The sequence below is a fragment of the Zooshikella ganghwensis genome, from assembly GCF_018263875.1.
GTDB lineage: Bacteria > Pseudomonadota > Gammaproteobacteria > Pseudomonadales > Zooshikellaceae > Zooshikella > Zooshikella ganghwensis.
The window spans coordinates 57,672-115,342 of the sequence record NZ_JAEVHG010000017.1; the positions used below are offsets into that span (position 1 = coordinate 57,672).

General features: G+C 40.2%; 44 protein-coding genes and 3 tRNA genes (2 of these 47 cut by a window edge). 15 read left to right on the forward strand and 32 right to left on the reverse strand.

Features of this window, described 5'->3' with window-relative positions; genetic code table 11:
* The 3 genes from KHS79_RS19800 to KHS79_RS19810 all read left to right on the forward strand — a co-directional run.
* Positions 1 to 1,108 carry the 3' portion of an ABC transporter ATP-binding protein gene (locus tag KHS79_RS19800; RefSeq protein WP_212721225.1) on the forward strand. It extends 473 nt beyond the left edge of the window, so only the last 1,108 of its 1,581 coding nucleotides appear in the window; its start codon lies off the left edge, out of view; the stop codon is at positions 1,106 to 1,108.
* Between the two features lie 146 nt (positions 1,109 to 1,254).
* Positions 1,255 to 2,052 carry an enoyl-ACP reductase FabI gene (locus KHS79_RS19805; RefSeq protein WP_094787639.1) on the forward strand — a complete coding sequence of 266 codons (798 nt, stop codon included), beginning with the start codon at positions 1,255 to 1,257 and terminating at the stop codon, positions 2,050 to 2,052.
* A gap of 324 nt (positions 2,053 to 2,376) precedes the next feature.
* A complete protein-coding gene (locus tag KHS79_RS19810) occupies positions 2,377 to 3,216 on the forward strand; it encodes a substrate-binding periplasmic protein (RefSeq protein WP_212721227.1) in 840 nt (279 codons plus the stop codon).
* Between the two features lie 17 nt (positions 3,217 to 3,233).
* Here KHS79_RS19810 and KHS79_RS19815 read toward each other — a convergent pair whose 3' ends face one another.
* The gene (locus tag KHS79_RS19815; protein WP_038290767.1) at positions 3,234 to 3,632 is read right to left on the reverse strand and encodes a DUF4870 domain-containing protein; all 399 of its coding nucleotides are present in this window, start codon (positions 3,630 to 3,632) and stop codon (positions 3,234 to 3,236) included.
* 1,336 nt (positions 3,633 to 4,968) lie between these two features.
* Here KHS79_RS19815 and KHS79_RS19820 point away from each other — a divergent pair.
* Complete coding sequence (locus KHS79_RS19820; RefSeq protein WP_212721229.1) at positions 4,969 to 7,998, forward strand: ExeM/NucH family extracellular endonuclease; 3,030 nt, start codon at positions 4,969 to 4,971, stop codon at positions 7,996 to 7,998.
* A gap of 129 nt (positions 7,999 to 8,127) precedes the next feature.
* Here the strand turns inward: KHS79_RS19820 and KHS79_RS19825 are convergent, their stop codons facing one another.
* The 9 genes from KHS79_RS19825 to KHS79_RS19865 all read right to left on the reverse strand — a co-directional run bounded on the left by KHS79_RS19825 (position 8,128) and on the right by KHS79_RS19865 (position 17,938).
* A complete protein-coding gene (locus tag KHS79_RS19825) occupies positions 8,128 to 10,017 on the reverse strand; it encodes a SurA N-terminal domain-containing protein (protein WP_212721230.1) in 1,890 nt (629 codons plus the stop codon).
* 212 nt (positions 10,018 to 10,229) lie between these two features.
* Positions 10,230 to 10,502 (reverse strand): nucleoid-associated protein HU-beta, encoded by a 273-nt coding sequence (gene hupB, locus KHS79_RS19830; protein WP_027708969.1) that lies wholly within the window; start codon positions 10,500 to 10,502, stop codon positions 10,230 to 10,232.
* A 266-nt stretch (positions 10,503 to 10,768) separates the two neighbouring features.
* Complete coding sequence (gene lon / locus KHS79_RS19835; protein ID WP_233468517.1) at positions 10,769 to 13,210, reverse strand: endopeptidase La; 2,442 nt, start codon at positions 13,208 to 13,210, stop codon at positions 10,769 to 10,771.
* A 773-nt stretch (positions 13,211 to 13,983) separates the two neighbouring features.
* A complete protein-coding gene (gene clpX, locus KHS79_RS19840) occupies positions 13,984 to 15,267 on the reverse strand; it encodes an ATP-dependent Clp protease ATP-binding subunit ClpX (RefSeq protein WP_027708971.1) in 1,284 nt (427 codons plus the stop codon).
* A 114-nt stretch (positions 15,268 to 15,381) separates the two neighbouring features.
* Positions 15,382 to 16,026 (reverse strand): ATP-dependent Clp endopeptidase proteolytic subunit ClpP, encoded by a 645-nt coding sequence (gene clpP / locus KHS79_RS19845; RefSeq protein ID WP_051311564.1) that lies wholly within the window; start codon positions 16,024 to 16,026, stop codon positions 15,382 to 15,384.
* A 66-nt stretch (positions 16,027 to 16,092) separates the two neighbouring features.
* Positions 16,093 to 17,445, reverse strand: coding sequence for a trigger factor (gene tig, locus KHS79_RS19850; protein WP_027708973.1), 1,353 nt, complete (start codon positions 17,443 to 17,445; stop codon positions 16,093 to 16,095).
* A gap of 151 nt (positions 17,446 to 17,596) precedes the next feature.
* Positions 17,597 to 17,681, reverse strand: a tRNA-Leu gene (locus KHS79_RS19855).
* A 45-nt stretch (positions 17,682 to 17,726) separates the two neighbouring features.
* Positions 17,727 to 17,802: transfer RNA gene (locus KHS79_RS19860), tRNA-His, on the reverse strand.
* Positions 17,803 to 17,861: 59 nt separating this feature from the next.
* Positions 17,862 to 17,938 (reverse strand) — tRNA-Arg (locus KHS79_RS19865).
* Between the two features lie 520 nt (positions 17,939 to 18,458).
* Between KHS79_RS19865 and folD the strand changes: the two genes are divergently transcribed.
* Together folD and KHS79_RS19875 are read left to right on the forward strand one after the other, a co-directional pair.
* The gene (folD, locus tag KHS79_RS19870) at positions 18,459 to 19,322 is read left to right on the forward strand and encodes a bifunctional methylenetetrahydrofolate dehydrogenase/methenyltetrahydrofolate cyclohydrolase FolD (RefSeq protein ID WP_212721232.1); all 864 of its coding nucleotides are present in this window, start codon (positions 18,459 to 18,461) and stop codon (positions 19,320 to 19,322) included.
* 601 nt (positions 19,323 to 19,923) lie between these two features.
* A complete protein-coding gene (locus tag KHS79_RS19875) occupies positions 19,924 to 20,682 on the forward strand; it encodes a substrate-binding periplasmic protein (protein ID WP_212721234.1) in 759 nt (252 codons plus the stop codon).
* A 212-nt stretch (positions 20,683 to 20,894) separates the two neighbouring features.
* On the opposite strand, the gene KHS79_RS19880 is transcribed toward KHS79_RS19875, so the two are convergent.
* On the reverse strand, positions 20,895 to 21,560 hold the full coding sequence (locus tag KHS79_RS19880) for a hypothetical protein (RefSeq protein ID WP_212721236.1): 666 nt from the start codon (positions 21,558 to 21,560) through the stop codon (positions 20,895 to 20,897).
* Between the two features lie 533 nt (positions 21,561 to 22,093).
* On the opposite strand from KHS79_RS19880, the gene KHS79_RS19885 reads away from it, so the two are divergent.
* Positions 22,094 to 23,089, forward strand: a complete 996-nt coding sequence (locus KHS79_RS19885; protein ID WP_212721239.1) for a hypothetical protein — start codon at positions 22,094 to 22,096, stop codon at positions 23,087 to 23,089.
* 235 nt (positions 23,090 to 23,324) lie between these two features.
* Positions 23,325 to 24,995 carry a HEAT repeat domain-containing protein gene (locus KHS79_RS19890; protein WP_212721241.1) on the forward strand — a complete coding sequence of 557 codons (1,671 nt, stop codon included), beginning with the start codon at positions 23,325 to 23,327 and terminating at the stop codon, positions 24,993 to 24,995.
* Between the two features lie 112 nt (positions 24,996 to 25,107).
* Here KHS79_RS19890 and KHS79_RS19895 read toward each other — a convergent pair whose 3' ends face one another.
* From KHS79_RS19895 to KHS79_RS19905, 3 genes are all read right to left on the reverse strand, one after another.
* Complete coding sequence (locus KHS79_RS19895) at positions 25,108 to 25,914, reverse strand: hypothetical protein (RefSeq protein WP_212721243.1); 807 nt, start codon at positions 25,912 to 25,914, stop codon at positions 25,108 to 25,110.
* A 586-nt stretch (positions 25,915 to 26,500) separates the two neighbouring features.
* Positions 26,501 to 27,406 (reverse strand): DMT family transporter, encoded by a 906-nt coding sequence (locus KHS79_RS19900; protein WP_212721245.1) that lies wholly within the window; start codon positions 27,404 to 27,406, stop codon positions 26,501 to 26,503.
* Positions 27,407 to 27,670: 264 nt separating this feature from the next.
* Complete coding sequence (locus tag KHS79_RS19905; protein ID WP_212721247.1) at positions 27,671 to 28,186, reverse strand: hypothetical protein; 516 nt, start codon at positions 28,184 to 28,186, stop codon at positions 27,671 to 27,673.
* 1,117 nt (positions 28,187 to 29,303) lie between these two features.
* Between KHS79_RS19905 and KHS79_RS19910 the strand changes: the two genes are divergently transcribed.
* Positions 29,304 to 31,175: a pre-peptidase C-terminal domain-containing protein gene (locus KHS79_RS19910; RefSeq protein ID WP_212721249.1), complete on the forward strand. Its 1,872-nt coding sequence runs from the start codon at positions 29,304 to 29,306 to the stop codon at positions 31,173 to 31,175.
* Between the two features lie 56 nt (positions 31,176 to 31,231).
* On the opposite strand, the gene KHS79_RS19915 is transcribed toward KHS79_RS19910, so the two are convergent.
* From KHS79_RS19915 to KHS79_RS19985, 15 genes are all read right to left on the reverse strand, one after another.
* Positions 31,232 to 32,956, reverse strand: coding sequence for an ABC transporter substrate-binding protein (locus tag KHS79_RS19915; RefSeq protein WP_212721251.1), 1,725 nt, complete (start codon positions 32,954 to 32,956; stop codon positions 31,232 to 31,234).
* A gap of 57 nt (positions 32,957 to 33,013) precedes the next feature.
* Positions 33,014 to 33,748: a substrate-binding periplasmic protein gene (locus tag KHS79_RS19920; protein WP_212721253.1), complete on the reverse strand. Its 735-nt coding sequence runs from the start codon at positions 33,746 to 33,748 to the stop codon at positions 33,014 to 33,016.
* 175 nt (positions 33,749 to 33,923) lie between these two features.
* Positions 33,924 to 34,526 (reverse strand): substrate-binding periplasmic protein, encoded by a 603-nt coding sequence (locus KHS79_RS19925; protein ID WP_212721257.1) that lies wholly within the window; start codon positions 34,524 to 34,526, stop codon positions 33,924 to 33,926.
* A gap of 17 nt (positions 34,527 to 34,543) precedes the next feature.
* Positions 34,544 to 36,205, reverse strand: a complete 1,662-nt coding sequence (locus tag KHS79_RS19930; protein ID WP_233468519.1) for an ABC transporter substrate-binding protein — start codon at positions 36,203 to 36,205, stop codon at positions 34,544 to 34,546.
* A gap of 366 nt (positions 36,206 to 36,571) precedes the next feature.
* Positions 36,572 to 37,684: a hypothetical protein gene (locus KHS79_RS19935; RefSeq protein WP_212721260.1), complete on the reverse strand. Its 1,113-nt coding sequence runs from the start codon at positions 37,682 to 37,684 to the stop codon at positions 36,572 to 36,574.
* A 3-nt stretch (positions 37,685 to 37,687) separates the two neighbouring features.
* A complete protein-coding gene (locus KHS79_RS19940; protein ID WP_212721261.1) occupies positions 37,688 to 38,815 on the reverse strand; it encodes an ATP-grasp domain-containing protein in 1,128 nt (375 codons plus the stop codon).
* A complete protein-coding gene (locus tag KHS79_RS19945; RefSeq protein WP_212721262.1) occupies positions 38,815 to 40,134 on the reverse strand; it encodes a F390 synthetase-related protein in 1,320 nt (439 codons plus the stop codon). The genes KHS79_RS19940 and KHS79_RS19945 overlap by 1 nt, the downstream gene beginning before the upstream one ends.
* Positions 40,134 to 41,015, reverse strand: a complete 882-nt coding sequence (locus KHS79_RS19950; RefSeq protein ID WP_212721263.1) for an MBL fold metallo-hydrolase — start codon at positions 41,013 to 41,015, stop codon at positions 40,134 to 40,136. Before KHS79_RS19950 ends, KHS79_RS19945 begins: the two co-directional genes overlap by 1 nt.
* Positions 40,984 to 41,964 (reverse strand): NAD-dependent epimerase/dehydratase family protein, encoded by a 981-nt coding sequence (locus KHS79_RS19955; protein WP_212721264.1) that lies wholly within the window; start codon positions 41,962 to 41,964, stop codon positions 40,984 to 40,986. Before KHS79_RS19955 ends, KHS79_RS19950 begins: the two co-directional genes overlap by 32 nt.
* Positions 41,961 to 42,947 (reverse strand): 3-oxoacyl-[acyl-carrier-protein] synthase III C-terminal domain-containing protein, encoded by a 987-nt coding sequence (locus KHS79_RS19960; protein WP_212721265.1) that lies wholly within the window; start codon positions 42,945 to 42,947, stop codon positions 41,961 to 41,963. The genes KHS79_RS19955 and KHS79_RS19960 overlap by 4 nt, the downstream gene beginning before the upstream one ends.
* A gap of 311 nt (positions 42,948 to 43,258) precedes the next feature.
* Entirely contained in the window at positions 43,259 to 44,317 is a 1,059-nt protein-coding gene (gene rsgA, locus KHS79_RS19965; protein ID WP_212721266.1) for a ribosome small subunit-dependent GTPase A, read from the reverse strand.
* Between the two features lie 680 nt (positions 44,318 to 44,997).
* The gene (locus KHS79_RS19970) at positions 44,998 to 45,501 is read right to left on the reverse strand and encodes a VOC family protein (RefSeq protein WP_212721267.1); all 504 of its coding nucleotides are present in this window, start codon (positions 45,499 to 45,501) and stop codon (positions 44,998 to 45,000) included.
* A 34-nt stretch (positions 45,502 to 45,535) separates the two neighbouring features.
* Positions 45,536 to 47,155 carry a methyl-accepting chemotaxis protein gene (locus tag KHS79_RS19975; RefSeq protein ID WP_212721269.1) on the reverse strand — a complete coding sequence of 540 codons (1,620 nt, stop codon included), beginning with the start codon at positions 47,153 to 47,155 and terminating at the stop codon, positions 45,536 to 45,538.
* A gap of 543 nt (positions 47,156 to 47,698) precedes the next feature.
* Positions 47,699 to 49,072, reverse strand: coding sequence for a cysteine--tRNA ligase (gene cysS, locus KHS79_RS19980; RefSeq protein ID WP_212721297.1), 1,374 nt, complete (start codon positions 49,070 to 49,072; stop codon positions 47,699 to 47,701).
* Positions 49,073 to 49,095: 23 nt separating this feature from the next.
* On the reverse strand, positions 49,096 to 50,784 hold the full coding sequence (locus tag KHS79_RS19985) for a glutamine--tRNA ligase/YqeY domain fusion protein (protein ID WP_212721271.1): 1,689 nt from the start codon (positions 50,782 to 50,784) through the stop codon (positions 49,096 to 49,098).
* A gap of 386 nt (positions 50,785 to 51,170) precedes the next feature.
* Here KHS79_RS19985 and KHS79_RS19990 point away from each other — a divergent pair, with 386 nt between their 5' ends.
* Together KHS79_RS19990 and KHS79_RS19995 are read left to right on the forward strand one after the other, a co-directional pair.
* Positions 51,171 to 51,668 carry a peptidylprolyl isomerase gene (locus KHS79_RS19990; RefSeq protein ID WP_027708750.1) on the forward strand — a complete coding sequence of 166 codons (498 nt, stop codon included), beginning with the start codon at positions 51,171 to 51,173 and terminating at the stop codon, positions 51,666 to 51,668.
* 5 nt (positions 51,669 to 51,673) lie between these two features.
* Entirely contained in the window at positions 51,674 to 52,399 is a 726-nt protein-coding gene (locus KHS79_RS19995; protein ID WP_212721273.1) for a UDP-2,3-diacylglucosamine diphosphatase, read from the forward strand.
* Positions 52,400 to 52,481: 82 nt separating this feature from the next.
* Here the strand turns inward: KHS79_RS19995 and miaE are convergent, their stop codons facing one another.
* Entirely contained in the window at positions 52,482 to 53,093 is a 612-nt protein-coding gene (miaE, locus tag KHS79_RS20000) for a tRNA-(ms[2]io[6]A)-hydroxylase (RefSeq protein ID WP_027708752.1), read from the reverse strand.
* Positions 53,094 to 53,487: 394 nt separating this feature from the next.
* Here miaE and KHS79_RS20005 point away from each other — a divergent pair, with 394 nt between their 5' ends.
* Both KHS79_RS20005 and KHS79_RS20010 read left to right on the forward strand, forming a co-directional pair.
* The gene (locus tag KHS79_RS20005; RefSeq protein WP_027708753.1) at positions 53,488 to 54,249 is read left to right on the forward strand and encodes a substrate-binding periplasmic protein; all 762 of its coding nucleotides are present in this window, start codon (positions 53,488 to 53,490) and stop codon (positions 54,247 to 54,249) included.
* 6 nt (positions 54,250 to 54,255) lie between these two features.
* Positions 54,256 to 55,023 (forward strand): substrate-binding periplasmic protein, encoded by a 768-nt coding sequence (locus tag KHS79_RS20010; protein ID WP_027708754.1) that lies wholly within the window; start codon positions 54,256 to 54,258, stop codon positions 55,021 to 55,023.
* Positions 55,024 to 55,055: 32 nt separating this feature from the next.
* Here the strand turns inward: KHS79_RS20010 and KHS79_RS20015 are convergent, their stop codons facing one another.
* Both KHS79_RS20015 and KHS79_RS20020 read right to left on the reverse strand, forming a co-directional pair.
* A complete protein-coding gene (locus KHS79_RS20015) occupies positions 55,056 to 55,361 on the reverse strand; it encodes a DUF2288 domain-containing protein (RefSeq protein ID WP_212721275.1) in 306 nt (101 codons plus the stop codon).
* On the reverse strand, positions 55,361 to 56,200 hold the full coding sequence (locus KHS79_RS20020) for an isopenicillin N synthase family dioxygenase (RefSeq protein ID WP_212721277.1): 840 nt from the start codon (positions 56,198 to 56,200) through the stop codon (positions 55,361 to 55,363). Before KHS79_RS20020 ends, KHS79_RS20015 begins: the two co-directional genes overlap by 1 nt.
* 445 nt (positions 56,201 to 56,645) lie before the next feature.
* Here KHS79_RS20020 and KHS79_RS20025 point away from each other — a divergent pair, with 445 nt between their 5' ends.
* Positions 56,646 to 57,281, forward strand: coding sequence for a delta-endotoxin CytB (locus tag KHS79_RS20025; protein WP_027708757.1), 636 nt, complete (start codon positions 56,646 to 56,648; stop codon positions 57,279 to 57,281).
* 225 nt (positions 57,282 to 57,506) lie between these two features.
* A protein-coding gene (locus KHS79_RS20030; protein WP_027708758.1) for a type-2Aa cytolytic delta-endotoxin crosses the window boundary here: on the forward strand, positions 57,507 to 57,671 show its 5' portion. Its footprint extends 429 nt past the window's final position; 165 of the gene's 594 nt are visible here — the first part of the coding sequence; it begins with the start codon at positions 57,507 to 57,509; the stop codon falls past the right edge of the window.

Below are 57,671 nucleotides of genomic sequence, written 5' to 3' on the forward strand. Positions count from 1 at the left end.
ACAACGGGTAATGATTGCCATGGCTCTGGCCAATAAGCCTGACCTGCTGATTGCTGATGAACCTACCACCGCTTTGGATGTCACCGTTCAACGACAAATCTTAGAATTGCTCAAATCATTACAGCAGCAAACCAACATGGCACTCCTGTTGATTAGCCATGACCTGAACCTGGTTGAGCATATGGCGGATGATGTCTGTGTTATGCAGCAAGGGCAGGTAGTTGAACAAGGTCCAGTCCATTCTGTTTTCAAATCCCCACAGCACGAATATACTCAACATTTACTGGCGTCTATCCCGACTGGTCATCCCCAGCCACTCCCAGAGCAAACTAAAACCATTCTTGACGTTGACCAGCTTAAGGTTTGGTTCCCAATATACAAAGGCATTTTCAAGCGCGTTTCGGGGCATGTTCGTGCCGTTGATGATATTAGTTTTTCACTCAAACAAGGCGAAACCCTAGGGATCGTCGGCGAAAGTGGATCGGGAAAATCAACGCTTGGCTTTGCCTTGTTGAAGCTGGTCAATGCACAAGGCACCATGACCTTTAATGGCAACCCCATCCACCAGTTAAAACAAAAGGCATTCCGCCCCCTGCGACGTTCTATCCAAATTGTATTTCAGGACCCTTTTGGCAGTCTGAATCCTAGAATGACCATTGCCCAGATTGTTGGTGAAGGGTTGATTGTGCATCAAGCGGAACAAGCAGAGCAGCATGCTCAGTGGATAGCTCAAGCATTAGAGGATGTCGGCTTACCTTCCGATGTCCAGCATCGCTACCCTCACGAGTTTTCGGGAGGGCAACGTCAGCGGATCGCTATTGCCCGCGCACTGGTACTACGACCTGAACTCATTATTTTAGATGAGCCTACTTCAGCCCTTGACCGGACCATTCAACGGCAAATACTCGATTTATTAAAGTCATTACAACAAAAGTATCAACTCAGTTATATATTCATCAGTCATGATTTGGCTGTTGTCAAAGCTATCAGCCATAAAGTGGTGGTAATGCAGTTTGGCAAAGTCGTTGAGCAAGGGGCTGCCCAGCAGGTGCTCGAAAAACCTCAACACCCCTACACACAAAGCTTATTACAGGCTGCCTTTTGGTAAGCTAAAGGAAAAAAAGGCTGGTTAACATAAAGACACACTGATAGGTCTCGCCAGCGGGGCTTGGATTCTCTATACTTCACAGCCTTTAAGTCAACCCAACCATTTCTTGGGATTGATAGTCCCTCCCAAACTATAGGAAACAACATATGGGTTTTCTTGCTGGAAAGAAAGCATTAATCGTAGGTGTTGCCAGTAAACTCTCTATTGCTTCAGGTATCGCAGAAGCAATGCGTCGCGAAGGCGCCGAGCTGGCATTTACATATCAGAATGACAAGCTTAAGTCTCGAGTCGAAGATCTGGCTGCCAAACTAGGCTCATCGGCAGACCTCTGTTTTCCTTGCGATGTAAGCCGAGATGAAGATATTGAAAGCGTGTTTACTGAGCTTGCAAAACAGTGGGATGGCGTGGACATTATTGTGCACTCTGTAGGCTTCGCCCCTGGAGATCAACTTGAGGGTGACTTTGTTGATGCAACAACACGTGAAGGTTTCAAAATTGCTCACGACATCAGTGCTTACAGCTTTGTTGCCCTCGCTAAAGCAGGTCGTGAAATGATGCGTGGCCGCAATGGTGCCCTGTTAACGCTGTCATATCTTGGTGCTGAGCGAACTATTCCTAATTACAATGTCATGGGCTTGGCTAAAGCCAGCTTAGAAGCCTCAGTGCGTTATGCTGCAGCAGCAATGGGTCCAGAAGGAACCCGGGTAAATGCCATCTCTGCAGGTCCCATTCGTACACTGGCAGCTTCAGGCATTAAGAGCTTCCGTAAAATGCTCAGCTTTAGTGAGCAAAATACTCCACTGCGTCGCAATGTCACTATTGAAGAAGTAGGTAATGTCGCTGCTTTTCTATGCTCAGACCTGGCAAGCGGTATTACTGGTGAAATCACTCATGTTGATGGTGGTTTTAATGTCACAGCAATGGGCCAGCTTGAACAGAATTAATCTTCAATAACTGTTACCTTGCCCATAAAGCTCAACCCCTGCCAGGCTTGGTCGCTGCAGGTGGTTGAGTCCTTCTGCTACCCCTTCCTACTCCATTGACGCCTGCGCATACTTCAACAGTTTTTAGAACTACGATAACTAGCCTCACCGATTTAAAATCCTCGATGAACGGTCTTAAAGAAAACATGCTATAAACCTAAACCAGCAACCTGCACCTGCAATAAAAGATACATCCTGTGAAATCGAGCTTTATACTTATACTTTACAAGGTGCTTTTAGTAAACACCGAGTCCAGCAGCAGACATTTTTACGCATAAGCTTCCTATGAATTGCTCTAAGTTATTCACTTATACACTTCTATGCCTTTTGCTAAGCCTTGTCGCGTGCTTTAACCTGAATGCTGACTCAAACGTTTCAGTGACAACCTCAACTTCACCGCTACCTTCTCTCAAGCTTTTCACTGAGGAATGGCCTCCTATCACTTTCAGTGAAAACAACAAGCCTAAGGGATACGCGGTTGAGCTGATTCAAAAGCTTCTCACGATGCAAAGTCAAACATTACCTATTTACATTGTACCCTGGGCCAGAGGTTGGAAAATGATCAACAGTGAACCTAATGTTGTGCTATTTACCATGACACTGACGCCCCAGCGACAACAAGAGTTTACCTTGATAGGCCCAGTAGCTATTGGTCAAACAAATTTTTATGCTGCGAGGAATAGTCAACTGCACATCAACACATTAGAAGAGGCAAGACGTATACGAAGAATCGGCGTCTATCGGGATGCAGTTGAACAACAGTTACTGGAAAAGCAAAACTTCAATAATTTAGTGATTGTTTCCAAACCCATATACTCAGCACAGCAGTTAGTTCAGGGCCGAATCGAGTTATGGTGTACTGCTGACCTCACCATTGATGGCATTCTAAAAAAAGCTAATATTCCCACTAACTTAGTCAAACCAGTTTTCACATTACGGAAGAACTTACTGTATATCGCTTTTTCCGCAGGGTCACATCCTGCTCATATCGATAGCTGGCATCAGCAACTGCAACAACTTCATCAAAATGGCTGGATGAAAAATCTACATCAAAAGTGGCTTCCGCTGACACAATTCCCAAAAGCTATTGAAAAACTGACACCCCGTGACCCTTCCAAACATTAATTAAATTGTTAGTCACATTAACTAATGAGGCGGATTGCAAATGGGTAGCGATAATCTTCACCATTGCTGACTTTGATACTCGCCATAATAATAAAAATGGCGTGTACTAACATTGCAATCGGCAACAACACAAATCCAATAAGAACAAAAAGCAGCACAGTGCAAACAACATAAATCAATAAAAAGGTTATTTGAAAATTAACCGATTCAACACCATGTTTAGCCACCAGGGGCATCGTATCTTTTTTAACCAACCAAATGATGAGTGGCGCAAGAATAAAACCAAAAGGTACTAATATGCCTGTAAATGCGGAAAGATGGCATGCCATTGCCCAATTTCGCTCTTCAGCAGAAGGTATGTCACTAGAGGAATGTTCCTCTACTTGCTTAACGGGTTTTTGTTCCTGCTCGTCCATATTTCCTCCTCAATATACACCACTAAAGTAACCACCTAGAACAAGAGTAACCACTGAGACTAAGCCCATACTTGTTGTATAACTGTGTAAAGGTTTAAGGATAGATCATGCTAAAAAACTAGCACTCACGCTCCAAAGTGGACATTCAGTCAACTCTCACTAGAGTAGACTGATAAACACATAGCAAAAAACTGGACATTAATAAAAATTTATATTAAAAAGCGTACCACATATGCGACAAAAAACGTACAACATTAATAAATTCTAAATTAGAATATCTACCATCAACAAAAAAGCCCAACCTGATGAAAGCTTAGCTATGAATCAATATTGTCAATTTAGTACAGCCTTATATTAATCCAAACGCCTCTGAGGCTTATTACACTAAAAAGTTTTATACAGTTTTTCTTAAACATCTATTACAAATAGGTATATTTAAAAACCGCCTGTTAAAAGGTATAAGTCAATAAATAGTACCCTTATATTCATATATACTCATCATACAGTGTTAATGTAACTATTACATGTGCTGTATGGCTCAGTCATACCTGTATCTTTTTTGATATTTAAACGTAAACTTACAAGTTTCTTTGAAAATATATAAATGTAATAAAAGCCATTTATAACTACTCACAGATTCATTTACCAAAACCAGAATAGGTTACCAAGCAATATATTATTAACGACTTATTCACTGTAAATTAGTGACAGTATATATGCGAATTAACTGCAATTGGTAATTAGTTGAAGTACATAAGATGTTATACATTTTTCATAAATACAACCTTTATTGGTGATAGGCTTTAGCCCAATGATGTACAGTAAAAGTAGTAAAATAACATTTAATTTACTCACTACCACCGAAAATGAAGGCGTTTTTTTTAATTATTCCTACTCAGCCATCTTCCTATACTACTTTTTTATATCCGCAGCCATTCATCGAGTGATTATTAAAAGACACACCTGGCGAAGAAAAAAGCACATAGCTTCAGTTAATTTCGTAAAAAACACTAAACTTATACAAATATATAGACTCATTTCTCAGCAGTTTCAGCCATTAAGCTTTAATTATGGGCACGTCTAAAATGCACTTTTTCCTTGACGTCTGTGCCAGCACTGTACTTGGAACCTCATGTATTCCTTATATATTGCAGCGCTTCCTTCATTGTTTTATTGCTTTTACAAAAATTACTTTTTTAACATCTCCCCTTATTACCATTTCTTAACACGAGGATAAAAAAATGTGAAACACATCAAACTATTAAGCAACCAAATATTCTAATTAAATTTTTAATAATCTAAATATAATCTTTAACAACATAAAAAGAGTAGTGTTATGTGCTATAAAACAGCTTTTTCACTAACCGCGCTCGCCTTAGCAACTCATACAGCTGCCGCAACACCTTCTTTATTTATTTCAGAGTACATTGAAGGAAAAGGTTTTAATAAAGCAATTGAATTATTTAATGGTGGAAAAGATACATTAGACCTGTCTCAATTCACTCTAAAGAAATACATTAATGGCAAAACCACTAGTAGCCATAATTTCCCTCTAAGCGGCCAACTTGCACCCGGAAAGACGTTTGTATTAGTACATCAACAAGCAGAAAAAGTACTTACAGATAAAGCAAATGTAGTAAATAAACATAATTTTTTAAATTTTAATGGCGATGATCCGATTGCACTTTATTACCAAGATACACGTATCGATCTTGTTGGTGAGTTTGGTGGGCAATCATTTGGTAAAGATCAGCAGTTTATCCGCTTAACAAGCCAAGCCAGCAGTACTTATAGTACTTCAGACTGGCAAACTATCAGCGCACGTTCAGCCCAAGAAATGGCATCATCATTGGGCAACCACAATACAGACTCTCAACCCAAGCCGCAAATATCGTGTACTACAGGGACACCACTCTTAATCAGTGAAGTTCAAGGTTCAGGCAATAAAAGTCCACTGGTGCCTGAAGGCAAGTATGAGGGACCTGAAATTATTGTCGAAGGTATAGTGACACAAACTACACCAAACCGCTTTAAAGGTTTTTTTATTCAAGAAGAATCATGGGACCATGATGGCAACCCCATGACCTCAGAAGGGATTTTTGTTTTCGGTCAAGCTCCTGATTTAACCGTTGGTGAAAAGGTCAGAATTAAAGGTAAAGTAAAAGAATATTACAACCAGACCCAACTTGACTTAGTCGCTTACAGCAAGTGCGGCATACAACAGGAAGTCATTCAACCGCTGCAACTCTCAGCAGACACACCATTACAGGCTCTCGAGCCCTATGAAGGTATGCTGGTTAACTGGAGTGGTAATGCTGCGCTGAAGGTGACCAAAAACTTTAGTTTTAACTACACCTCTTTTCGTAATGAAATGGTGTTGAGTAAAGATCAACCACTTTTTAAACCAACCCAGCTCTATCCCGCACTTTCTGAAGAGGCACAAGCCCTAGCCAGCTCAAATAAACAGCAACGTATTACCATTGAAACAGATGTAAGTAAGCAAACCAATGGCGTTATCAGCTACTTCCCAGACTTTGGTCCATTTCAAAACTATATTAGGATTGGTGACACCTTACAAAGCATAACAGGTGTTATCCAATACAGTTATGGCCGTTATGGTGTTATTCCAACCGTTACATTAAACGGTAGTGACTTTGATCATCAAGCGTTCCCTCGTACTGATGCACCACAATTGACGCACGATGAAGGTAGCCTAAAAGTCGCCAGCTTTAATGTATTAAATTATTTTAACCGAACTGTGCCAGGAGCTGCTGATAATGCAGCGAATAATGCCAATCGAGGTGCAACCAAACTTAACGACTTTTATTTACAACGCACCAAAATTGTCAATGCTATCACCCGAATGGATGCAGATATTATTGGGTTAATGGAAATTGAAAATAATGGTTTTGGTGAAAATAGTGCTATATATGACCTGGTTAATGCACTTAATGCCCAACAAACAGACAAAGACAGTTATTACCAATTTGTATCAGCATCCAATGACGGCTTTATTGGCAGTGATGCTATAACGGTTGGGCTTCTTTACCGTCCAAGTAAAGTATCGCTACAAGACCAGCCAACTATTCTCCCCATGCCTGAACAGCATTTCACACTCACTACCACCGAAAATAAACAAAAAACGATTACCAAACAACAGCGTCATAGCCTTATCCAATCATTCAAACACCTAACCAGCGGTGAAAAACTTACTATTGCAGTAAGTCACTTTAAATCGAAAGGTTCAATGTGTTTTGAGGATTACCAAGAGTATGCTGTTGATGGCAAAGTAGCACTGGATAGTAGAAATAAAGTGAAAGGTAAGCCAGCACCAGGCTATGTTGACGATTTACAAGGCAGCTGTAATGAGTTTAGGGTTTCTGCTGCGGTTCAGCTTGCCCAACACTTACAATCTAAACCTCAACAGTACAGCAACAATATACTACTGATTGGTGATTTCAACGCCTATGCTCAAGAAGACCCTATTCGGGTACTTACTGACTACACTGGCAAAGAGCAACGACTCATCCAAACAGCTGAGCATACTACCCTTGAGGGTAAACCCTGGCGTCCTTTTGCAACCGTGCCTACAGGTTTTGGTTTTGTTGACCTGACACGAGTACACCATGGACTCAAAACATTCAGTTACTCATTTGATGGTGAACTGGGTAGTTTAGATCATGCCTTAGCCTCAACAGCACTGGCCGAAAAAGTAAAAGACATTACACACTGGCATATAAACTCTTTAGAAAATAGTTTATTTGAATACAGTAAGAAATATTCTGGTCAATTACCCAAAAGTGAAGATCACTTTAGTGCCTCTGACCACGATCCCTTTTTACTAAGTATTTCTTTTACAGAAAAAAAAACGACTAAAGAAGCCTTGAACCAACTTATCTCAACGGCATGGACTCTGTATAAAAAGATCGTTCATGCCCCACTGGGGACTTACCCTATTCATACCCAAATGAAGTTGGTACAGGCACTCTTTTTTGCGTTAGAAGTACAAAACAACCCTCTCGCATCAGACCAGCGTATACAGTATGCAATTAACCGTTTACAACATGCTTTATCCGCTTTAGAACAACCAATGATGGCAGTCAATAAAGCAGGGTTATCTGCAGTGGTCCAAGTTGCTGAGAGTCTGCTGCGTCAAACCAATGACAGTTACCATATATGGTACTACCCCAAAGCAGCAACACAACACATGAAGGCATTTATTGATTATGCAAAAACCATATTAGCCAGTGATCAGGTTAGCCAAAGACAAGTTAACAGAACAACATTTAAACTTCTCCAAGAAATCACCTGGTTTTCAAGTCAACGGCGCCTTAACGTTAATTTTTCGTACTTTATTTTTCGCTAAAACATAAAGCATATTATTCACCTACAAAAAAACCGCCTGTTGGCGGTTTTTTTGTAGGTGTTGAAATACTCAGTGAACAAATTTTAGCTTTTTATAAATAGCTGTAAGCATGAATTAAAGCATCACCTTCTATAGGTTTTTGCTTACTTCCGCCGTTTCACGCAAGTTTTGTTGCAACTGCTGACGTACTATTTGTTGTCGTTGCATTGCCATAAAACGCTTCATAAATGCTTGCTGCTGTTCTTCACCTTCAATTTTTTCAGGTGTTGTTACTTTCGTAAGTTCAATGATGGCTCGGTCACCATTCACTAATGATGCTACACCGTATTGAGGTTGATCATCCTGAGGATGTGGCATTTTAAATGCCTGCTGAACCGCTTCTCTTGGCGCTTCAGTCATCATTCGCTTAGCATCGTTAAATGTTTTCCAAACCTGTTCTTCCTGAGTGGCTGCATCAGTCTTTTGTTTTCCTTCACGTAACGTTGCAACTAAAGAAGTAGCTTGTTCTTCTAACTGCTTAACTGCTTTTTGATCTTTCAGTTTAGTGATTAGTTTTTCTTTAATTTCAGATAGTGGTTTCAACTTAGCAGGTTGATGTTCAAGTACATGCAAAACCATTACTTTATCTTTTGATAAGTCAATCACTGCACTGTTCATTTTATCGGTCAGCACTTCTGGCGAAAATGCCTGCTTAACGACCAATGAATTCGCAAAAATACCTTTACCATTATCTTTTGAAAAGAAGTCTGATGTCTTAATTTCCAGTTTCAACTTTTCAGCTGGCTCTTGTAAATCAGCAGCCTGGTAACTTAAATCTTCAAGCTGTTGTCTTTTCTCTACAAACAATGGTTCTGCTTTTGCTTCTTTCAATGCTACTGTTAATTCTTCTTGTTTATCTTCAAAACTTGGTACATCAGGCTGTACCATATCCACAAGTTTGACGAGCTGCACGCCATAACTCATTTTTAAGGGTTTTGAAACCTCACCCGTTTTTAATTCAGCAAGGGTTTTATCAAACTCTTCACCAAATATTCCTTCCTCAACAAAGCCCAGGTCTCCCCCATTTTCAGCTGAAGCCTGATCATCAGAATACTGCTTAGCAAGATCAGCAAAACTTTCACCTTTTTGTAATTTTTGCTCAATTTCAAGTGCTAGTGCGCTGGTTGCCTCTGCATCCCGATCATCTTTGACTTCTAATAAAATGTGAGCGGCTTTGGGGCGAGGAGGCTCATTCTTTTTAAAAGCTTCAACAAATTGGTCGTATCGCGCTTTAATATCCTCTTCATCAACATCTACTGCACTAAGTAACTCTGCTTTTTCAAGTAACAGATAATTTACTTTAACAGACTCTGCCGACATAAATTCTTTTTCGTGTTGCTGATAATAGGACGTTAATTCTTCTTCTGTAACTTCAACCGTATTTTTGATATCAGCAATTGGCAGTGTCAACATACGAAAACTGCGTGTTTGCTGTTCAAGCTGTTGCAAGCGCTTAAGCTCTGCAGATGTTAAAAATTCACTACCGGCGATTCCATACTGCAGCTGTGTTGTTAGCATCTCCTCAACCATGGCATCCTTATATTGCCGCGGAGTAAAGCCTGCTTGCCTAATCAACTGTTCGAAACGGGTAGGACTGTATTTTCCATCCTCTTTAAAAGCATCTTGAGAAATTATTTCTCGGTCTATCGCTTGCTCTGGGAAGAATAAACCATAATTTTTAGCTGTCTGGGTCAGCAGGGTGCGGTCAATTAGCTGATCAAGAACTGTCTTTTGAATTTTCTTTTCATCAATCTGTGCAGGATCAAATTTTTCACTTTGAGCCATTTGATTTATCTGAATATTAACAGCCCTGGCTAACTCCCTTTGAGAAATTTCCTCATCATTGACAGTAGCCACAGCGGTGTTGGTCGTCACCAGTCGTAATGATTCCAATCCAAAAATTGCAAATACAAAAATGATAAGAAATACAATTACTTTAACGACCCAACTCTGCGCATTATCCCTCATCGTTTGCAGCATAATAACCTCAGCAGCATCGCCTATCTTGCAATTAAAACGTTAACAAAAAAAAAGCGCATCATTGATGCGCCTTGATTGACTTATAGCGGTACGCACGGTAACAAACCTACTTGTTATGTAACCAAGCAAGTCAGCATGCCGCATGAACGAGCACTATTTCAAGTATTGACTTGCCAAGGTCAGCTTAACATGCTGACCTTCGGGAAGGCGCCTTAGTTTACAGCATCCTTCAGTGCTTTACCCGCTTTGAAGCTTGGCACTTTAGCAGCTGCAATCTGAATAGGCTCACCAGTTTGAGGATTACGCCCAGTACGTGCAGCACGCTCTTTTACAGAAAAAGTACCAAAACCAACCAAAACGACCTGATCACCATCTTTCAACGCTTTGGTTACAGAACCGATCATGGCATCAAGAGCACGTCCGGCAGCCGCTTTAGAAATATCTGCAGAAGCTGCGATGGCATCTATTAACTCTGATTTATTCACTCTATTCCCCTTCTATTGAGATCTTCAGTAAATGCTCAAGGTAAGCAGATAATAAGATATGCGTATATTAATTACGCACACAATTTAAAAACAGTCAAATTAAAAAACACGCTGCTTGCAAAATACCCCCCATAACGCAATGTCATTTCTTTTTAACACTCGCCTGGTGTGGTATGAAACAGCCGGTATCCGCCTGACCTTGTGATACCAAAGCGAGTTGGGATTTATACCAACTCGTTTTGCTCACTGTCAAGAAAGCATCAAGCCTAGTGCGTATTTATTCGCTCGCCTGCATCACTTTCTTTAACATCTTCTCCGGCAACAATTTCATTTTGCACGGCTTCATCTGGCAAAGGATCAGGCATGTACTGCAGTGCAACTTCTAAAACTTGATCTATCCATTTAACTGGCCTGATATCAAGGTCTTGTTTAATATTATCAGGAATTTCTTTCAAGTCGCGCTCATTTTCATCAGGGATGATAACCGTTTTAATACCCCCTCGATGAGCTGCTAACAATTTCTCTTTTAACCCACCAATAGGCAACACTTGTCCTCGAAGCGTTATTTCCCCTGTCATCGCTACATCTGCACGAACAGGAATTCCAGTTAATACCGAGACGAGTGCCGTACACATTGCAATACCAGCACTTGGACCATCTTTAGGTGTCGCACCCTCAGGAACATGGATATGAATATCATTCTTTTCATGGAAGTTTTTCGGGACGCCCAGCACTTTCGCACGGCTTCTCACGACTGTCAATGCAGCTTGAATAGATTCCTGCATCACATCACCCAGTGAGCCAGTCTTCACATGATGTCCTTTTCCTGGTACAGCAACAGCTTCAATTGTGAGCAGTTCACCACCCACTTGAGTCCAAGCAAGCCCTGTAACCTGACCAACCTGATCTTGTTCTTCGGCAATACCATACTTATACTGGCGTACACCAGAATAGTGTTCCAAATCTTCAGGCGCAACCACAACCTTAGTGAATGCTTGTTGTTTACTTTTTTGTAATGCGTGTGCCTTGACAACTTTACGACATACTTTTGCAATTTGTCTTTCAAGCCCACGCACACCAGATTCGCGGGTATAATATCGAATTAAATCACGAATTGTCTGTTCTTTTAACTCAATTTCGTCTGCTTTTAACCCATTTAATTTAATTTGTTTAGGTATTAAGTAGCGCGTAGATATATTGACTTTTTCGTCTTCGGTATAACCAGGAATTCGAATGACTTCCATTCTATCCAATAAAGGTCCTGGAATATTCATCGAATTTGAAGTACATACAAACATGACATCCGATAAGTCATAATCAACCTCAAGATAATGATCATTAAAGGTGTTATTTTGTTCCGGATCAAGTACTTCAAGTAGTGCAGAAGATGGATCACCTCTCATATCTGCACCCATTTTATCAATTTCATCTAATAAAAAGAGTGGATTTTTTACCCCCACTTTACACATTTTTTGCAGCAACTTACCTGGCATCGAACCGATATATGTTCTTCGGTGCCCGCGTATTTCAGCTTCATCCCTCACACCACCCAGCGCCATTCGCACAAATTTACGATTGGTTGCCCGAGCTAAAGACTCACCTAATGATGTTTTACCTACACCAGGAGGACCTACCAGACACAGTACAGGGCCTTTTAATTTACGGACCCGCTGCTGAACAGCTAAATACTCTAAAATGCGCTCTTTAACTTCCTCCAGCCCATAGTGATCATGCTCTAGAATTTCTTCCGCCTTAACCAGATCATGTCGTATTTTGCTACGCTTTTTCCATGGCAGATTAATCATCCAGTCTATGTAACTGCGAACCACTGTAGCTTCTGCTGACATAGGCGACATAAGCTTTAACTTATTAAGCTCAGACTGAACTTTATCTTGAGCCTCTTTAGGCATACCCGCATCTTCAATGCGTTGCTGAAGCTCCTCAATTTCATTCGGAGCCTCATCCATGTCCCCCAGCTCTTTTTGAATGGCTTTCATCTGCTCATTCAAATAGTACTCACGCTGAGACTTTTCCATCTGCTTTTTGACACGGCCACGAATTCGCTTCTCAACCTGCATCAAGTCTATTTCAGACTCAATTAAAGTCATTAATTGCTCAATTCGCTCACGCACATCAGCAACTTCAAGAATTTGCTGCTTATCTGCAATCTTTAGACTCATATGAGCTGCCACAGTGTCACTCAGTCGCCCTGGCTCATCTATTGTAGACAAGGACGTCAGCACTTCACTGGGTACTTTGCGGCTTAATTGAACATATTGTTCAAACTGGGATAACAAAGAGCGTGTGAGCACATCCCCTTCCCGCTCATCCATAGCCAGAACGGGTAATGCTGTTGCTGTTACCTTAAAGTAGCCTTCATCATCATTAAAGGCCTCAATATGTGCACGATACCCGCCTTCAACCAATAGCTTGACGGTGCCGTCAGGCAACTTTAGCAGTTGTAATATTGTGGCAACAGTACCTATGGGAAAAATATCATCACGCGTTGGCTCATCATCAGATGCATTCTTTTGAGCAACAAGCATTATCTGCTTGTCCGCAGCCATAGCGGCTTCTAACGCCTTTATCGACTTTTCTCTGCCCACAAATAAGGGGATAACCATATGTGGGTAAACGACCACATCACGTAAGGGTAACAGAGGTAATGCAATACCCTCCATGTGGTTGGAGATAGTAGGATTATCCATTTATGGCCCCCTCAAAACTTCTGTGTGGTGTCAGGTCGTACATTAAACACCCTAACTTTGACTCAAAACTTGATTATCGTTTTAAGATGGGGCTAATTGCCGCAAATTACAAGCTAAATCTTGCTGATTATTTTTTTATGAAAAGTAGTCAATGCAATTTATAATTAACAAACCCATCAAATAGCAAAATAAAAACTATTCAACGTCAATCACTTAGCAGTATATACACATCAACTAACTATTCACCTGAGATAGACTTATCTTTCTTTCAAAACATAATATCTATACTCATAACGAATATTTTTTTGAGATCACCAACAACAATTCTCAAGTTACCTAGGGCTATAAAATTGAGTCGTGAAGGGTATGCATTGAGCGGAATACGTTCATCCTAGAGAAAAGGTTGAAAGACAAAAAATATGTAGCTAACGACTTTAAAATTCCTTTTATTAAACACACTGAAGAAGTGCGGTTTTTTCTATTTACTCTCACCCCCCCTTATTAGTCGCAACTCACCTCAGTATCAGCAGAAAGCGATGCCTTCTGAGCAAATACTACTCATATCAACTACCAATTAAGCGTAATATCCCTTATGAAAATTTGGAGCAGAGAAACATTTACTACATCAATATTGGTATTACTCGACATAAAAAAAGGAGCATATAGCTCCTTTTAAAATTTATTTACGGTATTTACGATACATTACATATCAGTAACCGCTTTATCATAAATAACCAACACAATGTGTTGTTTTTTCAAGCAAAGCAAAACCTTTAATCTTCAGGTAGTGCCTTTTGTTCATTATTATTTTCATAAATTAGCAAAGGCTCTGAATCACCTTTGATCACTGAATCATCTATAACAACCTTCGACACATTTGCAATGGATGGAATTTCATACATGCTATCAAGCAATACATTTTCCAAAATTGAGCGTAAACCGCGAGCACCTGTTTTACGTTCCATTGCTTTTTTCGCAATTGCACGCAAAGCATCTTCACGAAAGTCAATCTCAACATCTTCCATTTCAAACAGTTTACTATACTGTTTGGTCAAAGCATTTTTAGGATCCGTTAAAATACTGACTAATGCTTCTTCGTCTAGCTCATCCAACGTAGCTATTACTGGTAGACGACCCACAAATTCAGGTATCAGACCATAGCGCACTAAATCTTCAGGCTCGACATCTTTAAGGGTTTCGCCAACCTTCTTAGATAAGTCTTTACTCTTCACCTCAGCAGAGAAACCAATACCACCTTTCTCTGAGCGGTCACGAATGACTTTTTCCAAGCCTGCAAACGCTCCACCACAAATGAAAAGAATATTTCCAGTATCAACCTGTAAAAATTCCTGTTGTGGGTGCTTTCTACCACCTTGAGGAGGAACAGAAGCAACAGTGCCTTCAATAAGCTTCAACAGTGCTTGTTGTACACCCTCACCGGAAACATCTCGGGTGATCGAAGGGTTATCAGACTTACGAGAAATTTTGTCTATTTCATCAATGTAGACAATGCCCATCTGTGCCTTTTCTACATCATAGTCACATTTCTGCAACAGCTTTTGGATGATGTTCTCAACATCTTCACCTACATAGCCAGCCTCAGTGAGTGTTGTCGCATCAGCAATGGTAAAAGGTACATTCAATAGTCTTGCTAACGTTTCTGCCAACAGTGTTTTACCACTCCCTGTTGGACCTATTAACAGGATATTACTTTTACCTAGTTCTACATCATCTTTCTTATTACCTTTCTGCAGCCGTTTATAGTGATTATAAACCGCAACAGACAAAACCTTTTTGGCACGATACTGACCAATGACATACTCATCGAGAATGGCGTTGATCTCTTTTGGGGTAGGCAATTTGTCTGAGGTACTGTCAGGGCTATTTTCTTGCACCTCTTCACGGATGATGTCGTTGCACAAATCGACACATTCATCACAAATGAAGACAGAGGGGCCTGCAATTAGTTTACGCACCTCATGCTGACTTTTCCCACAGAAAGAGCAATAAAGCAACTTTCCGCCATCTTCGCCTTTGCCGTTTTTTTCGTCAGTCATTCGATTTACCCTACTGAGACAACGAGTCTACTTTGCTAAATGTAGCCTGCTACATTGTTTTTCAAGTAGATGGCAAGAAGAGGAGTGAATACACTCCCCTTACTTTAGCTTAGATTATTCTGCTGCAGCCCGCTTAGTGATCATTTGATCAACCAAACCATAACTAACAGCTTCTTCAGCACTCATAAAATTGTCACGATCTGTATCTTTCGCAACAACTTCAAGGGGCTGTCCAGTATGATGGGATAAGACTTTATTCAAGCGATCACGAATTTGCAAAATTTCGCGTGCATGAATTTCTATATCTGAAGCTTGCCCTTGGAATCCACCAAGAGGTTGGTGAATCATTACTCTTGAATGTGGCAGACAATAACGCTTACCTGGTGCACCAGCAGTGAGTAAGAGAGCTCCCATACTCGCAGCCTGTCCTATACACATCGTACTGACATCAGGTTTAATAAACTGCATGGTATCATATATCGACATTCCTGCCGTAACGGAACCACCAGGTGAGTTTATATAAAGATGTATATCTTTATCTGGGTTTTCTGACTCTAAAAACAATAACTGCGCAACGACCAAATTCGCCATGTGATCTTCGACCTGACCCACGAGGAAAATGACACGCTCTTTGAGCAGTCTAGAGTAAATATCAAATTGACGTTCACCACGTGCTGTTTGTTCAACAACGTAGGGAACCAAAGTGTTCTTGGTTATCACTTTTTGGGAATGACCATCATAAATGAAAGAGTTGGACATATCCTTGCTATCCCCCTTGTGGACACAGTGACCAAACAGCCGGCATTAACCGGCTGTTTATAGAGATCAACTGGCTACGTCGGTCTCAGCTTGTTGTTCTTTCTCGGCTTCACTTTCCTGAGCAGGCTTAATGGCTTCTTCGTAACTGCATTCTTTCACCGTTACCTGTGCTGTATCCAGGACAGTATCAACCACCTGATCTTCAAGTACAATTGAACGTACTTCAGACATTTGGCGCTCATTGCTATAGTACCAGCTGACAACTTGCTCTGGCTGCTCATAAGCTGAAGCAATATCTTCAACCAGGGCTTTTACACGCTCATCATCAACTGTTATGTCATGCTGCTTAACAACTTCAGCTACAACCAAGCCTAGTTTTACCCGCTTAAGGGCGCGATCCTGAAATAGCTCTGCTGGCAGTTTAGCAGGATCTACCTGGTTTTCGCCACCAAATATCTGCTGTGCAGCTTGTTGTCGCATCCGATTAATTTCATCATCCAACAACGCTTTTGGTACGTCAACTTCATTCTCAGCTAGCAAGCCATCCATCACTTGGTTTTTAACCTTGTTTTTGATCGCATGCTGTAGCTCGCGTTCCATGTTTTTGCGAACTTCTGCTTTAAATGCATCAAGTCCACCATCAGCAACACCAAACTTAGCAAAAAATTCATCATTCAATTCAGGCAAGACAGCTTCTGCCACTTCCTTAACTTGAATTGTGAACTCAGCAGGCTGACCTGCCAAAGACTCTGCTTGATAGTCCTCGGGAAAGGTAACATTAATAACCTTTTCTTCACCCGCCTTACTACCAACCAAACTTGACTCAAAACCTTCAATCATTTGACCTGAGCCTAGCTCAAGCTTGAAGTCTTCTCCTTTTCCACCTTCAAACTCTTCACCATCTTTACGACCCACAAAGTCAATGATCAACTGATCACCATCTTTTGCTTCACGCTCTACAGTTTGCCACTCACGATTTTGATTACGGAGTGTTTCCAGCATTTGCTCTACATCAGCATCAGTGACGTCAGCACTGGGCTTTTCTATAGTAATACCTTCATAACCTTTCAGCGCGAGTTCTGGGTAAACCTCAAAAGTCGCGATAAACTCAAAGTCTTCACCCGGCTCCATTTTGACAGGTTCAACTGTGGGCATACCTGCAGGACGTAATGATTCTTTTTGAATAGCTTCTATAAAAGAAGACTGCATTACATCTCCTACAACTTCCTGGCGTGTAGACTTGCCGAAACGACGCTTAACCACACTAAGTGGTACCTTACCAGGACGGAAGCCATCAAGACGTACTTTTTTTGCGGTGTCTTTCAAACGCTCAGTGACTTTTGCTTCCACCTGCTCCGCAGGTACCGTAATGGTCAGACGACGCTCTAAACCAGAAGTCGCTTCGAGTGAGACTTGCATCGTTGTTCCTCGTTAAAACAAATTCTTCGAAGGGCCTAATCAAAGCAAAATGTTATCAGACTATCAACGTGATAGCCTCACGAACCCCTAACTTTTTCTGCCGACAATACAAAAATGGGGATAAGTCACCTTATCCCCATTTTTTTGATCTTGGTGCGGAAGGAGAGACTCGAACTCTCACACCTTTCGGCACTGGAACCTAAATCCAGCGTGTCTACCAATTTCACCACTTCCGCTTTAACTTAAACTAATAGCTCACCATTCGATCAACTATCAAAAACTGGGGTGGACGATGGGACTTGAACCCACGACCACAGGAGTCACAATCCTGTGCTCTACCAACTGAGCTACGCCCACCATAAAATCGTAACTTCAATTACAGCTCAACCAGTCTCTTTAAAACCAAAGCAAGAGGCTGGCGCGCCCGGCAGGACTCGAACCTGCGACCATCCGCTTAGAAGGCGGATGCTCTATCCAGCTGAGCTACGGGCGCCCATCTTACAGCACCTTTCAAAAAATTCAAGCGCTTATTTCTACAACCGATACTAACAACCAACCTCTTTTAAACCCTATCAACTCATACCGATAGAAAAAAAGAACCTCACACTGTTAGTCAAAACTGATATTTGCAAAGCATTTTTAAACACTTAATCAGTTCGGTTGCTAGAGTTCAGATCGCTTGAAGCTGTGCTGCTCAGCAAGTGGTGCGCATAATACTTGCTGACCCAACTGCCGTCAACGCTTTAAAGCACTTTTTTATCAACCAGTTAGCCTATTGCTTATATATTAACCAACACAGGTGCCGTACACTATTATAGTGTTTAACTACTGATAACCTCTTTTAGTTACTTGCAGCTTGTATATGCACACTGGTTATCAATAATACCTTTACCCATCAATAGCGCTCTTTTAAGTAACTATGCCAATTGCTAATACCCCAGCACGCATGCGACAATGCACGCCCCAATGAGCACCAACTGACTCCTAATTTACAAGGCACTTTAATAAGCATCATGAGCGGAAATATCATCGATGGCAGAGCAATAGCCACCCAATTGATTGAGCGCATCGGTCAGCAGGTAGCAAACCTTTCTGCAACCGGTCAACGTCCTCCAGGCTTGGCAGTTATCCTTGTTGGGGAAGACCCAGCCTCACAAGTTTATGTAAATAACAAGCGAAAGGCCTGTGAGCGAGCAGGTATAGTCTCAAAAGCATTCGACCTCCCTCCTGACACAACACAGCATTCGTTACTAACACTCATAGACGAGCTTAATAATGATGCCTGCATTGATGGTATTCTCGTCCAGCTCCCTTTACCAGCCCACATTAATCAAGAGTTAGTGATTGAGCGTATCGCCCCCTCTAAAGATGTTGATGGTTTTCATCCATATAATATGGGGCGCCTAGCACTTCGTATGCCAGTACTAAGACCCTGTACACCCAAAGGCATCATGACATTATTAGAGTCAATTAATGCCAGTGTCCGAGGGAGTAAAGCAACTATTGTAGGCGCTTCAAACATAGTAGGTAGGCCTATGTCTCTAGAACTGCTTCTTGCTGGCGCAACGGTCACTACTTGTCATCGCTTTACCAAAGATCTTGCCGCTGAAGTTGCTGCCGCAGATATAGTAGTCGTTGGGGCAGGTAAACCTGGACTTGTCAAAGGCGAATGGATTAAGCCAGGCGCTATTGTTATTGATGTCGGTATTAATCGTTTACCCAATGGTAAACTGGTAGGTGATGTAGAATTTGAAGAAGCTCAGCGACGTGCCAGCTGGATTACACCTGTCCCTGGTGGGGTAGGACAAATGACTGTCGCTACATTAATTGAAAATACATTTTACGCTGCCACTGAACTTCACAGCGTACAGCGCTAAATAATTTACTTTGGAATCCCTTCTTAACCTAAGATGAAGGGATTCTGTTCTAACCCAAGCCCACCTTCTATTAAACAAACCTCCCCTATTTAAAAAATTTGACCTTATCAAAAGCAATCAAATGCCTAAATATCATTACCTTATGGTTTAAGGCCCAGCTTGTCTTTGCTAACGAACTGTTTATAATCAGCCAAAAATAATGACTCAATAAAAAAATACGCTGCGAGTAACTTAGCAAATATTTTTATATTAAAGATCCCTGAATAATAATGCTTATTTGGTTCTCTATTATAAGTATTCGTTAACTATTTATTCGCACGTTATACACCTTTAGTGATGTACTTTTTAGGAACAGTGCTAACGCTTATAGTTAATGCGTTTACAATCAATCCTCAGAGAAACAACAAGCTAAAATAAGCCAGATAGGATGATCGTGGCATAGTCCTAAAAAATACCCGCTAATGGTATCAATGTCCTTAACTCATCAGACAGTCACATGTAAGCAACTTCTGCCTACATTTCGACCACAACCGTGAGTATTGACTAAACTTTATACAACACTTTTTTTAATAACAATATCTCAACCATAGGCAAGGTGTTTATGCGCTACTGGTTATTCTTGTGTACCTTTTTAACTGCATTGAGTACTCACAGCTCAGCTGAAGATGTAAAGTTTCGCTTAATTACTGAAAACTTCCCACCTTACAACTACAGTATCCATAAAAATGCATACGAACATAAGGAGGAAAACATTGGCGGTCTGGCTGTTGAAGTTGTTCAAGCATTATTTCAACGAGCTGATCTCTCCTACTCGATGAAGCTTCGTCAGTGGAATTATGCATATGCTTATGCTCAACGCCGCCCTTTCCGTGGCGTCTTTGGAACAACACTAACAGAAGCACGCAAACCACTATTCAAATGGGTTGGACCTCTCATTAGTAATGACTGGATGCTGTTTGCTAAAGCCGACTTCAGTGGCAATATCGCCTCAGAAGAAGACCTTAAACCCTACAAGATTGGCGCTTATAAAGGTGATGTGCGCGCCGAATACCTAAAGTCAAAAGGGTTTAATGTTTCTGAAGTCGACAATGATCGCGTAAACCCAAAACGTTTAGCAACAGGTTTAATCGACTTATGGATTTCAGGAGGCTACTCGGGCAGCTACTACGCCAAAGAAGCGGGTGTCACGAATATTAAACCCGTTTATACAGTAAGAAAGTCCGACCTGTACTTAGCCATGCATAAAGAAACACCACAAAAGTATATCGACCAGCTTAATCAAGTACTCAATGATATGCGTAATGAAGGCTTTATTACCAATTTGACCCAAAAATATGAGAAGTCACTAGGCATGCCTTAGCTAAGCGCAGTCTATTCATTTCCATCAATTTTAAGCTTCACTCACCTGCTTGTCTCTGGTCATTTTTGGAAGCCAGCAACACCAGAACAGCAAGTGAGTGCCAAGCAATTGACAGTCCCCCACGATCAGCTCAATGCTAACTATCTTAACAAGCAGCGCAACCCTTCAACAACTCAGCCATGCTGATAAAGCATGATCAAAAACCTTTTAACTTATATGTTCCAATCAGCAGGGTTAGCTGTATTAAAACGAGAGATTTTTCTACTATTATCACCTTTTAGTTGGTAGTACGTATCTTGATATATTTTCCATCGACACAGGTCGATAGGCGTAACTTCAGAGGCATTAACACTGTCAACCAAGGTGCTCACTTCCAGGGCTGCAGCCACTAATTCAGAACAAAAAAACTTACTAAAATCTTCCCGATTATAGCCTATACCATGCCCCCCAAATGCCAGTTCATCTAACGCATCTAACGCCGATTTAATTGCTTGTGACATATCATAAGGCTTTCTCTCTTTGGCTTGATTAAACAGAAAATTATAAAATGCTTTTTGCTTAAAACGTGTTTTTCTTAACTCTTCGTTAAGCGGTAACCACCAAAGCTCACCATCATAGGTATTTAAGCGATCACTAAATCGCGAAATGTTGACGCCATTAAAACCATGGAGCGATGTTGACTCAATGATTTGATTAAAAAATCTATTAGTATCATCACTCGTAATTTTTGTTTGTAAAATGACGCCTACATGCGAAACATCTGAAAAAGTTGCAAACTTTATAATTTCTGAAAAGTGCCCTTTTCCACCGAAGGCAATGACATCACCTGGCTGCATCAAAGGTCGTGCATCTTCATAGAATATCTGCTTCACAGGCATAACTACTCCCCCGTTTTTTAACGAGTTTTTACACAATTATTCGTGGGTTAATTTGTTTACCCTACTGAGTGTAGTCAAAACATAAAACCCGTGTCAGATCCCTTCAACACCCGTTTTAATGCACATTTATTCCTGCTTTAGCGAGTCCAGATCTTCTTTTCTTATTACTAAGCACTGTTGCAAACTACTAAGCATAGCTGCAACACAGGCAATGTCGTATTTTGCCTAGTTTTTCTCATGTAAAGCAGCACTTATAGTTAGAGCATCAAATACGTTACTAAAAATGAGATTTATCTCAATTTGTCTACCTATTGTTTTCGACATAAATAAAGTGAGTGTGATATACAAACAGCTAAAACTTAGTTCAAAAAACTTTTGGGGATTTAAATACATCCATTAAATACCTTTGCTTGGTATTTACTTATAAATCAGAAATTTTCAACACGTTTAAATTTATAAAAAACTAACCAACACCTGCTCATAACAACAGTCTGTTTCATGAAGTTTGCGCATAAAATACATAAGAGATAACAATGAAACTCATTAATATAAAAAAATACTTTATTATCAGCTCCACTCTATTACTCACTACCTTTTCTGCACATACGACAGCGAATCTGAGTCCCAAAAATGTGTTAAATAAAGCGCATAAGGCACAAACTAATAAAGCCATCAAGAATTTTAAGCAAAACCGAACGGCTAAAGGCTATATTTATGCATCAGAAAACAAGCTAATCGGGAGTACCCAGGAAACCTTCAAGGTTACCGTAGGCCCTCATAATACCCAAATGAGTTCTGTGACAGGTAACATCCACTTTGCATTTGATCCAACCCAAGCAGCATGTACTCGTGGCCTCCACCTTACGTATTCGATTGGGGCATCAACGCCGATTTCAATTAGTCCTAGCTGTGATAACTTACTACACAAAGAATTAAACTACGATTGGAGTCATACCATTGCTTCACCTGAAGTTACGCTACCAGAGGTTCCCTTAGATGGCTTAGGCATCTTTAGAGTTGGCGCTAAAGTAGGTGGCGCTTTTAATGTGGGCGCTAACTTTCGTGCAGGCCTAAAAATTGGTGGTTTCGAAAAAAACAACGACCCTATTTATCAACAGGGCGTGAGACAGCCCGATGTTATCTATGCTACAGCCAGTCCCTGGATTTCAGGTAGTGTTACTGGTAAAGCCTATGCCGCCGTTGATTTTCTGGGGATGAAGCGTATAGAAAAAGGGGTTAAAGGGCGTCTTAACCTCATTAATATGTCTACAGAAGGACACATTGAAGGAGGCATTACTTATAAGCCTGGTGCAGCCTCTTTACTCAACACAAACGAAAACCCTTATCAGTATTACACTAAACTGAAATGGACAGGCAGTGCTAAAGGCGGAGATGGTGATATTTCACTTTATTGTGACGTAAAGCTCTTCAATGTGTGGAATATATTTAGTCGTTCTACCAAAGTGATCAGCTGGAAACCTATCTACGAAACTCAAAAAACCTTCTACGAAAAATCACACTATTTTTAGAGGCAAGCTCGCTACGAAGGATATATTTATTGAGCACGAGTAAAACGCAAGAAACTATGCTCCTAATTTATAGATATCCAAAGCACCTCTATTTAAAGGGCACCTCTAAAAAGATACATTTTTAAAGGTGCTATAAAAACACATTAAATGTGCTATACCCATAGCAAAGGGTATATGAGTTTTTGCTATCGCCTTTACAGAAGCGAGTTAATAATCTCATTAGGTGGTCCAATCCATGAGTAAAATACACCGAACCCTCTTTTTCTCTATACTCACGTTACTTGGTGGCATGTTGGCTGGACTACTCTATTTTGCAGCTATGAATACCGTAACGCTTAATAGTTTACCGAAGACGGACTCATCACCTTTAGTAAGTGAATCCAATAATAAGATTGAAAATACAGCAAACGATAAGCAGCAAAAACTCGCCTATCAAGTCACCATAAACAGTAATATGACAAACGCCAGTAATGAAGCAACCAGTACGGTCATTCGTTTCAACTTGGCCTTAAAACAATCTAACCCTGATTCAAAGAATTCAACATCGCTGTTGGGTCGTATTGACCAAATAACCACAAGCAGTCCAGCTGTCGCTATGAGTGCTCTACCTGAATCTCTTTCGTTTACAGCAAAATACCAAGATGGCTATTTCCACGATATCGACTTACTGCAGTTACCAGAAGGCCATCCTCTCTTCATTATTAAAACAGTATTACAGCACCTGTCCTATAACCAACATAAACCTCTTCAGCTCCAGTTAGCGGATGGCACATATACTTTTCAATATACACGACAAAAACTGCAAGTAAAACGTGAAGCAGTTCGCATAAATCATATAACAACACAAACAGATACATATCGTATTATTTCAGAATCAGATCAATGGAACTTGCTTTTACAAACATCTTTACATCCCCAGTCCCTCAAATACGATACATTTCGTCAAATTAACTACAACGACCAGGTTATAAATATTGATCAATCGATTACAGTCGACCCTATTCCTTTTCCACTTGTTTTTGATGACTCCCCTACCCTCTTTGCACACAATGCAAACAAGGACTATACACTTGTAACTTCCACATCACATAAACAGCCCACAATTGAAAGTAATGCTGAACTTATGAGTGCGCTAACAGCATTCACCAATGCTCCTGACTTATATGCTATATCAGCCATAGGACAATATGCTGCTCAACATGCTGGACTTTCATTTGTGGAAGACATTTTACTGAATACCTCACAAGATGATGCTATAAAATCAGCAATAATATTTGCCCTTGAACAGTCAGGTGTCCCTGAAGCTAACAATATATTGTCAGCAATCATTCTGAATGAAGCCATCGATGAAAAAAACAGACTTCGAGCAATCACTTCTATAGCAAAACTTGGCGATGTTACTTCTGATTTAGCACTCGACACGCTACAACAAATGTCTCATATTGATAATAAAACCATTGCTGATACGGCAATCCTTAATGTAGGAATATTAGGTGATCATGCTGAACATTTAGCAGATAACGTCACTGACTTTCTTAATAAGAAACTACACCAAGATAACAGCAATAATCGCTATATTACATTACTTGCTATAAATAACCTCAACACTTCAACCCTAAATCAACAGGTAATGCCCTTTTTGACCAGTGGTCATTATGAAGAACGTATGATTGCTGCTCGCATTCTTGCAAAAAATGAGCAGTACCAAACAAAATTATTTGATCATTTATTAGTTGAAAACAATCCCAGTGTTGCCGGTGAAATCATTGATGCTTACTTATCCCAAAAAAAGGCATTCTCTTTATCAAAAGAATATCAATCAAAACTCATCCGCCGTATGAATACAACAACCATCACTCCACTACGGGATAAGTATGAAGTGTTATTAAATGCAACAAATGAATAGTAGGTTTAATGAAGGGTAGTTTTTTATACCCTTCATACCTCCATGTTTACTTTTCATTCATACAGTTCTACATAAAAACCTTTCATCTTTAGACTTTGGTATTTTCTTTCGATTAAGATAAACTGTTTTCAATAGTCGTACACTCATCACGAATCCTTTCTAACCAGAATTTTAAATTATCATCTGAGCGATAATTTAAACGTATATTACGCACCATCTCACCAATATTAATCAACCGATAGTTGATAAAGTCGTAAAAAATAGCTTCCTCATTATAAGTAGGCCTGTATTTGTAAATCATTGTACAGTCAGCCCACTCTATATTTTTAGGGACTAAAGATACAACTAAACTGGTACGACTCCCACCTGCACAAATCTCTGCTTTATGTAAAACATGACTCCCCTGAAGTAAAATTCCCTCTCCAGGTTTTAGTGTAAAGTCACCAAAACCTTTGGTACATAAACGACCGCTATTAACACCACTCTTTTTGCCACTTTTTTCCAGCAGGATCACAAATACAAATGGAACATAATCAAAATGCCAATTATCTACAGCGCACTCCTCACCATCGGACTGTAAATTAACATGACTATGCTCCAAATGAATGGGATGCATTTTTAACTCAACACCCGCAATTTTGGATAATTCTAATTCTAAATTTGAGTAACTAAGAATTTCATCAATCTCTGAGATACCTCGAATTGTGTATGATCGACTGTATTGGACTGCTTTCGGCTTATTTTTATTTACAATACCAACAAAATTAACTAATTTTTTATCAGAAATAACCTTAAAAGGCTCACAGCAAGCAAAGTCAATCTCAGGGCAAACACTATTCAGATTAGGTGTTATTCTCCAGTGTGGATTAATATCTGATAACCGTTTCAGCTGAAGTGAAGCAGGAGCACCCATAAACATAGAAGACCCTCCATGGCATCAGACAAACTATATAACTGAAACATCACATAATGATCTCTTTACTGTCTTATTATCTTAGCATTTGATATGCCTCTCTCTCCACAGCGAACAGATAGTCTTTTATAGGCACAGCATACAACAGATAGCGCGATTTTCTTTACACTTTCTCATCATGAGATTATTCCACTTTTATATTAACCTGTTCATCCCAAACAACCGTATTTCGCATACTTAGCATCCTAGCTCATATTGCATTAACACAAAAAACCTATAAGGGTTCTCACTTTCTCGCTTTGCCTACATGCTAATGGCAAATATCCTACACCGACATACAACAATCGTCACTTTGCTTAGAACCCAAGTTAGGCCACACTATATATCAACAGGCTGGCACCAACGGATGGTTCAAGGAAGCTCTTTCGTAAGGATGCGTCAGGGAGAAGCCAGCCAGGTTTTAAGTTAGAACCCAATGGAATGGGTTAGGGAACAACTTAAAGGACTAAGTATCACTAGGATGGTGACAAAAAAACCTGCAGGATGCAGGTTTTTTTTGTGTCTATAGATTAGTATGCTACAGAAGCCTCACCTATACTTCCTTCATTTGATTTTGAGTTACAAGCTCATTAGTACTTTGCCGACGGTAATTGATTAGATATAACGCTCCAAGCACCAAAACAAGACCAATGAAATGCAGAAAGAAAATTGCTTCACCGTCTAATACACCCCACATGATGGCTACAATTGGAATAAAGTATGTTATAGATACGGCAAAAATTAGCCCATAGCGTATAATTAAGCGACTATAAAGAGAAATCGCAACACATGTCCCTAATAATGCAAGCACAGCAATAGCCAGTAAAGCAGCAACAGTATGACTGGATGTAGACACCTGTCCTAAAGAATAACGTAAAACTATCCCTATAAACGCAGGAATTGACCATATGCTAATTGAGATTGCAGTAAGCCTTACTGCCGAAATATGCTTTAACCGGTGACGAATCAAGTTACTGGCTATTCCATAACTGATCATACCAAGTAATACTACTCCACAATAAAATAGGTGATGTGTAATATTAGTTAAATCTGCACTCGACAAAACTAAAACAGTCGCACCTATACAACCTAAGCCTGTTCCTAACAACTCACTTCTAGAGAAACGCTGATTGAATGCAAAGAATGCAATAACCAACACAAACACAGGTTGCAATGTATTTAACATCCCCACTAGTGCACTAGGTACAACCTGTTGTCCTACTGCAAACAATAGTGTTGGAAAAACACTTCCAAAAAACCCCGTAAGAGCTAAGCACTTCCAGTCATTAAGTGATAAATGCCTTAATGCCGGTCGTAACCAAAAATACAATGGAATAAAAAAAAATCCTGAAAAAAACGTGCGTAATAAGCCAACATCTAATGCATTGAACGCCGTTAAACCTTGCTTAATAAGAATATATGTACTACCCCAAATAAGGGATAACAATATTAACAACAACCAAGGCTCAATACGCTCAATCGTTTTTTTTATAATTAAAGTTCATCAAAATATCCTTATTTCATAGATTAAAATACGAAATATACTCAATCATGCATTAAGTAAATATAGGACAAATCGATCGAGAAAAGGTATTTTATAAATGAGCCGAAAAAAGACGCAAAGCGTCTTAATCCAAGCCTCAAACCCTCAGTCGCAGCATTCCTGCTACAATAAGTATTTTCATAGACAGCTTTCACAGTCTATTCAAATCCAGGTATAAAGTTAAATATCTTTTCCAAACGCCTGCTCTGCACACCTGATAAACCGACTTTGCTCATCTGTTGGCAAGCCATCAACGTTTACTATGAAGTTCAGTGTCTCAATCACAGATTTTTTTTGTGCTGTGGTAAAGTCACTTTGTAGGGGAGCAAGGATATATTTCACTTCCGCAATATAGTTTGCACTATCTTTCCATAAAAAAGCAGCTGTAGTGAAAGCTTCAAGTGCCTGCTTCTCCGAAAGGTAAAAAGTATCAACAAACGTTTGTATAATTGTATCTTTTAGCTCTTTTGTTATTTCACCCTGAAGTTTAGCTACACCGACAACTAATACAGTCGCCCCCTCAATTGGATTTTCCAATCTATGCAGTGGTTTAATAGAATAAAGCTTTGCCCATTTGTACCTTCTAGACCAATGGAACGGATTGAATGCGTTTAAATCAACGCCTGACTGTTGGAGCCGGTTAAAAGCCCAAACTAAAGCAGCAATAGATGTTATTAACCCGATAAGAATATGCATGTGACTATCCTGTTACACTGCCAAAAGAACTACTCTATTGAAGAATGATATCAGCACACTGTAGCAGCCCTAAGCAAAGGACATATGTAGCCGCCAATATCAAACCAACACTTACCACACAAAGTTAGCTATCATATCACTGGATGATTCCCCCTCACAATTACGGGTTATACCAGTCAAATTTCTAAAAAGAATTAAAAACTATTTACTTATTTGCAAACATCAGAGTACTAGGGCCTGCTAACACTATTTGAATATCACTGTTATGACGGTAAAAGCACTCATCTAGGCGCGAAGCGTGAATTTTAGTGGTTCTAAATGAACAGTGAGCAACAACGAGTAGTGCTTTTACCGTCATCACCCTTTGGGCCGTGATTATTTTTTTATTCTTATTTGTTCTATACCTTCAACGAAGGGTTTTTAGTGCGGCTAGTTTGGACTGTGAAGACTTTTAATAGCGCGAAAAAATTGATTCGCGAAGGGTATACCCTTCACTATCGTTCTATCCTTCAACCAAATCAATAACACTAAATAATCGCAAGTACTACAACCGAGCTTATTGAAATATCTAAATAACTATCAATAACACACTTATGGTATTTTTGATATAAGCCAGTAATCAGCATAAGGTGGATTACACTCATCGAACGGTTAAACAGCAGAGCAAGGAAAAAAAACTCCAAAGGAGGCTTTACATTTTTTCAATGAGTACTTTGCAGACGTTGGAAAAAATGCCACAAAAAATGCTTTTTTAGATAAAAAGAGTTGCCATATAAGATGAAGCCACTCTCAAACCATCCTCTATAACAAATCATAATTTAAAGTTATACAATAGTTCTTAAAATTCTATACGTAAATAATAGAGGTGAAGTATTTATCTACTAGTCTATAGAAATAGACCTTTAACTTTCTTAGTTACTGTCATACTGAACAAACACGTCGTTTAGCATAATTAAAGGTATATATCTGCTCGATTCAACAATAATTTCTCACACTATCTTTTTATTAAAAATATCAGCGTATCAGTTTACCTAACAACCCCATAGCAGTGAATATAAAACCTATAACTGTTAACGAATGGAATAGTATAAATTATCTATAAGCAAGGAAGGTTATAATGAAATATAAAGAAAAATTATTCTTTTTCAGGCATAGCGTAATAGGTTACATAGGCGCAGTGTTTATCCTAGTTTATGCTCATAATGTATTAAGCGCTCAATCTATAGGTATAACATCTCGCCAGTTCGAACAGCGACAGCTTATCTATTCAGCAAATGAAATGTTTAGTTTTGATATCAACATTTTTTTAGAAAAAAACGCTCCACATTTAGTTCAATATAGTGAAGTAATTTCTCATTGGAGTGGCTACTCTAGTATCAGCCCAAAAGTACTCATTGCTTTAATAGAGCAACAAACAGGGCTGATTACCAATAAACACTTAAATATATCAGAGTTTAATAAGCCATTTGGCGATCTTTCTGAAAAAGATGGTTTTTCCAAGCAAACAGAAGATATTGCTATCAAACTTTCAACATTTTTTTATAATAATGAAAATAAAAAAAGAAATGCTATATCAGTAACCTCCACAGCACTCGAGCAACTTTTTTCGACAACGAGTCAACAGACAAGTACTGACAATTTACCAGAACAACATATCCGAAAAAGGTTAGATAATTTTTACACCATCTACTATCGACTATTTCCGGTCACATCGTATGAAAATCAAGAATTTTCAACTGAGCAAAAGCAGGATGAGTCAAACAATCAAAATATGCTAAATCCACGTCTTGTTGTCCCCCCTAATAACCTTTTGCAACTGCCTTACCTTGTAGGCAAAGCATGGTACTATGGTGGTAGTCATACCAATACAGGAAGCGGTACTTATCCACAATCTTCATTAGACTTAAATAATGGTGGTGTGTGGGGTTCAGATACCTCTCACCTATGGGTCGCAGCAGCTGCCGCTGGGCGTGCCAAAGTGCATTCATCCTGTAATTTAGAAATTGTACATGAAGGTGGCTGGTCTACCACTTATTATCACTTAGATAATATTCAGGTGAGAACCAACGACACAGTCTCTCGCAATCAAAAAGTGGCTAACTATGCAAGCAATAAGTCGCAAGCCTTATGTCAAGGAGGACATTCTACAGGACCCCATCAACACTTTAGCCTTAAAAAAGACGGCCGATTTTATCATTTAAATGATGTAAAACTGTCTGGCTTTAAAGTGCATACCGGCAGGGATAGTTATGACTCAAACTGTAATTACTTTTGGCTTGAAAAAAATAATAACAAATACTGTGCATGGAATAAGCTTACCAATCCCGGGGTTCCTGGTGGTCCAAACCCTGATGATGACATTGAATTAAAAAATGGTATACCCATAGCCAACATATCAAAAACTAAAGGAGATCATACTTACTATAAAATTAAAATCCCGGCTAATGCCACCGAGCTTATGTTTAAAATTGATGGAGGTTCAGGTGATGCAGATATGTATGTCCAGCCTGATACCAAACCCACACTCTCTAACTGGGATTGCCGACCCTATAAGGTCACTCAGCTTGAAAAATGCTCTTATGCAACACCCAAAGCCACAACCTATTATGTATTACTTCATGCATTCAGTAATTATAATGATATTACCCTGACCGCATCATATAAAAACTCAAAAGATCACACATTAGAAAACGGTGTACCAATAACCAATCTTAGTGCAACGAAAGGGCATCAGGTCTATTACCAAATTAATGTGCCCGCCAAAGCCACTAACCTAAAAATATCCGTGGATGGTGGAACAGGTGATGTAGATATGTATGTAAAATCAAGCACAAAACCCACATTATCAGAGTGGGATTGCAGGCCATACAAAACAACTCAATATGAAGTGTGCAGTTACAATACTCCTGCCACAGCAACTTACTACATAATGCTACATGCATTTAGTAATTACAGTGATATTACATTAAAAGCTGCTTATGACAACTAACAGTTGTCATAATATCTGGTATGCTCAGTATCATTGAGCATGCCAGACTTATCATGCTAATCCCATGCCTTTAAAGACTCCTCATAAGATAACGTCTCCCCTGGAGGTTCTTCATTTGCTAATTTGGGTTTTGGTGCGCCCGGTCGATTCAACCAGTAACTTTCATCTTTAGGCTTGTTTAACTTTGGTTCACAGTGCTCTTGGCCGCTTTTGGCAATTTGCTGTAAACGATTATCCATTTCCTGAGCCATTTTATTCATTGCTTGCTGGACGGAGTGAGTACCCGTGACCGCTAATGAAACATACGTCCACCACACTTCAGATAATAATGGATAGTTTGGCACATTTAAACCTGTAGGTGTCCATGCATTTCTTGCATTACTACGATAAAACTCAACAAGACCACCGTATTTGTTGGCTGCCTTGGAAAAGGCCACAGAATTTATATCTGACTTTCTGATCGGTGTTAAACCAACAAGTAATTTACGTAAAGATACTGTTTTTGATACGACAAATTGTGCGTATAACCATGCAGCTTTCCTTCGATTTAATGGTGTATTTTTCAAGAAAGTCCACGCACCTACATCCTGATATCCCATTTTCATACCAGGCTCCCAATAAGCACCTCTCGGTGAAGGAGCCATACGCCATTTAGGTATACCATTACTATCGGTGACAGGCAGAGAAGGCTCTGTTAATGAGGCAGTATAGGCTGTATACCAAAAAATCTGTTGCGCAATATTACCTTCGCCAATGAGTGGTAATGAACGTCTTTCATCCATATTAATGGCTTCAGGTGGTGCAAACTTTACCAGCCATTCCTTATATTTACGTAATGCGTATACAGCAGCAGGACTATTTAGTGCCCCACCTCTGGCCACACTGGCTCCCACAGGATGACAATCTTCAACTCGTATCCCCCATTCATCAACAGGCATACCATTCGGTAAACCTTTATCACCAGCACCCGCCATGGATAACCACGCATCTGAAAAACGCCATGCTAAAGAAGGGTCTTTTTTTCCATAATCCATGTGACCATAAACGGTTTTCCCATCAATTTTCTTAATTTTATTAGTAAAAAAGTCTGCAATATCTTCATATGCAGACCAGTTTACAGGCACACCCAGTTCATAACCATAAATCGATTTGAATTTTTCTTTGAAATCTGGCCTCGAAAACCAGTCATGACGATACCAATATAGATTGGCAAATTGCTGATCAGGTAACTGGTATAATTTTCCATCTAACCCAGTAGTAAAACTTAAACCAATAAAGTCGTCCAAATCTAATGTAGGTAATGTGACTTCTTTTCCTTCATTTTCTATAAAATCAGTTAAATTAACGACTTTACCCGAGCGGAAATGAGTTCCAATTAAATCACTATCACCAATATATGCATCATAAATATTAAAACCAAGCTCAATCTGTGTTTCCATTTTAGTAACAACATCATCTTCAGCTGTGGTTTCATGAACAACATTAATACCGGTAATATCTGTAAATGCCTTAGTTAATACATTAGACTCATACCAATGAGTCGCAATTGGCTCCGATACCACCCGAATCGTTAAACCTTGGTAAGGGTTAGCTACATTAACAAACCAATTCATTTCCTGTAACTGCTCTTCTTTACTTAAAGTACTCTCTATAAACTCATTTGTTAGCCACCACTGAACATCTTTTTTTTCAGCAGAACACGTAAGACTAAACAGTATAAAAAAAATCAGACCAGTATAGTGACCATAATTTTTTATACCTAAATAAGTAAAGAGCAGCATTCACTTTAACCTCTCCATGTCGGTATACACTTAGTCTTCTTTAAATTTATCATCTTATTAGTGATACTGGCTTTGTATTTTACTTATACTTCCATCTGCGTACATTGATTTTAAAACACTCTGTAATTTTTCAATATCCTCAATAGGTGTTTCTAAATTACATGCTAAGGCACGTAATGTTGTTAAATAAACTAGCTGTTCCTTTAACTTAACATTATTCTTTTTCGCATAGTACGATGAGGTTATGGTATCTGCTGCCCACACATCTATCCGTTTATTTGCCAATTTATGTACATTATTTTCTTCTTTTGACGTTAGTCTAATGGTGTACCCTAATTTTTCTAAATAGTCCACCACAGCACTTCCACTATAGCTACCGATTTCCATTTTCTTTACATCATCAATTGTTTTAATGGTATGTGGTGAATCCTCCATGGTATAAAATCCTGTTTTTGTAATTAAGGTTGGACTTACCCACTGAAACAGTGCTTCACGAGCCTGAGTCCTTTGTACTGGAAATACACAATTATATTTTTGAGTTTTGGCCATATTAAAAGCTCTACGAAGAGGCACTATTTTCAATTCATAAGGTAATGAGGCCTTATTGAATAACATTGAAACAATATCAATACTTACTCCCTTTAGCTCTTTCCCTTTTTTAAAGCTATAAGGGGGTAACTCCTCAGTAAACAATTTATATTCTACTGCATAGCTACTCAGAGGTACTAAGCCGGTAACGTATATCAAAGGCATATAATTTAATAGCCTAGTTAACAATCGCTTTATCATCATTAACACCTTCTTGTTCGCTATAAAAAAATAACTCATCTACATCATTGATACTTATTCATCACAGCAGTAACACTGCCATCCTCGTACATTTTTTTTAGTGAAAATCTTAATTTATCAACTATGGGTTCAGGGACACCAATATTACAAGCTAGCGCTCGGAGAGTGGTAAAAAAGACTACATGCTCCTTAATTTGGATATTATTTTTTTTGCATAATATTTTGCAGTATTGGTATCAGCAGCCCAAATATCTATACGGTTATGCGTCAATTTAAGGATATTATTTTCTTCCTTTGTGGTTGTTCGTACAATAAATTTCAAATTACTAAGATAGTCAACGATGGCGCTACCTGCATAGCTTCCTATTTCTAAATACCTTGCATCTTCTAAAGTACGAATGTGTAATGATGACTGCTTATTAGTGTAAAATGCCGTATGTGTAATGAGTATTGGACTTATCCAGTGAAAAACGACTTCTCTCTCTTGATTTCTCTGCACAGGAAAGGCACAGCTGTTTGATCTGTTTTGCAACATACTGAATGCCCGTTTCCATGGCACAACACGTATTTCATATTCAAGCTTTGCGCGGTCAAATAATAACGACACTATCTCCACACTAATACCATTCGGCTGTGTACCCTTCTGCATACTATAAGGTGGTAGTTCTTCAGTATACAGTTGGAGTTTTTTAGCAAAAATGAACTGTGGCACTCCGATAAGAATGGTAAAAATAAATATCCCTGATGGTATACAGTTGATGAGTGAAACTATCTTCATCATCTTTGCCTATTAATAAGCTAATCCCATGCCTTTAAAGAGGCTTCATACGAAACAGTCTTTCCCTCAGGCTTTTCATTATCAAGTTTAGGTTTTGGTGCACCAGGCTGCGCTAACCAATAACTGGGATCTTTTGGTTTATTTAGTTTTGGATCACAACGTTGTTGCCCTTTACTGGCAATTTTATGCAAACGCTCATCCATTGCTTTAGCCATTTCATCCATCGCCTGTTGAGCTGACGTTTGGCCACTAATTGCCAGTGCTGTCTTCTTCCACCAAAGATCTGCTAACTCTGGATAATCAGGTACATTGATTCCTGTTGGCGTCCATGCGACACGGGCTTTACTACGATAAAACTCTACTAGTCCCCCATATTTATGAGCGGCCTTAGAAAAAATGGGGGACTGAATATCAGAGTTTCTAATGGGGGTCAAACCCACAAGTAATTTCTTCAAAGAAACGGTTTTAGATACAACAAATTGTGCATACAACCAGGCCGCTTTACGACGATCTAAAGGAGTGCTGCTTAGAAAAGTCCACGAACCTGCATCCTGATAACCCAGCTTCATTCCTTTTTCCCAGTAAGGTCCTCTAGGAGAGGGAGCCATTCGCCATTTAGGCGTTCCATCACTGTTTGCTACAGGTAATTCTGGTTTTGTAAGCGCTGCAGTAAAAGCAGTATACCAAAATATTTGTTGCGCAATATTTCCTTTACCAGGTATCGCCCCCGCTTGACTAAAGTTCATATCTTTCGCTTCAGGTGGTGCATATTTATTTAACCATTCGGTAAATTTACGAATTGCATAAACAGCTGCAGGACCATTTAGCGCACCTCCTCTAGACACACTAGCACCTACTGGATGACAGTTTTCCACTCGAATACCCCACTCATCTACCGGCATACCATTAGGAATACCTTTATCACCAGCGCCAGCCATAGACAACCAGGCATCAGAAAAGCGCCAACCTATTGAAGGGTCTTTTTTTCCATAATCCATATGACCATACACAGGATGACCGTCAATTTCTTTTACCTTATTAGTAAAAAAATCTGCAATGTCTTCATACGCAGACCAGTTAACGGGTACGCCTAAATCATACCCATAGATTGACTTAAACTTGGCTTGTAAATCTGGTCTTGAAAACCAGTCATGGCGATACCAATACAGGTTGGCAAATTGTTGATCAGGTAATTGATAAAGTTTACCATCAGGCCCCGTTGTAAAACTTAAGCCGATAAAATCATCCAAATCCAGCGTTGGTAGTGTAACGTCTTTCCCTTCTTGTTCGATAAAATCACTTAATGCGATGACTTTCCCATAACGATAGTGTGTTCCAATTAAATCACTATCATTAATATATGCATCATAAATGCTGTAATCTAAATTTATTTGCGTATCAATTTTTTTTACTACATCATCCTCTCCAGTAATCTCATGCACAACATGAATTCCAGTGATATCAGTAAATGCTTTTGCTAATACATTTGCTTCATACCAGTGAGTATCGATACGCTCTGAAACCACACGTATTTTCATTCCTTGAAAAGGTTTGGCTGCATTAACAAACCATTCCATTTCACTTAGCTGTTCTTCTTTTGTGAGCGTACTTTCATTAAATTCAGATTTGAGCCACCACTTGGCCTCTTCCATGCCAGCAAAGATAAAAGGACTCAATAACATCAAAAGTAAATAAACAAGCAATGAATGTATAGCCCGTCTAGATATAACAGAGGTTTCTCTCATACTATCTACTCCGATAGAGGATACCTCTAACAACCTAGCGAGCTAATCTGCTAAAGGCGTTTATTTACTATTAAGCATCATGAAATTGAATATAAGGAGTATAGTTCTAATACCGTTGCCCGCCACCAGAACTAAGAAAGCTGAAATAAGCTATAAACCACGAGGTATACCCTTCACAAATGATTTCTAGGCTTTGTTATCTTCTCTCCTCACCCCAATCACCTATTAATATAGGCTCATGGGACTTCGTCACTCGATGGCCGCACCTAAAAACCATTCGTATTGGGTATATTCTAATTAAACCTACAATTCAAAGCGCTCAAGCAAAGGCTTATAAAGGTGTTGAGATAACCATGATAAGAAATGCCATACAGTCTTTTGGTAACGGCTGAGGTGCTGGATATAAACAAAGTTATATTCAATAACCGCTTCCGCACCCCGTAAACGTTTAAATTCAGGTGCTCCTGCACTAAGATTTAATTTTAAATTATTTTGCTGAGCATACGATAAGTTAAACGCCACCAGGCGCCGATAAAGTGCCATTTTTTTAGGCATTTGCATGTTATACCCAATAATAGGTACTGTGAGGGTGTCGTCTATTCCACAAAAACCAACTACTCCTAGCATCTTTTGTTTATGAAATAAACCATAAAGCTCTAATAACCCAGCTTTGACATGTTGAGCAAAATAGTTACTCGTAAACTGAATATTATGCTTACTATACTTATCCAAATACAACTGATTATAATAATCTTCAGCGAGCTTCATAAGCACCTGATTATCAGGATCCAGCACTCTAAAACACCAGTCAGGTTGTTTTAGTAGCTTTAAATCTGCTCGTGCATCCCTTTTTTGTTGCCATTTTTTAAAGTCCATAAACAAATAAACCTGTCGGTTGACAATGGGCAACCAGCCATCTTCTTTTACTTTGGCAATTATTTCTGGGTATTCCTGTTCATTCAGTGATCTCAACATTAAAGCATGATGGGGATATTGCCCAAGAGCTTGTTTCCTTAATGCCTTTAAATTTATTGTTTTCCATGCCTTTGCATAAAAATTGGTTGAAAAGCACAAATTATTAAGTATTTGTATTTGATCAAGCTTTGCCCAGCGGAAAGGTACTTCAACAAGATATGTTAAACCCAAACAAAAAATACGTAATATACGACTACTGACTTTCGGCAATTCATCACGCGTGAAATAAATCAACTGTGTCATGGGTGAGACCACATAACAGTTATTTTTTACAGCAGATTGCTTTCCCTGCAGAGGGATAATAGGATGATTAACGGTTGCACTGATAATAGCATCGTCTTGTTTATACGAAATAAACTGAGTATGCAATTGCCTGATCAAACCTGGCTGTTGCATAACGGTTAAAAATCGCTGTTGAAATGTATTATTATTCAGCTTCATTGGCTAGTTAGCTTCTTTGTCTAATGGTGTATCCCACTCAATGTCCAAAGTACTGATATCCGTCATTGGCCGTCGATAACGTACACAACGAAAACATAGTTCAGCCAAAGTTAGGCACTGTCCACCAACGAATAATGGGTAAGCACTATCGGCAAAAACATCATCAGCACATCGATAATCAAATAATAACTTTTTAAACGGCTCCTTAAATAAAAAGCCATAAAATATGATGTTACCAAGCCGGTATGATCTGGTTACAGATGGTTTATAGTAAAAATGACCATTGACGTTGACTGTTAAACCAGAAGCTAATAGATGTAGCCCACTGGTTGCTCTTGGGTTACACTCAATGACATAGAGCGCATTGTTTTCTTCAATAAAATCAAAAGCAACCTGTCCGTGATACTGTGTTCTCTCACCAAATTGTCGAATAAACTCATCTAAGCGCTTATCACAATAAGGCTCAAAATAACTCGCTGCCGACTGATTAATACAATATTTTGGCAAATAAGCCTGATGAGCTATTAGTTGACCATGCTGAAAAAGCGCATAATTGCATATCGCCTGCCCTACTATTTTTTGCTGTTGGACCCATGGTATCGCAGGGGTAATCTGATCAGATGTAAGCACACCTTGGTAAGGACGACGAATAACCTGACGGCCAAATCTCGAATACACAGGCTTTAAAATAGATGCTTTATCATCAACAATATCATCAGGGTGCTGGCAATAATCTGTAGAAGGTATCTGTACCTGACCTAACCCTGATAATAAGGATAAACTAGTAAATTTATTATGTAATTTAAACAACAGGTCATAATCTGGTAAATACCATTCTACTTTTTGCTCGCCCAGTTGCGCTTCAACGTCTTCTTTGATCGTCGCCAAATAAAATATTTCTTCACATGTAGGGATAATGCATTCAATGCAATTATCCCTTAACAGTTTAATTAACGCCTGCTTATATTGCTGTAAATTAAAGCGAGGTGAAGGTAATCGAACATAACCTTGTATACCCTTTATAAAACGCCCCAAAGGCCAAACCATACTATCTGCCAAACAAACCTGATGACCTGCCCGCATTAGTAATCGCGCCCACTCAATGGCTACGGGGGCTCGTGCACCTGTCACTAAGATGACCACAGATTGACCACACGTCGCTGTTTAGTTAAAGGATGCCACTGTGGACGTGGCTGATATTCAAAATGTACCTGTCTTACATCCACATGTAATTGCTTGAAAAGTTGCTGCAAAGCCATTGCAATAGCTGCATGCTGCAGGTCACTTTCAATCTGGATACGATTTATTTTGATTTGAGTAATTCGATAATCTAGAGGCCCTTCACTCATCAAGCTTACAGCTCGGTATATTAAATCAGGTAACACCGCAACTGGTGTATGATTCGCACCCGGTAATTTCAGTAAATCACCGGTACGCCCGGCAATACTCCCTATAGCTTGGAAAACTACAGGTGAAGAACGAGCTATCTTTAGTTGGCCTTTTTCTTCTTGAGCAGCATTGTGTTCACTGCCCTGTTCGTTAACAACCGCAATAACATCATCTAACTGATAACGAATAATCGGCTGCGTCCGTCGTCTAAAATCAGTGATAATAGGAGAAAAATGTGTTTTATCTGGTGTTAGCCAATGTGGCTCAATATGCACGATATCCTCATTCCAACGCATAACACCATCCCTTTGCGTGCACGCCAAAAAACCTTCAGTGCATTGGTATATTTCATGAATTGGGCATTTAAACTTGGCAGCTAACAACGCTCGGTCAGTAGACGTTAACACTTCCGCCCCCGAGACCACTAATGAGGGTGACAATGTTTGATGTTCCTGGGCACACAATTGAAGCGCCTGAGCACTGCCTACCAATAAGGTAGGGTTAAATGCCGTCAGCTCCGCCATCCATTGATCGAGTGGTTGAGTAAGATCCACATAGTGAAAACGAATATGCCCTCGTTGTACCGTTTGATATAACGGGCTATTTGCTCGAAGCAATAACGCAATACGTTGCGGCATCCATAAACTTGGCAATAACCGACCTAGAATATAACCTGCCCAACAGTGACGCTCTGCTTGCGAAGCTAAAAATAATCCGCGTTGTCCTGAAGTGCCTGAAGATAAACCAACCGTAATATCCTTTAAGACTGAACGACTAAAATCCCTTTCCTGCTCTGCTTTCAAAGCACAGGCAAATAACTGATCTCGATCCAGTTGCCGTGTATTCAGTTGATTAAAGTGCTCCATCATGAGCGACTTTGACATCAGTGGGAATTCTGCTAATGGTTTGCCCCGAAATGCCTGGTAAAATGGTGAATGCTGAGTAACCCAATCCAAATGTCGCGCTACTTGGTGCTGTTGCCATTCAACTAATTGGGAGCGTGTTTTAAAACGACGGTAGCGGCTCATCATTAAATGGCGAAGTATATTCAACTTTTCCATTAGCTAATCCAGCCACGCTGTTTTAATTGATTCAGTGTTTCCTGGCAGTGTGAAGGCAGAAATATAACTTTATCCTTAGTCTGTTCATAACAAGTTCGCAGTTTATTCAATGTATCTTGATATGCCTGTCGATTATCACAGACAATATTTGCCAGCCAATGTTGATTAACGCCATCTCTCAAGTTGTCAATAAGCCAACAGGCATCAGCTAATAAAAATAAAAAACCTTCAGCCAAACGTACCAATAACCCCATTTGCCCTGCCGCATGTCCAGGCAAAAACACCAAATACAGTGCCTTATCACCAAATAAATCATATGCTTGAAGACCAAGAGATCCTGTTGTTAATCCCAAAACATTAGCCAAATCCAAAGGAAAATGATTGATCATTGTTAGACTTAAATCTTCAGCATAAGACAATTGTTGTGGTGTTAATAAACCTTGCAAATATCCTTTGCGAATACGATTAAAACGGTTAGCCTGTGTCATAAAATGATGGGCATCAGGATGACAATAAACCTTTGCCTCATTAAATTCACAAACACCTGCGATGTGATCCGCATGAAAATGTGACAACACAACATGGTTTATATCTTCTGGTTTAATCGCTAACTGTGCAAGCTGTGATACCAGCGTTTCTGTCTCTGATAACGAACACGGTGTCACTAAAGCATAAACACGTTCAGGAAAATGTCGAGTACACTGCATGAAGCGTTGATGATAGCCAGTATCAAAAAGTATATAGCCCTGTTGCGGGTGATTAATTAATGCCACCCCGGCAGGAAAAGCTTTTGGGGCCCAGCCTAACCCTGGTTTCACCATAAAACCAGGGTGAACACAATGACCGACTTCAAACAGCCTGATGCTGATACCACTGGGCATAACGCTGAATTCCTTCTTTAATCGATACTTGGGGCTGATAACCCAATTGATTTTTGGCCTTCGTAATATCAAGCGTCTGATGATAATGAAAAAGCGCTGCGGTATAACGGGTTAATTTGGGCTCAGGTAATGTTGGCAGTTTCCGACAACACCATTCATTCATACGAATAATGGGCGCAATCAATGGATAGGGCAATGTTTTAATCTGTACAGTTTGCTGCAGTGTTGAAAATAAATTCTGTAAAACGGTTTGCATAGGCATCGGTTCATCATTGGTAATATTAAATACCGATTTGGATGCAACAGGCTGTTCTGCTGATAATAAGGCGGCATCAGCGACATTGTCCACATAAGTCAAGTCAACAATAGGATTTCGTCCTGAAGGCAACCACAATATCCCATGACGAATAACCGCTAAAATACGTGGCAAAATCGCTTGATCATAAGGGCCAAAAATTCCTCGTGGCCGTAAAATAACACTATTTAATGTACTATTAAGCACCTTTTTTTCTGCCCACGCTTTTGTTTGTGCATAGTCATTACAAAATACAGGTCCCAAGGGTTCCTCTTCTTTTATCATCATTTTATCTTGAAAATTAAAGTAAACACTTGGCGTAGAAATATGTACAAATCGCTTAACCTTATTTTGTGTTGCAGCTTGCAGGATATTTTCTGTACCCTCTACATTACTCAATACAAAATCTCGATGCTTACCCCAAGGACTCGATAATGCCGCACAATGAATGACCGCATCAATATCCTGGCAAGCGTCAAGCAATAACGCTTGCTGTTGTAAATCAGCACAAACAAATTCACTGTGTGTACTACTGGCAAGCTGCTTGCCAATGACTTGATTTCGACCTAAAAAGCGAATGGAATGTTGAGTATGGTATTTTCGGACAATGGCTTGTCCCAGCATACCCGTGCCTCCAGTCACTAATAATTTCATAACTGCAATACACCTAAACCTAATGACAGTCCTGCTGCTGAGCCAAATAGCAGCACGTTTTTTCCTGCAGGAGGTTGCTGATGAACCAATAAATTATGTAAAGCAATCGGGATCGATGCCGCAATTTGGTTGCCCATGGTCGCAAAGATATTAATGACTTTATCCTGCGCAAAGCCAAGGCGTTGTGTTAAATGTGCCAACCCTGCATAACTGGCTTGATGAGGAACAATATATTCAATATCCGCCATGGTTAAACCGGCTTTGCTAAGGCCTTGTTTAATAAATTCTGGTGCCAGTTTAGAAACCAGTTTATAAAGTGCTTTACCCTGCATTTCAAAAAAGCACCCTGAAGCGACAGCTTCCATATCATAACGAGCAGGATGCAACCCACTACCTCCCGAACGAATCTGGCACAAGTTATAGCCTTCAGGAAAGGTTTGAAACAGGCTTGACGTTAACCCACCTGCTGATGAAGATGCCTCTAAAATAAAAGCCGCCGCACCATCTGCAAATAAAGTGGCCGTTTCAGCTTTGGTATCCGTCACCCCCACCTTCGCAACTTCACTTGAAATAATCATCACTCGCTGATAGCGCCCACATTGTAATGCACAATGACACATCTCCAGCGCAGTTAAAAAAGACAAACAACTGGCATTCACATCCATACTGGCCACAGGGGTTTCAGCCCCCAGCTCATTAAGAATTCCTGCCGCATTGTAGGGTAACGCCTGATGACTGGTCCCACTGGCACAAACCAGCAAATCCAGTTCTTCTAGTGCCATACCTGCTTGCCTTAGTGCCTTTTTCCCCGCCATAGCCCCCATATAGAGTGCGGTTTCATGGGATGCTGCATAATGCCGGTAATCAACGCCATAACGTTGCCGACATGTACCTGGAGTCAAGCGCAAACGTTGATCCAGCACTTCTGCGGAAATAGTTTGCTCTGGAAGGTAGCAGGCACTTGTCCTGATCGTGAATGACATGTCAGCCCTCGCTTTACTGCTTTAGTACGTCAGTCTTTAGACATTTATATACACACTCGTTGTGTACAACTGCTAAATCTTTAGAACAATAAATCTCCTTCAACCACTACTCATGGTGAAACCACTATGCTTATAGACCATATCCCCCCATTATATCCAGTTTTGATAAAGCCAGATTAAAATAGGTGACTCGATGTATTATTAAACACTACTTAAAAAATAATCCTAAAAAAAACCTGCTCAAAGAGCAGGCTATTATAAGCTTCAATATCCTATTTTTTTACCAAAAATAAATAAGCATTTAATACAAGTTAATCATTTATATTTTTCCTTTTTTGTTTTTCTCGCTGAATATTGCGGCATAGCTTACCAAACTGCTTGTCACGTTGATGCTGCTGAGCGATAGTTTCAGCATTCCTTTGCTGCTCTTTAAGCAATTTCCGATAATTTTTCCAGCGACGCGGGTCCAGCTGATTTGAGGTTAAAGCTTGCTGAATAGCGCAGCCTGGTTCATTTTCGTGAGTACAATTACTAAATCGACAATTATTGATGAGTACTTCAACATCAGCGAATACACTTTGTACTCCCTCTTCACATGAAAGTAACTGAAGCTCTCGCATCCCTGGTGTATCAATTAATAAGCCCCCACTATCCATCACATAGAGTGTTCTTGCTGTCGTGGTATGACGTCCCTTAGCATCATCTTCACGAATTGTCTGGGTTAGAGCCTGTTGCTGACATAAACTGTTTATCAGTGTCGATTTACCCACACCTGATGATCCTACCAAGGCCACGGTTTGACCTACCTTACACCATGCCTGCAGCCCCTGTAAGTGTAATGGATCTCGAGCGTCACAGACTTCAACCATAAGGCCAGGCTGAAGCGTTCGCGCCTGGGCGACAAAATCATCAACACCTGCACACTGGTCTGACTTGGTCAAGACAAGAACAGGTGTAACCCGCGCCTCTGATGCTAATACCAAATAGCGCTCAAGCCGTGAAATATTAAAATCCTGATTACAGGAAGAAACGATAAATAGCGTATCAATATTGCTCACAATAGGTTGCACAGCCACTTGTTCACCAACCGCTTTACGCGCAATGAGTGACAGGCGAGACAGCCGCCGTAACGGTCTGGCATTATCCTGTAAAAGAGTGGCCTCAAATAACAGCCAGTCCCCCACAGCCAGTGGTTGCAGCTTTGCACATAATTGCGTATCGATAGAAAACGACGCATCAGGTATCAGCACTTGGATATGTGAGCGATGGATAGCCACAATCCGGGCTGCTATCGTTGAAGACAATTCATCAAGTGTTAATTGTTGCTGAAAAAAAGGTTTCCAACCAAGTGTTAAATGATTGATAAACATAAGAGAAAAGCCTGATTAAAAATGACTTCTAGGGCTTCTCAATAGAAAACCCCGGCTAGAAATACCGGGCTATATAGGAGGAGTGTGTCAAGCAACGAAAAACAACACCTGCGTTACCATCCAGATGTAGATTTTTGCTTACTTATAGGTCTGCTAGCTATTTACCACTGATTTTGCCTTTAGATACATCTCATCCCATTAGCCCAGAATAATTTCATTACACTCATGTCTATCCTCCAGCGACTAAAAAAGGGTTAATTTTTAAACTTGCTTACCCAAAAGGACACACCAAGGGCACCTCTAAAAATGCCTTGTTACATTACGTGGTGTATCTCTGGTTAGCAAGTATTTTTAAGCGAATTCCTTGCGCAAAAAGCACAATCTAATAAAGCAATAACAAAACTAAGACAACCTTAGCTGTATTTTATGGCTAATTTCCTACACACATCATTAACAATTATCACTTTGATCATCCCTGCAATTCATGGATCATAACATCCGATGATGGCTGGCAGCATGAAGCTTAAGGGAGCTAAAGCGTATGGATGCGTCAGGGACTTTCCAGCCATTGCTTGTGTGACGACCTAAGGATCTGGGTCTAGGGATGGGCTCAATGGAATAGCCACCAGGATGGTGATAGAAAACCTGCTTTTTGCAGGTTTTTTTGTGTCTTTCAGTTGTTAAACCACAGGCATCAATACATCACTCGTGGCATATTCAACAAACTCATAGCTAATGCTATTTTCATCACGATAAAAGACACGCTGACCTTGCTTACCTACAGGTTCAACCAGATTTTCAATGCTATAGCCCCCTTGCGCTAATCGCTTCTGTAAGGTGGGTAAGCTATTGACAGCAAACCCTAAGCAAGCACTGTGCTCACCTACATTGTGAGGATAGTAGACTTCAACAACTGGACTTTGTAATGCCAGACTACATTGTCCATCCCCCACATGAACCCAGTACACAGAAACATTCTGAAATTCATATTGACCTCGAGCGCGCATGGTCCAATGAGGGAAAGCAACTAATAAAAAGTGTACCGAGTGCTGTATATCATCCACCGTTATATTTGTGCTTTCAACATAGCTGATTGGTTCGCCTCCTCCCAACTGGCTATACCCTGTTGTCCCTCCCTGGCGACAATAGAGTAATTTACATGCTGTTGCTTTGTGGGATGCCACTGTTTAACACCCCCTTTCCAAAAACATCATGCCGTTACCCAATTTGATAGCGCGCTAACTGCTGCTGAATCATCAGCGCTTGTTGATCCAGGTTTTCACTATGGGTAAATGCTTTATCTGCATTTTCAGCTGAGGTTGATGCTTCTTGCTGAATACGCTCTAAATTAGTATTCATTTCTGCAATGACATTAACCTGTTCTTCTGCTGCAGTTGCAACTTGGGTATTCATACTGTCAACATCCTGAACATCTTGGACCACCGAGTTGAATACATTTTGGGTTTGTACAGCATGTTCAACCCCCTGCTCAGACCGCTGACGGTTATCATTCATCGCCACGACAACAGACGACAAACAGTTTTTAAAACCTGAAATTAATTCCTGAATTAACTGGGTGGAATCTTGAGTGCGCGATGCCAACGATCTGACTTCATCCGCAACCACTGCAAACCCCCGCCCTTTTTCACCAGCTCTTGCCGCTTCAATCGCGGCATTTAAGGCCAATAAGTTAGTTTGGGCGGAAATTTCATTGATCTCATGAATAAATTCCGCAATTTTCTGCATATTTTCGTCAAGCTGACTGATAGCACTGGAGACATCCACTAACTCACTTGCCAGTGACTGACTATGTTGCTGTAACTGGCCCACATACTGCTCTCCCCCACTGACCGCATTGACCATTTGTGATGTGCGATCCGCTGTTAAGCTGGCATTTCTGGCTACATCCTGGGCTGTACTTTGCAACTCTTGCATTGCCGTAACCAGCTGCTCTACTTCATGATCATGGGCAGATAAAGCATCACTGGTTGCTTTGGATTCCTGTCGCAGAGCATTAGCCTCAGTTAACAATGTCTCCACCGACAGGTAGAGGCTGCCGATCATCTTTTGCAGTGACTGCACAACACTATTAAATGAACCTGTCAGCACCCCAATCTCATCCTGGGTCACTACCTGCATTTGCTGTTGCAAGTCCCCTTGCTCAACAGCTTTCATCACCTTAACCATAGCTTTTACGGGCTGCGTAATTCGACGCACCCACCACAGGCTCCCAGCCATGACCAGCACTAATAACAGCCCAAAAGCTATCCCATTAACCCTGACACTGGACCAAAATTCATTACGAATATCATCAATATATTCTCCCGTACCAATCACCCATCCCCAGGGTTCAAAAAGTTGTGCATAAGAAATTTTTGGAAAAAACTGTTCCCCTTCTCCCGCACGATGCCACTGATACTCAAACCAGTCACCGCCCGTTAATGCGACACGTGTTGCTTCTACCACTACGGGAACACCATCCGGATCCTTCAGGTTAGACATATCCTTACCCTGTAAATCAGTGTTTAATGGATGCATCACCATTCGGTTACTCGTATCATTTATCCAAAAATAATTTCCCTGGCCATAACGCATCGCTCGAATAGCCGATAACGCACTTTGTTTAGCTTGAGCCTCACCCTGCTCTGTTCTTTGTTGGTAATAATGTTGAGAAATAGCATGCACAGACTCAACAAGGGTTTTCACTTGCAGTGCTCGTTGCAGGGTCATTTGTTGGTATTGGTGATAGTAGCTGTAAACCTGAAGCGCAATAGTGGTCAGCGCAAAAAGCGAAAGTATAAATGTTAGCTTGACTGCGATTCCTATTCGCACATCCATTGCTTACTCCTTTAAGCCTATCAGTAAACATTGTTAAGATTAGGAGATAGCTTACAGGACAACAAACAGCAATTTATGCGAATAAGCAATCAATAATAGTCTTATACTTCAGTCTTAGTATATGAGCAGCAAACTTACTCAAGTTATACCCTTCACGAATCAGTTTTATGTGCGCTATCCATAGCGCTCACCCTAACGGACCAGCGAAGCTGTTCTAATGTGTTCTCGACACATTAGTAGGGTTTGTTGTCGGCGTTCTTGACCTCCAAGGATGGTGGGAATGCAGTTTATGCATAATGACATGGATGTCATATAGTAGAGCAATGCAGGCGCTATTGCCGAGGAGCATTTAACGACCACCACAGTCACTTATTTCTATAAGCGCCTGTGACTTCATCACTTGACGGCCGCACCCTTGTGCCCTTGGGGTATAAAAGTCCTTCGCTTTGGGTATATGAAAAAAAACCACAACATGTAAGTTGTGGTTTTGTAGAGGGTATTTAAAAGAAATCAACAATACGACATGTTTATTTCATTAAATATTTACTTTTCAACACGCCATTTTGTCCCTTCTCGGCTATCTTCTAATACCACGCTCATTGCTTGAAGCTGATCTCTTATTTCATCCGCCTTAGCAAAATCACGTTGTTTACGCGCCGCATTTCGCTGTGCAATTAAGTTCTCTACCTGCTGCGGATCAACATCAGATGTTTGCTGCTGAAAAAATGCCTCTGGGTCCTGCTGAAGCAGGCCAAGCACATCACCCAATGCTTTCATTTCAGCCGCAATCTGTGACGCCTGGTCAGGCTGAGCTGCTTTATTACGGTTGATTTCTCGAACCATATCAAACAACACGGCCAGCGCTTCTGGCGTATTAAAATCATCATCCATCGCCGCATAAAAACGCGAGCTAAACTCACTCTCTGGTGCTTGAGGTAAAGTAAGTCCTCGCAAGCTATGGTAAAAGCGCTCCAGGCTTGCTCCAGCTTCTTTTAAGCTTTCAAGACTATAATTTATGGGACTACGATAATGGCTCGCTAGCAAGAAGTAACGCACGACTTCTGCCGGGAAATCAGCCAACACATCACGTATGGTGAAAAAGTTACCTAATGATTTAGACATTTTTTCATCATTAATGCGCAGTGCACCCGCGTGCATCCAGACATTTGCGTACTTTTCACCCGTAGCCGCTTCGGACTGGGCTATTTCATTTTCATGGTGAGGGAATTTTAAATCAGGTCCCCCGCCATGAATATCAAAGGTATTGCCCAGGCAGCAAGTAGACATTGCAGAACACTCAATATGCCAACCAGGACGCCCTTTACCCCAAGGCGAATCCCACGCTGGTTCACCGGGTTTTGCTGCTTTCCATAATACAAAGTCCAGCGGATTTTGCTTAGCTTCATCGACTTCGACCCGAGCTCCCGAGTGCAGCTCATCAAGTACTTTGCCGGATAACTGACCATAGCCCGCAAATTTTTCTACAACATAGTAAACATCACCATTATCTGCTGCATAAGCCATGCCTTTATCGATCAAGGTTTGCACCATGGCAATAATTTGATCGATATGCTCAGTTGCTTTTGGCTCCAGATTAGGTTTACCAATACCTAACGCTGCAAAATCTTCATCCATAGCATCAGTAAAACGCTGCACCAATTGCTGCCAGTCTTCATTGGCTTCCTGAGCGCGACGAATGATTTTGTCATCAATGTCTGTGATATTGCGAATATAGTTAACTTCATAACCTTTGGCTTGCAAATAGCGGACAATGACATCAAAGGCTACAAATACGCGACCATGACCAAGGTGACAGTAGTCGTACACGGTCATGCCACAGACATACATACTGACTTTACCCGATTGCAACGGTTTAAATTCAGACTTTTCACGGGTCAGTGTGTTATAAATCTTCAACACAGCTACTGTTTTCCTTTTTCTTATCCTGCTTCATTCGCAATTTTTGCCCAGGTATCCCGCAAGGTGATGGTTCGGTTAAAGACCAAACATTCTTCACCACCTGCTTTACTGTCTAAACAAAAGTACCCTTCTCGCTCAAACTGATAGGCTTGTCCGGGCTTAGCATCGGTTAAACTAGCTTCCAATCGGCATCCTGTTAGCACCTGCAACGAGTTTTTGTTGAGGAACTCTTTAAAGTCACGCTCTTTGTTGCTATCGGGGCTTGGCTCATCAAATAACCGATCGTAAAGTCTTACTTCGGCTGACAATGAGTGTGCTGCACTCACCCAATGAATAACCCCTTTCACTTTGCGACCTTCAGGGTCCTTGCCCAGTGTTTCAGGGTCATATGTACAGCGTAATTGAATAATTTCACCAGCATCATTTTTAATGACTTCATCACAGCGAATAACATACGCATTACGCAGTCGAACTTCTTTACCCAACACTAAACGTTTAAATTTCTTGTTGGCTTCTTCTTTAAAGTCTTCTGCATCAATGTAAAGCTCACGGGCAAATGGCAAAGTCCGAGTTCCCATCGATTCATCTTGAGGATGCACAGGAGCCGTTAACTGTTCAACCTGTTCTTCCGGGTAGTTAGTGAGCACAATTTTTAAGGGGCGTAACACGCCCATTGCTCTTGGAGCATGTTTATTTAAGTCATCCCGCAGGGCATGCTCTAACATGCTCACATCAACCACACCCTCACTTTTAGTGACCCCTGTTGCTTCGCAAAAATTTCGGATGGCACGTGGTGTAAAGCCCCGACGACGCATTCCTGCAATGGTTGGCATACGGGGATCATCCCAGCCATCAACCACTTGCTCATCAACCAATTGCTTTAATTTACGCTTACTGGTGACAGTGTAATTCACATTCAGCCGCGCAAATTCAATCTGTTGAGGGTGACAAGGCACATCCAATTGATCCAAAAACCAGTCATACAATGGGCGATGATCTTCAAACTCCAGGGTACAAACTGAGTGAGTAATGCCTTCAATAGCATCCGACAAGCCATGAGCAAAATCATACATGGGATATACACACCACTCATCGCCTGTTTGGTGATGCGCTACTTTACGAATACGATAAATAATGGGGTCCCGCATATTCATGTTGGGCGAGGCCATATCAATTTTGGCCCGAAGTGCATGTTCACCTTCAGCAAACTCACCACGACGCATCCGCTCAAACAAGTCCAGATTTTCTTCTACAGAACGTTCACGATAAGGGCTTTTCTTACCTGGCTCTGTCAACGTGCCACGATATGCTCTGGCTTGTTCAGCATTGAGTGAGCAAACATAAGCCTTGCCTTTATTAATCAGCTCAACCGCATAATCATACAGTGCCTGAAAATAACTAGACGTGTAACGAACATCGCCATCCCACTGAAAACCTAACCAGCGTACATCTTCTTGAATGGCCTCGATAAATTCCTGACTTTCTTTCTCGGGGTTAGTGTCATCAAAACGCAAGTTACAGACGCCACCATTCTGCTCCGCTAGAGTAAAGTTCAAACAAATTGACTTAGCGTGGCCAATATGCAAATAACCGTTAGGTTCTGGTGGAAAACGTGTGTGAACCTGACCATTATTTTTATTGTTTTTTAGGTCTTCACTGATAATTTGTTGAATAAAGTTATTCGGACGTGTTGTTTCTTGATGATCCATACTTGCTTACTGTAAACCCGTCAAATAAATACACAATATCCCTCCCCTCATACGACACATGGCGGTAACTAAGAGAAAAACCCACGTCGTGGCAGGATAATCTCAAACAAACACCATGCTTTCACATCTATTCCTACACATTAGCATAGGCCAGTGTTTACCCAGCGGGGAGGCGTAGTTTGCGGAGCAATAGGTAAAGGCGCTATTATAGCGCCCTTTTCATGCTGTGATAAACCTAACTGAAGTCTATCTTGTCATGCTACAGTGATAAACGATGACTGTATAGGTTTTCCACCTTTCATAATGAACGCTTGTTACTGGCTTGCGTCAAGGTGGAAAACACAGCAGATATTGATCTAATTAACATAACCCAACAAGGCGATAGCATGGTTATTTTGCACACCAACTTTGGCGATATCAAAATTCAACTCAACCATGAAAAAGCACCTAAAACAGCGGCTAACTTTGAAGCATACGTAAAGAATGGACATTACGATAACACTATTTTCCATCGTGTTATTGATAACTTCATGATTCAGGGTGGTGGCTTTGCTCCTGGCATGCAAGAAAAAGACACTAATGCGCCTATCGAAAATGAAGCAGATAATGGCCTGGAAAACAAGATTGGTTCCATTGCCATGGCACGGACTCAAGATCCCCACTCAGCTTCAGCACAATTTTTTATCAACGTAGCTGACAATGACTTTCTAAACTTCCGCTCTAAGACAATTGAAGGCTGGGGCTACGCGGTATTTGGTGAAGTGGTTGAAGGGATGGATGTGGTCAACCGTATTAAAGCCGTTAAAACCACAAGTGTTGGCTTTCACGCAGATGTACCTGCTGAAGAAGTTATCATTGAGTCCGCTGAACTGGTAGAAGCCTAATCACCATGTCTGTGCTGTTTATCTCTGACTTGCATTTGCAGGCAAAACGTCCCGACCTGACAGCCGCGCTTGCTCAATTTTTAATTGAGCAAGCTCCACAAGCTGAATCACTGTACATTTTAGGTGATCTATTTGATGCCTGGCTGGGTGACGATGCAATGGATGACCTGCAACAAACAGTGGCAAGTCAAATACGACAGCTGATTAATAGTGGCACCGCCGTGTATTTCATGCACGGCAATCGCGACTTTCTGATCGGCGAAGACTTTGCTGCACAGACAGGTGTTCAATTACTAAAAGATCCCTGTGTTATCACCCTGGGTGATCAGCCTGTGTTGTTGTCTCATGGTGATCAGCTATGTACAGCAGATAAAGACTATATGGCCTTCCGCCACTATATTCGTAATCCTGCCACTATACAGAAGCTGTTATCACTATCAGTGGCAGAGCGAATTGCCATGGCAGAAAACATTCGGAACCAAAGCCAAGCGGCCAATCAGGCCAAAACCGATGAGATCATGGATGTCACACCGGCAGAAGTTGAGAAGCTAATGACGGAACATGATGTTAAGTGTTTTATTCATGGTCATACCCATCGTCCGGCAATTCACACCCTAACCATCAATCAACAACCCGCACAGCGTATTGTGTTGGGTGATTGGGACAAAAAAGGCTGGATGCTGCATTGGGATGAGTCAGCTGGATTCAGCTTGACGGAATTTCCTCTTTAGCCCGTTTTCTGTTTAAGCAAAGCCAAACTTCCCCTTCATGTAACTTAGTGTACTCATGAAGGGGATGTATTTTTTTAACACGTTAAGCTTTAGGTTGTGGCAAACCACTATGAAAACGGAATTCTGTATCAGAGCTTAAGATTAATGTCTTTTCCATTTCAGCAAAAAATGATATTCGCTCCACAATCGGCTCTTCACTATATTGCATGGCTAAACGTAAATAATCCTGAAAATGACGATGCTCGGATTTGAGTAAAGAGCAATAAAATTTATTTAATGTTTCGTCTAAATGTGGAGCTAATGCCGCAAAGCGCTCACAAGAACGAGCTTCAATAAACGCACCAATAATCAAGATATCCACTAATGTAGCAGGCTCATGGGTTCTCACACCTGATCGCAGTGCACTGGCATAACGTGCAGGTCCCAGTTTTTGATAGACAACACTTCTAGCCTGCATAATGGCAAATACTTGCTCAAAATGCCTCAATTCTTCCCGTGCCAAACGCGACATTTTATATTGTAAGTCGACATGTTCTGGATACCTGAACATAAGCCTTAATGCAGTCGAAGCCGCTTTTTTTTCACAGTTTGCATGATCAATTAATAGAATTTCCGGCTCATCAAGTGCTGCCTGTATCCACTCCTCCGGCGTTTTACACAACAAAAAATCATCGAGTTCAGGTAATGGCTGCATGGCGATAATCAACTTATTTATAAGTAACCAACAAAGCATCGGATTATAGCGAATTGCAATAACCAAGCATATATACCTTTCAACTCAATAATATACCCAATACGAATGGTTTTTAGGTGCGGCCATCGAGTGACGAAGTCCCATGAGCCTATATTAATAGGTGATTGGGGTGAGGGGTGAGGGGTGAGGAGTGAAGATAACAAAACCTAGAAATCATTCGTGAAGGGTATATTCACCAGGCGAATGCCTATTCAATACATGCGGCTGAATACAGATACAGTGAGTGACACAACATAAATCAACGCCTGACTAACCAAAGTTTTGGACTAAACTAGTTAAGGATCGTGAATACGCATTACCACTTAATTGGTAAAATTTACTTCAAGGTATTATCATGAAAGTCACCTTTATATTCCCATTTATACTATCATGCTTTTATTTAATGCCCACTATAGCTCATAGTGCCGAAAAGCTTACAATTGTCGCTACTGAGTACGAACCTTTTACCAGCTCAAAAGCAAAGCATAATGGTTTTGTTAACCGTGTAATAAAAGCGGCATTTGAAAAAAAAGGCTATGATGTTCAATTTAAATATCGTCCGTGGAAACGTGCACTGATAGAAGGCCATGATAAATTTGATGGTGTTTCTTTCTCATTCACTAATAAAGAACGAGAAGAAGAATATCTCTTTAGCGTACCCATTTCTGAACACCGAGAAGTTTTATTTCACTTAAAAAAAACAAATATTCCAGACTGGAACACACTTGAAGAACTCAAAGATTTCAAGTTCGCGCTCACAAGGGGTTACACCTATACGGAAGAACTTTGGGATTTAGTCGACAAAAAAGTAATTAACTCAGATATTATCGCTTCTGACATTAGTAACTTTAAAAAGCTAGCAGCAGGAAAAGTAGATATTTTCCCTATGGACGAAATTACTGGGTGGAGAATAGTATCTTCTGAACTACCTGTAGCTAAAGATACTCTCACCATTCACAACAAGCCTTTACGCTCAACTACAGGTCATCTTATTATTTCCAAGAAACATAAAAAGAGCGCTGAATTAATAAAGGCATTCAATGAAGGCGTTAAGGAATTAAAGGATTCTAAAGTATATGATGATTTCCTAAGCGATCTATACAAAGGTATTTTTTAAAACTCTATGATTAGGCTATTCTCAGTTAGTTTAATTTTTATATTTTTAAACGCTTTTTGTGAAGAAACAGAGTCAGTTACAGATACAACTAAAACCGTATCCATTACTTCTGGCGAGTGGCCTCCCTATACATCACATGATCTAGAGGGAGGAGGCGTTTTCACTAAGATAATAACTCAAGCCTTTTCATTAGAAGGCTATTCTGTAGATATCAAGTATTATCCATGGCAACGAAGTTATTTTCTTACCGCAGATGGTCAAGCAGATGCATCCCTTGCCTGGGCACCAACAGATGACAGAAAAAAAGACTTTATATTTAGTGATCCAGTAACATTCTCAACAAAAGTTTTCTTTCATCTAAAAGCATTTAAGTTTAACTGGAACTCACTTAATGACGTAAGGCATTTAAGAACTATTGCCACAAAAAAATATACCTATGGGAATGAATTTGACTTAGCAGCCAAACAAAATCAAATGAATATTATTTATTCAAATAATGATGAGCAAAAGTTTAGAATGCTTTTAGCAGGCAGAGCTGATTTGGTACCTATGGAAAAACTGGTTGGTCTTTTTTTAATCAAGAATAAATTTACCGTGCGTCAAGCGTCTCGAATAACTTATCATAATAAACCATTACAAAACACACCCATATGTGTTGCATTTTCTAAGAAAATAAACAGCGAGCGACTGACTACATTATTGCAAGCCTTCAATGAAGGCTTGGCTAAGCTTAAGGAAAGCGGACAATATGATAAAATTCTGGAAGATTTATAATGGATAACCGTATATTTACAATCCTGAAATGATTATTTTTTTTCCTGCACTAGTATCCATGGTCGAATCACCACAGCCCATAGTGAAGAATCCTGCTCATACCAGTTAGTAGCTTGCTGATCGGTTACTTTGGCAATTTTGCTTTCAGTCATCCAGGCTTCGATTTGTTTTTTATTATCCTGTGCTATCTGAGCAGCAACATCAATTAAGTCTAGATTTTCATTAACAGCTATTACTTGCCCAGCAGCAAAATAAGGCTGTAAATCTTTCCATGCAATCATCGATGTTTCAAGATTTAACTTCGCTTTGAGTAGTGTTTGGTGCTCAGAGTCAGCCATTATATTACTCCAAGCTCTTTTAATCTTTCGTGTAAATACTCTCTTGCCGTATAACGCTCAGACAAGACAACATCCGGGTTAGGATGCAAAAACAACGGTAAAGAAATACGAGATTTATCTCGACAACCCCCTGTAGGGTTAATAACTCTATGCGTAGTTGAAGGAAAATAACCTTGTGACGCTTCTTGTAGCATATCACCGGTATTAATAATGAGCGTACCAAAGTCGCAAGGTACATCTAACCACTCACCATTACTTCCTTTTACTTGCAACCCAGGCTCATTGGCTGCGGGTAAAATAGTAAGTAAATTAATATCTTCATGGGCTGCCGCACGAATAGCACCTGGCTCTTCTTCCCCCGTTAATGGTGGATAATGTAAAACTCTCAGTAATGTATTGCGGCTATTTTCTATCATTTTAGATAATGGCATTGAATAGTGTTGCGCTATATCTGTTGGTGTATATGCTTCGACCCAGCTTAACAGTTCAGTTGCTAACGTGTTAGCCATTTGGTAATAGCTCATGGCTTCAGCTTTTAATGAGGCAGGAATTTGTCCCCATGGATAAATATGATAATACTCTTTAATATCTTTTACTTGATGACCTTTGGCGACCTCAGAAACGTCAGGTGGAAAATACCCATCCTGTGTCTCTGTGTTATAGCAATATTGGTGCTTTTCTTCACTGACAAAAAATGCGTACCAGTTTTTATAAATTGACTCGACAAGTGACTGAGAAATTGGATGGTTTTTGATGACACCAAACCCTGTATTTCTTAGTGACTCCACAAAGGATTGAGCACAATCATCGGCTAAATAATCAACAGTTTGTACTTGCATTATTATGACTCTATTGATACAAAACCATGACAGTTTAGCCAGCTATTGACCGATTGGCAACCAACCTCATTCTGTTAGTCACCACTATACGACTTATACGCTACGCTTGCCCTTTTCAGTGGTTATAAATCATTTTACCTTACACATGTCACAAAAATTGTATTTATACCCATCACGAATGATTTCGAGGTTTTGTTATCGTCACTCCTCACCCCAAGCACCTATTAATATAGGCTCATAGGACTTCGTCACTCGATGGGCGCACCTAAAAACCATTCGTATTGGGTATATATTAACTGACCTATTAGTCAAATAAAGCCCGATGTTATCTGAGCATGGCTGCCCCTCAAAATTATCACTGACATTTACTTGACAGATTTTTTTTACTCAACCATTTTTCTATTGAGCTACACTTATCTGTACTTTTAAATAGGGAGATTAAAGTATGACTTTTGATAGCGTTTTAGTTGTTGATAGCAAAGATTTGGCTAAGGATGGTGTTGATTCAAAGCTTAATTTTAATACACTGTTTCAAGTACCTAGACAGTATGTTGCTCAAGCAATCCAAATGTCACGTGTTTTTCAAGACGCCATTGACAGTAAAAATCTTGAGTTTAATTTTGAAAAAGCTTTGTCAATTGTCCAGCAGCATCCAGAAATGGCGGTTATTGGCACAGTAAATCAATCTATCGTTAAACAAGATAATCAAGTTTCTGCCATGGTGAGTGATGTCATGGCTTTACTGGATACTGTCGTAGGCGTTGCCCTTGATAAACAAAGTGCAACTTACAAGAAGTTTGAGAATACTATCGAACAAGGGTTTACTAATCTTAACGAGCAAAAAGATAGCAAGTGGATTTTCTGGAGTAAAGAAAGCGAACATAAAACGACGTATACTTACAATATTCTTTTTGCAGTAGCTAACCAGGAAACAGGTTCTGTAATGGCTGCAGCACCTATTGGCCTGACGATCACGGTTGATGTCGATAAAGAAAAAGTACTTTGGATAACCACCAAAGACAAACACAACTACTCTGTTAATGTTAAGTCAATTACTGTGGTTGAAGCCCTGAAAAGCTAACGTGACTGTAGAAATGCCATAGCCATCGCTATGGCATTTTTATATTTTAATTTAGTAGCTAAATTTATAAACATTAAAGCTAACCACCTCTTAATGAGAAACGCTAAGTTTCAGTGACGAGAATTTTTTATTAATAATATTTAAACTTAATAAATCAAACTCATTGCAACATGATCAATGAGTTCTCAATGTTACTCTTTATCAATCACACAAAGTGAATCCATTATGAATAATGTTATAATCAACCCAAATGATATGTCAGGTGACAGAGGTCATTTTAGTACTACCCTGAATGTTGGCCTATCTTACGTCAATCAAGGCGTTAACATGGTTAAAGCCTTCGATGATATTGTTTCGAAAAAAGAAGGCATTAATTTTGAGAAAGCATTA

Coding starts and splice junctions, on each gene's coding strand:
- KHS79_RS19805 (WP_094787639.1), top strand. CDS start 1,255: ATGGGTTTTCTTGCTGGAAAGAAAGCATTAATCGTAGGTGTTGCCAGT.
- KHS79_RS19810 (WP_212721227.1), top strand. CDS start 2,377: ATGAATTGCTCTAAGTTATTCACTTATACACTTCTATGCCTTTTGCTA.
- KHS79_RS19815 (WP_038290767.1), bottom strand. CDS start 3,632: ATGGACGAGCAGGAACAAAAACCCGTTAAGCAAGTAGAGGAACATTCC.
- KHS79_RS19820 (WP_212721229.1), top strand. CDS start 4,969: ATGTGCTATAAAACAGCTTTTTCACTAACCGCGCTCGCCTTAGCAACT.
- KHS79_RS19825 (WP_212721230.1), bottom strand. CDS start 10,017: ATGCTGCAAACGATGAGGGATAATGCGCAGAGTTGGGTCGTTAAAGTA.
- lon (WP_233468517.1), bottom strand. CDS start 13,210: ATGGATAATCCTACTATCTCCAACCACATGGAGGGTATTGCATTACCT.
- clpX (WP_027708971.1), bottom strand. CDS start 15,267: ATGACTGACGAAAAAAACGGCAAAGGCGAAGATGGCGGAAAGTTGCTT.
- clpP (WP_051311564.1), bottom strand. CDS start 16,026: ATGTCCAACTCTTTCATTTATGATGGTCATTCCCAAAAAGTGATAACC.
- tig (WP_027708973.1), bottom strand. CDS start 17,445: ATGCAAGTCTCACTCGAAGCGACTTCTGGTTTAGAGCGTCGTCTGACC.
- folD (WP_212721232.1), top strand. CDS start 18,459: ATGAGCGGAAATATCATCGATGGCAGAGCAATAGCCACCCAATTGATT.
- KHS79_RS19875 (WP_212721234.1), top strand. CDS start 19,924: ATGCGCTACTGGTTATTCTTGTGTACCTTTTTAACTGCATTGAGTACT.
- KHS79_RS19880 (WP_212721236.1), bottom strand. CDS start 21,560: ATGCCTGTGAAGCAGATATTCTATGAAGATGCACGACCTTTGATGCAG.
- KHS79_RS19885 (WP_212721239.1), top strand. CDS start 22,094: ATGAAACTCATTAATATAAAAAAATACTTTATTATCAGCTCCACTCTA.
- KHS79_RS19890 (WP_212721241.1), top strand. CDS start 23,325: ATGAGTAAAATACACCGAACCCTCTTTTTCTCTATACTCACGTTACTT.
- KHS79_RS19895 (WP_212721243.1), bottom strand. CDS start 25,914: ATGTTTATGGGTGCTCCTGCTTCACTTCAGCTGAAACGGTTATCAGAT.
- KHS79_RS19905 (WP_212721247.1), bottom strand. CDS start 28,186: ATGCATATTCTTATCGGGTTAATAACATCTATTGCTGCTTTAGTTTGG.
- KHS79_RS19910 (WP_212721249.1), top strand. CDS start 29,304: ATGAAATATAAAGAAAAATTATTCTTTTTCAGGCATAGCGTAATAGGT.
- KHS79_RS19915 (WP_212721251.1), bottom strand. CDS start 32,956: ATGCTGCTCTTTACTTATTTAGGTATAAAAAATTATGGTCACTATACT.
- KHS79_RS19920 (WP_212721253.1), bottom strand. CDS start 33,748: ATGATGATAAAGCGATTGTTAACTAGGCTATTAAATTATATGCCTTTG.
- KHS79_RS19925 (WP_212721257.1), bottom strand. CDS start 34,526: ATGATGAAGATAGTTTCACTCATCAACTGTATACCATCAGGGATATTT.
- KHS79_RS19930 (WP_233468519.1), bottom strand. CDS start 36,205: ATGTTATTGAGTCCTTTTATCTTTGCTGGCATGGAAGAGGCCAAGTGG.
- KHS79_RS19935 (WP_212721260.1), bottom strand. CDS start 37,684: ATGAAGCTGAATAATAATACATTTCAACAGCGATTTTTAACCGTTATG.
- KHS79_RS19945 (WP_212721262.1), bottom strand. CDS start 40,134: ATGGAAAAGTTGAATATACTTCGCCATTTAATGATGAGCCGCTACCGT.
- KHS79_RS19950 (WP_212721263.1), bottom strand. CDS start 41,015: ATGCCCAGTGGTATCAGCATCAGGCTGTTTGAAGTCGGTCATTGTGTT.
- KHS79_RS19955 (WP_212721264.1), bottom strand. CDS start 41,964: ATGAAATTATTAGTGACTGGAGGCACGGGTATGCTGGGACAAGCCATT.
- KHS79_RS19960 (WP_212721265.1), bottom strand. CDS start 42,947: ATGTCATTCACGATCAGGACAAGTGCCTGCTACCTTCCAGAGCAAACT.
- rsgA (WP_212721266.1), bottom strand. CDS start 44,317: ATGTTTATCAATCATTTAACACTTGGTTGGAAACCTTTTTTTCAGCAA.
- KHS79_RS19975 (WP_212721269.1), bottom strand. CDS start 47,155: ATGGATGTGCGAATAGGAATCGCAGTCAAGCTAACATTTATACTTTCG.
- KHS79_RS19985 (WP_212721271.1), bottom strand. CDS start 50,784: ATGGATCATCAAGAAACAACACGTCCGAATAACTTTATTCAACAAATT.
- KHS79_RS19990 (WP_027708750.1), top strand. CDS start 51,171: ATGGTTATTTTGCACACCAACTTTGGCGATATCAAAATTCAACTCAAC.
- KHS79_RS19995 (WP_212721273.1), top strand. CDS start 51,674: ATGTCTGTGCTGTTTATCTCTGACTTGCATTTGCAGGCAAAACGTCCC.
- miaE (WP_027708752.1), bottom strand. CDS start 53,093: ATGCAGCCATTACCTGAACTCGATGATTTTTTGTTGTGTAAAACGCCG.
- KHS79_RS20005 (WP_027708753.1), top strand. CDS start 53,488: ATGAAAGTCACCTTTATATTCCCATTTATACTATCATGCTTTTATTTA.
- KHS79_RS20010 (WP_027708754.1), top strand. CDS start 54,256: ATGATTAGGCTATTCTCAGTTAGTTTAATTTTTATATTTTTAAACGCT.
- KHS79_RS20015 (WP_212721275.1), bottom strand. CDS start 55,361: ATGGCTGACTCTGAGCACCAAACACTACTCAAAGCGAAGTTAAATCTT.
- KHS79_RS20020 (WP_212721277.1), bottom strand. CDS start 56,200: ATGCAAGTACAAACTGTTGATTATTTAGCCGATGATTGTGCTCAATCC.
- KHS79_RS20025 (WP_027708757.1), top strand. CDS start 56,646: ATGACTTTTGATAGCGTTTTAGTTGTTGATAGCAAAGATTTGGCTAAG.